This is a genomic window from Gordonia humi, assembly GCF_014197435.1.
Classification (GTDB): Bacteria; Actinomycetota; Actinomycetes; order Mycobacteriales; family Mycobacteriaceae; genus Gordonia; species Gordonia humi.
On record NZ_JACIFP010000001.1, the window covers coordinates 805,839 to 863,509 of the forward strand.

The window sequence follows — 57,671 nt, forward strand, 5'->3', positions numbered from 1 at the left end:
CGTACTACCGACAGCTCGGCGTCGTCCCGCCGAAGCGCCACACACAGCATCGAGGTCCCGAGGGGAACCTCTACTTCGAGGAGTTGATGGGCGAGGAGGGCTTCTCCTCCGACTCGTCGTTGCTCTACCACCGGAACATCCCGTCGGCGATCGTCGACGCCACGGTGTGGAAGTTGCGTGATCAGTCGACCACGCCGAATCATCCGCTCAAGCCGCGGCATCTGAAGCTGCACGACCTGTTCCCGGCGTCGTCGTGGACACAGACGGACGTCGTGACCGGCCGACGTCTGATCCTGGGCAATGCCGACGTGCGGATCTCGTATGTGGTCGCGGCGGCACCGTCGCCGCTGTATCGGAACTCGCTCGGCGACGAGATGGTGTACATCGAGTCCGGCGAGGCGATCGTGGAGACCGTCTTCGGCGCCTTGCGCGCACGGGAAGGCGACTACGTCCTGCTCCCCATGTCCACGACGCACCGTTGGATACCGCAGGGCGCGGATCCGTTGCGCGCGTACACGATCGAGGGCAACAGCCACATCGTGCCGCCCAAACGGTATCTGTCCCGCTTCGGTCAGCTGCTGGAGAACGCTCCGTTCTGCGAACGCGATCTGCATGGACCGACCGACCCGCTCCTGACCGAGGGCACCGATGTCGAGGTGCTGGTGAAGCACCGTGCGGGCGGGCGGATCGTCGGTACGCGGATGGTGTACCCGGATCACCCGTTCGACGTCGTCGGGTGGGACGGCTGTCTGTACCCGTACACGTTCAACATCGCCGACTACGAACCGATCACCGGACGTGTGCATCAGCCGCCGCCCGCGCATCAGGCGTTCGAGGGCCACAACTTCGTGATCTGCAACTTCGTGCCCCGTAAAGTCGACTATCACCCCCTGTCGATTCCGGTGCCGTACTACCACTCGAATGTCGACTCCGACGAGATCATGTTCTACTGCGGCGGCGACTACGAGGCGCGTAAGGGATCGGGGATCGGTCAGGGCTCGATCTCGATCCACCCGGGAGGGCATGCGCACGGTCCGCAGCCGGGGGCGTACGAGCGCAGCATCGGTGTCGAGTTCTTCGACGAACTCGCGGTCATGGTCGACACGTTCCGGCCCCTCGAACTCGGTGAAGGCGCGCTGGCCTGCGAGGACCCGGGATATGCGTGGACGTGGGCGGGACGGCGGCCGGCGTCGTGACCGAGCACGCCATCGCGATCCCCGATCTGTTTGCCGGGCTGTGCGACGACGCGGCCCTGTTCCCGCCGGGGAACGCATCGATCGCCGACGCGGTGCCGGCGCACCTGGCACATGAGCGCAGTGCACACGCTCGGCTGGTCGGGCCGTTCGTCTTCCCGGCGCCACGGCTCGCGGAGCTTCCCGGGATCCTCGCGCGGGTCGACGGCGTCCTCGATCTGAGCCTGACCGTCCCGGCCGGTGTCGCGGCGGCGCCCGACGCCGTCGCCGTCGTTCGCGGTGTGGCCGGGGTGCGGTTCGCGGCGCTGGAGATCGCGGTGCCGGCCGGGCAGACCACCGCCGCCCTGATCGCGGGACTCGATGCGATCGCCGCAAGCGTTCCCGGTGTCGAGGTCTACGTCGAAGTGCCGCGTGATCGGCGGCGCGCCGAGGTCATGGCCGCGCTGATCGGCACTCCGTACGCGGCTAAGTTCCGCACCGGCGGCATCGTCGCCGAGGCGTACCCGGACGAGGCCGAACTCGCCGCGGCCGTCGTGTCCGCCGTGGAGGCGGGCGTCCCCTTCAAAGCGACCGCGGGGCTGCACCACGCGGTCCGCAACACCGATCCCGACACCGGTTTCGAACAGCATGGATTCCTCAATCTCATGCTCGCCGCTCACCGGGCGGGACGCGGCGCCACGGTCGCCGAGATCGCCCGGACTCTCGCCGAACGCGACGGTGCGCGACTCGCGCGCGCGCTGACCGAGCTCGACGGCCACGCGGTCGGAGCGCTGCGTGCGACCTTCCGGTCGTTCGGAACGTGCAGCATCGCCGACCCGCTGACCGAGCTGACCGACCTCGGCCTCGTGTCCACCACCGACCAAGGAGTCCCCGCATGACCGTCATCCCGATTCCCGCCGACTCGCTGTTCGGCGTCGACAACCTCCCGTACGGCGTGTTCTCCACCGACGGGACGCCGGCGCGCGTCGGAGTCCGCGTCGGCGACCACGTCGTCGACCTGGCCGCGGCTCTCGACGACGCCGTGTTCGCCGAGCCCACGCTCAACGCCTTCATGGCGGAAGGACGCGCGCGCTGGGATGCCGTACGAGCCCGGATCGCCGACCTCGTCACCGGCGACGTCGCCGACGACGCGGTGCACGCGGTGACCGATGTGACGATGCATCTGCCCATCGCCGTCGCCGACTACGTCGACTTCTACGCCTCCGAGAACCACGCGTCGAACCTCGGTCGGCTGTTCCGCCCGGACGCCGAACCGCTGATGCCGAACTGGAAGCATCTGCCCGTCGGTTACCACGGCCGGTCGAGCACGGTGGTGGTCTCCGGAACCGACATCGTCCGCCCGTCCGGACAGCGCAAGGCGCCGACCGATGCCGAGCCGACGTTCGGACCGTCGCTGCGTCTGGACATCGAGGCCGAGATGGGCTTCATCGTCGGTGCGGGTTCGCCGATGGGCGGCTCGATCGCTCCGGACGAGTTCGCCGACCACTGCTTCGGCGCGGTGATCCTCAACGACTGGTCCGCCCGCGACATCCAGGCCTGGGAGTACGTGCCGCTCGGCCCGAACCTCGGCAAGAGCTTCGCCACCTCGATCTCGGCGTGGGTCGTGCCGCTGCAGGCACTGGAGGCCGCGCGCGTGCCGACGCCCGCCCAGGATCCGACGCCGCTGCCCTACCTGCGAGGCGATCAGGACTGGGGGCTGGACATCGATCTCGCCGTGGAATGGAACGGCGACACCGTCACCCGGCCGCCGTACGCGGGCATGTACTGGTCGCCGGCGCAGATGCTCGCGCACACCACCGTCAACGGCGCCGCCGCGAGCACCGGTGACCTGTTCGGCTCCGGGACGATCTCCGGGACCGAGAAGAACCAGCGCGGTGCGTTCATCGAGCTGACTTGGGGCGGCGCCGAACCCGTCGACGTCGCGGGCGAGCAGCGAACCTTCATCGTCGACGGCGACGAGATCGCGATCTCCGCGACCGCCCCGGGGGCGAACGGAGGACGCATCGGCTTCGGCGAGGTCCGGGCGCGCGTCCTTCCGGCGCACACCGACTGAGAGCGCTTCCGCGATCGGCTGTGCGCCCCGCCACCGTCGGCACCGCTCGGGAATGATCGGCGCGCGAGGGTCGTCGTAGTACGAGGGGCCGCACCCCGGCCGTACCGCCGATCCGTCGAAGGACTTGTCCGTTGTCTCACCTGCTGTTCGAACCGATCACCCTGCGCGGACTAACCGTCCGCAACCGCGTCTGGGTTCCGCCGATGTGCCAGTACTCGGCGAACACCGAGGACGGCGTGCCCGCGGCCTGGCACCTGGTCCATTACGGCGGGCTGGCGCGTGGCGGTGCGGGCGCGGTGATCGTCGAGGCCACGGGTGTGACACCCGAGGGCCGGATCTCCAACCGCGACCTCGGCCTGTGGAACGACGAGCAGCGCGACGCCTTCGCGCCGATCGTCGACTTCATGCACTCGCAGGGCGCCGCCGCGGGCATCCAACTCGCGCACGCCGGCCGCAAGGCGTCGACGTGGCCGGAGTGGGGCGCCGAGAAGTCGGGTGCGCGGTCCGTCGACGAGGGCGGATGGCAGACCGTCGCGCCGTCGCCGATCGCGTTCCCCGATCTCGCCGACCCGAAGGAGCTCACCGCGGCCGAGATCGTCGAGACGGTCGCCGCATTCGCCGCCTCGGCGCGACGCGCGGCCGATGCGGGCTTCGACCTGGTCGAGATCCATGCCGCGCACGGGTACCTCCTGCACGAGTTCCTCTCGCCGCTGAGCAATGTCCGCACCGACTCCTACGGCGGATCGCTGGAGAACCGCGCGCGCTTCCTGCTCGAGACGGTCGACGCGGTCCGCGCCGAGGTCGGAGACGACTTCCCCGTCCTCGTCCGACTCTCGGCCACCGACTGGACCGACGGCGGACTCACCGGCGACGACACCGTCGAGGTCTCCCGCCTGCTCAAGGCGCACGGCGTCGACCTGATCGACGTGTCGACCGGAGCCAACGTCCCCGCTCAGATCCCCGTCGGTCCCGGCTACCAGGTGCGCTTCGCCGAACAGATCCGCAGCGGGGCCGAGCTGCCGACCGCCGCGGTCGGACTCATCACCGATCCGTTCCAGGCCGAGCAGATCCTCGCCACCGGCCAAGCCGATGTGGTCCTGCTGGGTCGCGAGATGCTGCGCGACCCGCACTTCCCGGTCCGCGCCGAGAAGGAGTTGCGTCGCGAGTACGGCTACGTGCCCGCGGCGTACCACCGCGCGTTCGCCTGAGACTGTCGGAGGTCGGTGCCATGATCGACGCATGAGGATCGAACAGTTCGAACGGAGCGAGGCGTCGATCCTCCACGCCGATCTGGACTCCTTCTACGCCTCGGTCGAGCAGCGCGACCATCCGCGGCTGCGCGGCCGACCGGTCCTGGTCGGATCCGGCGTCGTGCTCGCGGCGAGCTATGAGGCCAAGGCGGCCGGTGTGCGCTCGCCGATGCCCGGACACGAGGCCCGAGCACTGTGTCCGACCGCGGTCACCATGCCGCCGCGGTTCGATGTGTACATGGCCGCCTCACGAGCGGTGTTCGACGTGTTTCATGACGTCACACCGCTCGTCGAGGGCATCTCCGTCGACGAGGCGTTCCTCGACGTCGGCGGACTCCGCAAGATCAGCGGCACGCCCGTCGAGATCGCGGCCCGTCTTCGCCGTCGCGTGCGCACCGACGTCGGACTGCCGATCACGGTCGGCGTGGCCCGCAGCAAATTCCTCGCCAAGGTCGTCAGCGCGGTCGGCAAACCCGACGGCCTCCTGGAAGTGCCCGCGGGCGGAGAGCTGGACTTCCTGCACCCGCTTCCGGTCCGACGCCTGTGGGGTGTCGGAGCCAAGACCGAGGCGCGCCTGCGGGACGCGGGCGTCTCCACCGTCGGACAGATCGCGCAGCTCGGCGAGAACCGCATGTGCGCACTGCTCGGTCGCGGCACCGGACGACACCTGTACGCCCTGTCGACGGCCCGCGATCCACGGCGCGTCGAGACCGGGAGGCGGCGCAGTTCCATCGGTTCGCAGCGGGCGCTCGGGCGTCGCATCAAATCCGAGGCCGACATCGAGGCGACGCTGCTCGCCATCGTCGACCGGCTCGGCGGCCGCCTGCGCGCGGCAGACCGACTGACCCGAACCATCGTGCTGCGCTTACGCTTCCACGACTTCGACGCCGTGACCAGATCGCGGTCGATGCACGATCCGACCGACTCGACCGAGGTGATCCTCGCCGTCGCGCGCGGGCTGCTCGACGAGGCCATGCCGATGATTCGCGAGCGGGGCTGCACGCTGATCGGACTCTCCCTCGGCAACCTCGAAGACCACGGCGCCGTGCAGTTGGCACTGTCGTTCGACCGGCCCGATCACACCGCAGACCTCGACGTCGCCGTCGACGCTCTCCGCGGGAGGTTCGGACGGAACGCGATCACTCGCGGCGCCCTGGTGCATCGAGACCACGGTGCCGACGCCCCGATGCTGCCGGATTAGACGGTCAGCACCACCTTCCCGCCCGCCCTGCCACTGGCCACCAGTTCGAGCGCTTCGACGGCGTCGACCAACGGGAACGTCCGCGCGATCGGCACCTCGAGTTCACCGGCGGCGACCAGATCGAGCAGTGGTCCGCGCATCGCATCGCGATAGGTCGCGCTCTCGGGATCCAGACCTGCCACGGCGACGAGCCCGTATCGGTCCGCCGCCGTCTTGTTCGCGGCGGTGATGATCCGCGACCGGTCGGCGACCAGCGTCAGAGACGCGTCGATGGCCTCGTCGGTGCCGGTGAGGTCCAGTGCCGCAATGGGATTCGACGCGGCCGCACGGAGTCTGTCGGTCAGCCCGTCACCGTAGACGACCGGGACCGCTCCGTATCGAGCCACCGCGTCGGTGCGCGCCGGTCCGCAGGTTCCGATCACGCGGACGCCGTCGCGCGCGGCGAGCTGCAGCAGCGTCGCGCCCACCGCGCCCGATGCGCCGTGCACGATGATCTCCTCGCCGGAGGCGAGCCGTGCGCGGTGCAGCATGTCGGCCGCCGTGGTGCCGGCCAACAGCAACCCGGCCGCTGCGACGTCGTCGACCGAGTCGGACAGGGCGAACGCCTTCTCGGCGGGAAACGTCAACGACGTCGCGTAGCCGCCGTGCACGCGGAACGCGGCCACCCGGTCGCCGATGCGAAGCGGTCCGGAACCGCCCACCGCGTCGGGACCCACGGCGTCCACCACACCGGTGATCTCGTAGCCGATCGGTAGCGGGAACGTCGTCGCCCGAGCCACATGTTTGAGATCGGCGGGATTGACCCCGGCCGCGGTGACGGACACTCGTACCCGGCCGGGCCCCGGTTCGGGAGCCTCGCCGTCGACGAACGCGAAGTCGCGCAGACCGTCGGACCCCGTCGCCTGCCACTGTCGGTTCATCATCGATCGAGCATAGGACTGGGGAGTCTCGTCCGTCGCGGCCCGACCATGACGGGGCCGCCGACGGCTATTACTGTGACCTGCATGACTAGCAACGTTGATGCGTCGAATCCCGATCTGGTGACGGTGGACGTTCCCACTCACTGGTACAACCTGGCGGCAGAGCTGGACGAACCGATCCCGCCGCACCTGCACCCCGGTACCAAGGAGCCGGTCGGGCCCGACGATCTCGCCGCACTGTTTCCCGCGGGTCTCATCGCTCAGGAGGTCTCGACGGAGCCGTACATCGAGATCCCCGAGCCGGTCCGCGAAATCTACAAGATGTGGCGTCCGTCGCCGCTGATCCGCGCCCGACGTTTCGAGGAGGCCCTCAACACCAGGGCGCGCATCTACGTCAAGTACGAGGGAGTGAGCCCGGTCGGCAGCCACAAGACGAATTCGGCTGTCGCACAGGCCTACTACAACAGCATCGACGGTGTGAAGAAGCTGACCACCGAGACCGGCGCCGGTCAGTGGGGAAGCGCCCTCGCCTTCGCCGGCGCGCAGTTCGGCATCGACGTCGAGGTGTGGCAGGTCCGCGCGTCGTACGATTCGAAGCCCTACCGCGGCTTCCTCATCCGGACCTACGGCGGCACGCTGCACCCGAGCCCGTCGGATCTCACCGAATCCGGTCGCGCGATGCTCGCCAAAGATCCGAACACCACCGGCAGCCTGGGGATGGCCGTGTCGGAGGCCGTGGAGGTCGCCGCGCAGAACGACGACACGCGGTACGCCCTCGGCAGCGTTCTCAACCACGTGGTGCTGCATCAGAGTGTCATCGGTCAGGAGGCCGTCGACCAGCTGTACGCCGTGGAGCCGGGCGGCGCCGACGTCGTGTTCGGCTGTGCCGGAGGCGGATCGAACCTCGCAGGTCTCTCGTTCCCGTTCATCCGGGAGAAGCTCGACGGCCGCAGCACGCCGCGGATCGTCGCCGCCGAGCCCGCCGCGTGCCCGTCGATCACCCAGGGCGAGTACCGCTACGACCACGGCGACGTCGCCGGACTGACCCCGCTGCTGAAGATGCACACGCTCGGTATGGACTTCGTGCCGGATCCGATCCATGCGGGCGGTCTGCGGTACCACGGCATGGCGCCCGCGCTGAGTCACACGGTGGAGCTCGGTCTGGTGGAGGGCACCGCGATCGCTCAGCACGACGCGTTCAGCGCCGGCGTCCAGTTCGCCCGCACCCAGGGCATCGTGCCCGCACCGGAATCGACGCATGCGATCGCCGCCTGCGCCGCGCACGTCGCGAACAGCGACAAGGAGGAAGTGGTGGTCATCGGCCTGTCCGGTCACGGTCAGCTGGACCTGCCGGCGTACGCCGATTTCCTCGACGGCGGGTTCTGACCCGACTGCGAGAGTTGTCGAATTCGGGCCGGTTGCTACGTGACCGGCCCGAATCCGCGTTAGGGTCAGTAATCCGTTCGACCTAATCCTTGGGGGGATCCATGCCGTATTTCGGTCTCATTGTGCTGGTGATCTGGGTGGCCGCGCTGGTCGACGTCGTCGTCGCCGACGACTGGCGCGTACGGCATCTTCCGAAGGTCGGCTGGCTGATCATCGTCGTCCTGATCCCGTTGGCGGGCTCGCTGGTGTGGTTCCTGGTGGGCCGTCCCGAGGGGGCTCGGGCCACGCCCGTACAGCGCACCACGGGGTTCCCGGAGTATGAGCGGCCGCGGCCGGCCCAGCCGAGCAACCCCGATGACGACGAGGAGTTCCTCCGCCGGATCCGCGAACGCGCAGAGGCACAGCGGCGCCAGGCACGCGAGATGGAAGCCGACAAGCGCGCCGACGAGTCGGACGAGTGACTGATCTCTAGCAGCATCGGGGCCGGTTCGGACATGCGTCGCGGGCCGCGATCCATTCGGCGTCGTCCACACGCGGGCCAGGACTCCGCCGTCACGGACGGCCATCGTCGAAGCGACCGCGCATCGTGGGATAACGCGGGTGATTCGTCGGTGGGTCGATCTACCATTTAAGCTGGACGTATGTCGAAAGTGCTGAGCTCTCTGCCCATTGGGGAGCGCGTTGGAATCGCGTTCTCGGGTGGCCTGGATACGTCCGTCGCCGTTGCCTGGATGCGTGAGAAGGGCGCGATTCCCTGCACGTACACCGCTGACCTCGGTCAGGCCGACGAGCCCGACATCGCGTCGGTCCCGGGCCGCGCCGGACAGTACGGCGCCGAGATCTCCCGCCTGGTCGACTGCCGCAGTGCACTCGTCGAGGAGGGGCTGGTGGCACTGCAGTGCGGCGCCTTCCACATCCGCAGCTCGGGCAAGACCTACTTCAACACCACGCCGCTCGGCCGCGTCGTCACCGGCATGCTGCTGGTCCGCGCCATGAAGGAGGACGGCGTCGACATCTGGGGCGACGGCTCCACCTACAAGGGCAACGACATCGAGCGGTTCTACCGCTACGGCCTGATGGCCAACCCGCAGCTGCGCATCTACAAGCCGTGGCTGGACACCCAGTTCGTCGAGGAGCTCGGCGGCCGCCACGAGATGAGCCAGTGGCTCGTCGAGCGCGACCTGCCCTACCGCGATTCGCAGGAGAAGGCCTACTCGACCGACGCCAACATCTGGGGCGCCACCCACGAGGCGAAGACCCTCGAGCACCTCGACCACGGCCTGGACGTCGTGGAGCCGATCATGGGTGTCGCCGCCTGGCGCGACGACGTCGAGGTCGCCACCGAAGACGTCAGCATCCGCTTCGAGCAGGGCCGCCCGGTCGCGATCAACGGGGAGGTCTTCGACGACGCCGTCGCCCTGGTTCTGAAGGCCAACGAGATCGGCGGCCGCCACGGACTCGGTGTCTCGGACCAGATCGAGAACCGGATCATCGAGGCCAAGTCGCGCGGCATCTACGAGGCGCCGGGCATGGCGCTGCTGCACATCGGCTACGAGCGCCTGGTGAACGCGATCCACAACGAGGACACCGTCGCCAACTACCACAACGAGGGCCGTCGCCTCGGTCGCCTCATGTACGAGGGCCGCTGGATGGACTCGCAGGCGCTCATGCTGCGCGAGTCGCTGGTCCGCTGGGTCGGCTCGGCCATCACCGGCGAGGTGACCGTTCGGCTCCGTCGCGGCGACGACTACCACTTCCTCAACACCGAGGGACCGGGTCTGTCGTACCACCCCGACAAGCTCTCGATGGAGCGCGTCGGCGACGCCGCATTCGGCCCGTCCGACCGTATCGGCCAGCTGACCATGCGCAACCTCGACATCGCCGACTCGCGTGCTCGCCTCGAGCAGTACGCGCAGCTCGGTGTGGTCGGCGGCGCCACCGCCGACCTCGTCGGCGAGCTGTCGGCCGGCGGCGCGCAGGCGATCGCGGGCGGCCAGCCCGAAGACGCCGCCTCCGAGTCGCTCGACCGCGCGGCGATCGATTCGGGCGTCGACTAGGGTCGCCCGCACCGTCCTGAACCCGCCAGGGCTGCCTGGCGGGTTCACTCGCGTGGAGGTGGAGGCGTGCTCCGGCCTGCGAGCCCCACGCACTCTCGTTGTACGACGACCCGTGTGGCAGCGCAGCGATCCCGCGCACGCGAATGGAATTGTCGGGGTCTGTTGTTAGTGTGTGGTCAAAGGTCGAAAACGGCTATGACCAGCACTTACAAGGGGATGAATCCGATGACCGAACCCACCCCCGACGGCCCGGCACTCCCGGACTCACCTGCCGAACTGATTGCTCTCGGTGAGGCTGTCGCAGCCAAGCTGAACGAGGTGTCGTTCGCCTCGCTCGCCGGCGATGACCTCCTCGCCGCGGCGGAGGCCGACGAACGCATTCGGTCACGCCGGGAAGCGGCCACCACCTCGCTGATGATCGAGATCAACGACCAATACGCCTTCCACACCCGCGGCTTCCAGAACATACAGAAGTACATGACCACCGGCCTCCGGTTGGGTGCCCCTGAGGCCAACACCCGCATGAAACTCATGTTCGCCACCGGCGAGTTCCTCGGGATCGGCGGCCAACGACTTCCCGCCCGTTTGGAGGCTACCGCCCACGCCCTGCGCGAGGACGGCATCAACCGGGCACACGTCCGCACTATCGCCGACGTGATCGACAAGATCCCGGCCGCAATCGACGCCGACACCGTCACCGCCGCCGAAGAACACCTCGCGGCGGCGGCGCGGGACCTCACCCCCGCCGGAGTCCGCTCGGTCGGCGAGCGGCTCCTGGGTCACCTCGACCCCGACGGGGAACTCACCGACGACCGCGACCGCAAGCGCACGCGCGGGTTCACCGTGGCCCCGCAAGATGCCCGGTTGATGTCCAAGCTCCGCGGATCACTCACCCCGGCGGTCCGGGCCAAACTCGACGTCGTCCTGACCGCGTGGGCCGCGCCCGGGATGAACAATCCCGACGATGAAACACCGGTGTTCGGGGCCGTCGACCGGGACGGTCTGGACCCGCAGGTTCTCGCCGCCGCCGTCGAGCGCGATACGCGCAGCACCGCGCAACGCAACCATGATGCGCTGGCTGCGATGCTCGACTTCGTGTTGGGACATGGTGGGCTCGGTCGGCCGGATCGGATACCGGCCGAGCTTGTTGTGACTGTCACCGATCAGGAGTTGGCGGCTGAGGCCGGTGTCGCGCATACGGCGACCGGGGCGCGGGTTCCGGTGAAGGATCTGGTCGAGGTCGCCGCCCACGCCACCCCGCATCTGGCCGTGTTCAAAGCGCACACCAGTGAAATCCTCTACCTCGGACGGGGTAAACGGTTGGCGTCGAAGGCGCAGCGGCTGGCGTTGTTCGCCCGCGATCGCGGGTGCAGCGGCCCCGAATGTGATGTTCCGTTCTCCCGGACCGAAGCCCACCACGTCACGAGGTGGGAAGACGGCGGGACGACCGACATCATCAATCTCGGTGCGGCGTGCGGCAAACACAATCGGGCCGAGGGCAAGGGACCCGGGAAATGGGAGACCCGGCTCCTGACCGACGGCCCGGATACCGGGCGCGTCGGATGGCGACCGTCCGGATCGACCCGCCCATGGCAGGTCAACCCGCTCCACCATGTGGGGCAGGAACCGGAATTCCTGCCCCATGGCCCGCCCCGCGGCCGAGGTTCGGCTGTCGAAGCGCTCCTGGCGACGCTTCTCGACGCCGCCTGACCCGGCCCTCGGATCCCGAGAGCCGGGCACACGTCGTCGCTGTCCGGCGCGGACGAGCGGACGGCGTCGCTCAGACGTGGACGCCGTAATCGCGGGCGATGCCCGCCAGTCCGGACGCGTAGCCCTGGCCGATGGCGCGGAACTTCCATTCCGCACCGCGCCGATACACCTCGCCGAAGAGCATCGCCGTCTCACCGGACGCGTCCTCGCTCAGGTCGTATCGAGCCACCTCGGCGCCGTCGGCCCGGTTGACGACGCGGATGAACGCATTGCTGACCTGACCGAACGACTGACCACGCGCGTCGGCCTCGTGGATCGACACCGGGAACACGATCGACTGCACGTTCGGGTCGAGCGCGGCGAGGTCGATGTTGATCGACTCGTCGTCGCCGTCTCCCTCACCGGTCAGGTTGTCGCCCGTGTGCTCGACGGACCCGTCGGGTGAGCGGAGGTTGTTGTAGAAGACGAAATGCTGATCCGAGAGGACCTTGCCGTTCGCTCCCAGCAGCAGTGCGCTGCCGTCCAGATCGAAGTCTGCGCCGGTGGTGGTCCGCTCGTCCCAGCCGAGGCCGATGGTGACGGAGGTCAGACCGGGGGCCTCCTTCGAGAGGGATACGTTTCCGCCTTTGGCCAGGCTGACGCTCATAATGGGTGCCTTTCTGTTCTGCGCGGTTGCGTCGGCCCGCCGAACATCGTCGACGGCCGACCTTCATTTCTACTCAATCACGACAGAACCGGACCGATACGCCGTACGGACGACGTCACTGCCGGGTCTGGTCGATGCTCTTGGGGGACGATACGGCTCGCCGCTTGGCGCGTCGACGGCCGAGGAGATAGAAGTCGACGGCGACGCCGAGCACGATGCCGATGATCACGCCGACGAGCGTGGCGCCGCGGAATCCGGGGCCGAACATGTCGAGTTGGAGTCGACCGGCGCGGGAGCCCTGCCCGGTTCCGACCACGATCGCCAGCGTCAACAGGTTCGGGATCAGCAGGAGAAGTCCGACGACGCCCATCACCCACGATGCGATGCGCTTGGGGCCCTTGTTGATCCAGAGGACGGCCAGCAGCCACAACAGCAGCGGTATCGCCGAGCCGATGATGCCGTAGAACAACCCCCACAGCGTGCCCGAGGTGAAACTGCGATCGATCCGGTTGCCCATCCGGGTTCCCCACCAGTCCGGCAGCAGCCGCTGGAGGATGAAGTAGCCGATGACGATGATCACCACGGTGCCGACGCCGAGGATCCACTTGGCCTTCGTCGAGAGGCCGGGCAGCGACCAGCGGGACTTTCCCTCCGGCTCGATGTCGGAGGGTTCCGGTGCGGCGTCGGGCAGTTCGCTGGTCATGAGTCAACTGTGGCACATGCGGGGCGGTTTCGGCAGAGATGCGAGGCGTGGCGAGCGCGGTCCCAGACGGCTCCACCCGAACGCACCGACCGTCGAACCTTGTGCGATGCCGCCCGGACCGGGCTCGTGGTGGAGACGAAGCACGCATGAGCGCGGAATCAGGTGATCTCCAAGACGTCGGCGTGACCGTTTCGGCGGCACCAGCTGTACAGATACCGGGCGTGGAGGCCGCACCAGCGGTACACCGATCCCTGAGTCAACGCCAGTGCCGGATCGTGTTCGCCTCGTGCGGTCATGATCGGCCCGAGATAGTGGCTGGTCACCTTGTTTCCGGTGCTCGGTGCGACTTGCGCGGCGGCGGCCAGACTCGCGTTGTCGCTGGCCCGGCCTGCGGCGATCGCTCCGGCCAGACGGCCGGCGGTGTTGCCGCGCCGCCCGGCGAAGAGAGTGAACAACGGATCGACGGCCGGGGAGTTGCTCATCTGCGGAAGTCGATTGCCGTGGGCCACCGATCGGATCGAATCCATGAACGGATGAAGACCCGACGACTTGGGGAACACTCCCCACACCTCGTCGCGCAGCATGGCCTCCTCGAGGTGGTCCTGTTCCATGCTGTGGCCCTGGGTCGCCAGGATGACCGGTGCCAGACGGTCCGCGTCGCGGAGCAGATCGATGGCATCCAGACCGTCGAAACTCCACTCTGTCTGCGGCTGATTCCAGATGAGATCGGCGGACACCACGTCGTACCGGACCTGTCCGGCCACGGCGCGGACGAACTCGGATCGAGTGGTGACGACGGTGACCGTCACATCGGGGAAACTCGCCTCCAGCGGGGTCGCGATGATGCGTCCGAGTGGAGACGCGATGAGAATGCGAAGACCGGTAGACACGAGTCAGATCTTACAAATCGTTCAGGAATCATGCGCGATCACACTCGATGTACGTCCTCGTCGCGGGGATCTGTGCTCGGTCTGCCGACCGAAAGGGGGATTGTCATCCTGTATCGCGTCTTTCCGGCAGACAGGATCTTCGTATGGGTTGCGGCATCCGTGCCGAATCGAGACGGCCGAATCGAGATGAGGGAAAGACAGATGACGGTCATCAATGACGATGCGCGAGTTGCAGGCGTACCCGCTCGCGGATGCCGGGGTCTGCCGACTGCTCCGGAATCAGTTCCGCGCGTTCGTGTCTGGAACAGACAGGCGCCCGCGATGACGGGGCGTCTCGACCATTCCGTCGGTGTGCTCTCGTCGAGTTCCTTCGAGGCCGACATGACGGTCGGATGGGTTCTATCGCTCGGCTACGTGGCTCGGCGGGTCACCGTGAACGACCTGCGATCGGGTGCGCCACGGCCGAAGATCCTCATCGTCGACGGTCCGTCGATATCGGCCGACCTGCCACCGACGGTGACGCACGGGGTGCGGGTGATCGTCGTCGGTGAATCGGGCACGGTGACCGTCGCGGGCGGGGCGACCGTGGTCCGCGACGATACGGACACGGCGGGCGTGGTGCAGCACTGGATCGCCAGGGTGCTCGGCGACGGCGGCGAACGGGTGCAGATGACCCGACGTGAACAGGAGGTCCTGGCGACCTATGTGCTCGGTGCGACCGTCAGGGAGACCGCCGATCTGCACTACATCGCCGAGTGCACCGTCCGTACCCACTACCGGCGCGTATCCCGACGCTACGAGGAGATCGGTCGGCCGATCGCGAACAAGGCACAACTGCTGCTGGCGATGGTCGCGGACGGATGGCTGCGGTTGGACGGATCCCTCGGGCCGTCGGCCCAGGTCTGAGGGCGGACTGGCGTCCTCACCCCAAGTACGGCGTCACGAACGGAATCGCCTTGTTCGCCGTCTTCCCGTTGAAGCCCTCGCCGATCGCCTTCATCTTCCAGTCGCCGGACTCCCGATGCACGACGGCCATCGTGACGCCCGTGAACGGCATGCCGCCCGCGAGCGTGTAGCGCGCGAGTTCGGCATTCGTCGTCTGATCGATCAGACGGCAGTACGCGTTCTGCACCTCGGCGAACGTCTGGCCGCGGTAAGAGGTGACGACGAAGACCAGGTTGTCCACATGCGGCGGGATCGCGGCGAGGTTCACCGAGATCACCTCGTCGTCGCCGTCGCCCTCACCGGTCAGGTTGTCGCCGGAGTGGATGATCGAGCGGTCCTTCGACTTCAGATGACCGAAGTACACGGTCTCGACGCACTTGCCCTGCGAGAACATCAGCACCGAGGCGTCCAGGTCGATGGAGCCACTACCCCCACCTCCGCCGAAGAAGCCGCGCTTGCCCTGTCGCTGCACCGGATCCCACCCCAGACCCATCCAGATCTGAGTGAGGGCGACGCCACCCTCCTTGCGGAGCGACACCTTCTGTCCCTTGACCAGGGAGACGGGTCGATCCTTGGACAGGCTGATCTCGGGTGCGGCGGGCGGTTGCTGCATCGGCTGCTGCGGTGCCTGACCGTACGCGGGTGACGGCTGACCGTAGCCCGGCTGTGACGGCGCATAGCCGGGCTGCGACGGCGGCGTGTACGCAGGTACGGGCGGCGCGTAGGTCGGCGCCGCCGGAGCCACGGGCGGTGCGGGCGGGGCCGGGGGCGTGGGAGAAGCGACCGGTGCCGGTGCGGCGGGCTCGTCGTCGACGACGACGCCGTGATCGCGCACCAGATCGGCGAAGCCGCCCGCGTATCCCTGACCGACGGCGCGGATCTTCCACTGGCCGTTGCGCTGGTAGACCTCGGCGGCGATCACGACGGACTCACTGCTCAGCCCGTCGACGACGTACTCGAACAGAGGGGTGCCCGCCGTGTCGCCGACGCGGGCGATCGGCGGGGCGGAGCGGCCGAAACTGCTCGACGCGTCGTCGAGAGTGATCACCGCGCGGATCGCGGTGATGTCGGCGGGGATCTGAGCCGTCGAGATGTGCAGACGGCCGTCCTGCAGCCGAACGCCCGGCCCGGTCGGTTGGTTGAAGAACACGAAATCGGCGTCGCTGCGGACCTTGCCCGCATCGGTCACCAGGAGCGCGGAGAGGTCTGCGGGCGCGGCGACCTCGACGGCGACCACCACATCGGAGACGGGCAGCGGGGCGTTCTGTCCTTTGGCCAGTGATGACATCGTTTCCTCTACTTCTCGGCGAGCGCCGGATCGGGGACGGGGGAGTGTTTCGAAGATCGGGTGTTGTCGGACAGGCGGCCGGCGAACCAGCCGAGGATCTCCTCGCCGGCCGCGATTCCGGCGTGTGCGGTGACGGCGAGACCCGGTGTGGTCCAACCGGCCTCGTCGAGTTCGCCGTGACACGGCCGGATCGCGTGGTCGGCGTAGACGAGCAGATCGGCGTCGAGACGACCGTCACCGGCGGCCAGGATCGGAGCGTCGGCGTCGAGGGCCCCGTCGTCGATCAGACGTCGTCGGACCTGAGCGATCGCCGCCGATTTGGTGACCCCGACCGGCATCGCATAGATCTTGCGACCCTGCTGCGAGACGCTCCACCCGCGCGGGGCGCACCACGCCTGCCAGTCGGTGACGAAATCGGCGGGCTGCCTGTCGCCGTCGACCACGAGATAAGCGAACAGGTCGTCGGCGATCCGCATCGAGGACACCCACGAATCGTCGATCCTGCCGAGGAGGTCGGCGTGCAACTGCTCCAGCGGCGCCGACTCGGCGGCCAGGCGTCGTTCGAGAGCACGGCGCCAGGCGACGTCGTCCTCGCCGTGATGCAGGATGCGGCCGCCGTTGCTGACCACCGCGTACTCGAACGGCGAACCGGGCAGATCGATCCGCTCGAACTGCTCCCGCGTGCGCGTGGTGACCGGGACGACCGGGGTGCGCGCGGCGAGCGCGGTGAGGGCGTCGACGGCGGCCGGGGTCATGAAACTCAGTGGGGCGTCGCGATAGATCTCGACGCAGACGGGTCGCGACCCGGGTTCTCCCGAGTGGAGGCCAAGGGCTCGACCGGCGGGGGAGGCAGCCGCAGACGAGTAGATCATCGTGCGGTCGAGATCGGTCGCGATCAGGGCTCTCACGCGGTCTCCTTGATCAGCCCGACACAGGAGTACGCGAGGTCGGGCACCACGTCCACCGGCACGCCGCGCTCGGCGGCCAACATGCGGATGTGCTGATGCTCGGGCAGGTCCGCCTCGCGCACCAGGATCCGCCACGGAACACGGCGAAGCAGGACGCGCGTGGTCTCGCCGATCCCGGGTTTGACGAAGTTGATCGAGGACAGGCCGTATCGCTCCTGCATGGCCTCGACCGACGCCCACCCGCTCCACTCCGGAGTACGGTCGGCTTCGCGCAGGCGGACCGCTTCGGCGACGGCGGCCTCGTGCACCGCGTCGAACTCGGCGGCCACCGCGTCGAGGAACCGGTTCGACACGTCGAACGGGGCGAGATCGGCGTAGAACTTGGCGCCGTGGAAGTCGCCGGGACCGATCAACTCGTCGTTCAGCACGGTTCGCGAGACCAACCCGGACACCGTCGAGTTCAGACACGCCGACGCGATCAGGAAGTCGTCGCGAGTCCCGTACAGGCGCGTGCACGAGCCCGGATCGGCCAGGACCGCGAGCTCGTCGTTCAGGCGCGCGCCGCCGGCGGCGGCGTACTCGTCGAGTGCGGCGGTCAGCTCGCGCGCGATGGCGCCCTTACCGGTCCACCCGTCCACGAACACCACCGAGTCCGGGTCGTGACGTGCGGTGATGTAGTCGAGGGCGACGGCGTCGATCCCGCGGCCGCGGACGATCGAGACGCTGTAGTGAGCGGGTGCCGAGCGTCGTGTGTGCCGGATCCACCGGCCGATCAACACCCCGATCGGGGTGCCTGCGCGCGCGAGCGAGACCAGTGTCGGTGCGACGGAGCGTTCGACGAGGATCAGTTCGGCCACGGTGCCGACCGCCAGCGCGAGGCGTCGTGCCGACTCCGCGAGCGAGTCGTCGAACAGCTCCAGGTACTCGGCGCCCGGCTGGAACTCGACCGGCAGGGACTCCGCGTAATGGGCCAGACCCGATTGGATACGCCGTTCCCGCTCGGCGACGTCGCCCTCGAGCGAATACCCGGACAGATCCTTGAGCACCCAGGCGACCTCGTCGGCGGCGTACGAGCCGAAGTCCGGTCCGCGTAGCGGGGCGCCCGTCGGCGCCACGCGGGTCGACGCGGTCGAGCGGGCCGCGGCGAGCCGTACCGGATCACTCGACGGGACGGTCAGCACCACCACGCGATGCCCGCCGTGGGCGAGGACGTCGAGCAGACCGCCGTCGGCGCGGAGCGCATCGGTGTCGGCGGGATCGTCGATCACCAGGAGGACCGTCGTCGCCAGATCGGATCCGGGTGGGGCGACGTTGTAGACGAAACGGCCCGCCGCGTCGACGCCCTCCGGTGCGGGAAAGGAGAAGCCGCGGCGCAGCGGGTAGCCGTCGGTGTCGCGAACGTACGCGGGCGACCGGGACGTGGTCTGGAAACGGGCGTCGACACCCTGGTCGGCGAGGCGCTCGGCGATGCACAGCGGCAGGTACATGAGTTCCTCGTGACCGACGACGGTCACCGCCTCTCCCTCCGTGAACGCACCACGCAGTCCCGCCGCGAGATCGTCGACGGCGCGGTGGAACGGCGCGGTGTCCGCGGCGAGGAAGCCGTGTCGGCCACCGTCGGGTACGGACGACGGCCACGCCGCCGTGCGGAACTCGACGTGGCCCCGGTGATCCGCCTTCGGGTTCAGATCGGGTGCGGCGAGGTCGCAGACCTGTTCGGTGAGACCGTCCGGCAGGTCGATCCGACCCTGAGCGAGGGCGACGAAGTCGATCGCGACGCCGATCCGCTGCGCGGCCGCCACGCATTCGGCGTGATGCTCGGGAGCTCGCATGTCGACGAGGGACGCGACCAGATAGTGCGCGTGCGGGTTCAGCGCGTGCAGCGCCTCGATCGCCTCGACGGCGGTGCGACCGGTGCTGATCTCGTCGTCGACGAGGACCACCGGAACCGCGGGGGCGGTGTCGAGGAAGCCGGCGTCGGTCGGCTGCAACAGGTGCGTCGTCGCATGCGAATGCCCCTCCTCGAACGAGCCGTGGACCGTGGCGGCGGGTACGGCGCGGCGCGTGGAGTGCAGGTAGCGGGCGGCGCCGATCCGTTCGGCCACGCAGTGTCCGAGACCGGTCGCGGTCTCGGCGAACCCCAGTACCGTCGCCGCGGCGGCGGTCTCGCCGAGCACCGCGACGACCGCGTCGCCGAGGGCGTCCGCCGCGCCGCGGACCTGCGACGGCGGGGTCGGCAGATGCTTGCCCAACACCGTCGACACCAGCAGGTGTGCACGCTTCGGGTTGCGGCGCAGACCGATGTGGACCAGGTCGTGCACGCCGTCGCCGGACACGTGCGCACCGAACTCGTCGGTCACCCACGAGGGGCGGGGGTCACTGGTCACGGGAGCTCCATTCGGTCAGGAGGTCGACGAAGTTCACATCGGGGCGCGTGACCCCGAAGACGTGCGCGCGGTCCATCACGTCGAGCGCCCAGGCGCGGTGCGGCTTCAGCTCGTTCATCTTGTTGCCGTACGACGACGCCTGCGCGCCCCCGCCGTCGCGGTCGAGGATGTCCAGGGCGTCGGAGTACTCCTCGTCGCTCACCGGCGACAGGGCGAGCACGGCGCCCACATGCGTCGGGTGGATGACGGTCTTGCCGGTGATGCCATTGGCGCGGTCGAGGGCGATCTCGCGGAGCAGACCGTCCAGGTCGCGGCTGACCAGCTGCCGCCGGAAGTAGACGGCGTCGTGCTCGCGGAACGGGGTGTGGCGGAGGGTGGGCGCGAACATCCGCTCGTGGCCCGCGAAGTACTCCCACACCGGACCGGTGATGGCGAATCCGGTGCCGTCGCGCCTGCCCAGCATGTTGACGATCGCGGCGATCATGTCGGCTGCCACCCGGACGTCGTAGATGGTGACGTCGCGGTCGCGCCGGATGCCGAACAGCCCGCACACATCGGTGGCGCCGATCCGCACCGCCAGAACACGGTCGCGATAGCGGTTCAGCACGTCCCGGACGGCGATCAACTCGGCGTCGCGGGTCTCGCGGTGCACGATCGCGGGCGTCTCCAGCACCGGCATCACATACAGCGGGCGGTCTCCTCGGGCGGCGACGGCGTCGACGGCCGCGAGTGCGGCGGCGCCCGTGGCGGCCTCGAACTTGGGGACGACGAAACCGGTGAGTCCGTGGTCGGCGGGCAGTGCGGCGGCGATCGTCTCGATGTGGGCGACGGTCCGCACCCGGACGAACAGGAGGACGCCTGCCCGGCCGTCGCCCGCGAACTCGGCGAGCGTGTCGACGGTCCGCGCCACAGCGAGCTCTTCGTCGTCGTCGGCGACGGCGTCCTCCAGATCGATGACCATCGACGTGACCCCCTCGGCGGCACGGCGACGGACGGCCGCTGCGAGATCGGGGCGGGTGGCGGGCACGTACAGGGTGGCGCCCAGGGCGACGGCCAGACGGCGGATCGGTCCGTCGAACCGCACCTGCCGCGGTCGGTGGAGGAAGAGACGGTCGAGCTGTGCTTCGGTCATCTGGCCGAACGCGGTGATGCCGTCGGTCGCGGCGATCGAATCGGTCACGGTCGGCTCCTCGGGTCTGGTCGTCATCGGGCGACCTGTTCACGCATCCGGCCGATGACCTCGGTGATCCGGGTGTCGACGGCGCGCAGTTGGGTGAGGTAGCTCCAGTAGTCGGGGTGGATCCGTTCCAGGGTGGTCGCGGCGCGGTCGATGCGCTGACCCTGCGCGTCGAGGACCGACCCCCATTCGCGCTCGAGGCCGTGCCCGAGCGCGAAGTTCTGGGCGTCTCGAACTCGGAAGCGGACCTTGGCGGCCGCCTCTCCGGGATCGCGACGCACCTCCCGCAGGTCGGTGAGTCTGTCGAAGACGCGGTCGAGTGCGGCATCGGCATGTGTCAGGCGGGTGCGCGCGATCTCCGCTGCGTCCAGGGCCTCGTCGGGCGCCGAGCCCGCGAGCGTCGTCGCCCGGTCGAGTCGCTCGCCCGCGGCGGACAGGTCGGCACGGACCTCCTCGGGTGTGGACACGAGGTCGGCGGAGCACTCACCGCTGAAGTCCCGCAGCAGCTGGGACATCACACCGGGCACCGCCTCGAGCCGCGTGGTGACGGCGTCGGCGCGAGTACGCAGCGAACGGATGGTGCGGTCGGCGACGGCGGCCAGTCCCGGAGCCTGCCCGAGGCGCTGCTCCAGGTCGTCGGCCGCGGCGATCAGCTCATCGCCGGTCTGCTGCTGTTCGACGATGCCCGACGCCGCCTCGAATGCCGCCGTCGCTCGCGTCAGACGGTCGGCGGCGGCGCGGACCGAGCCGAGTCGGATGTGCTCGGGTGCGGCCCGGTCGAATGCCGCGAGCGCGCGGGTGGCCGCCACCCGGCCGTCCCGTTGTGCACGGGTGGCCGCGGCCATCGCCTCATGCCCGTCGTAGAGGGCCTTCTGATGGGTGGAGGAGAACCGGTTCATCGCCGCCGCGACGTCGTTGAACGAGCGCACGCAGGCGTCGACGGCCTGCGGTGTGGCGGCCGGAGAGCCGTCCGCCGTCAGGGTCAAGTACGTGGAGATGACCCCGTCGTACTGATCGCGGAGCGCGTCGAAGTCCTGCTGCGGAATCCGACCGGGTGCGACGGCCCGCGACGCACGGACCGCGGGAGCGATCTCGCCCATCCGGGACTCGGTCGCGAAGAACGCGTCGGTCAGCGCGGCGAACTGCGCGGCGGTGGCGCGGATCGTCTGCTGCCGCCTGCCGAACAGGCCTCGACGCGAATTGCTGGACACGTATGAATGCTATCGATTCACGAGCGCGACGCCGGGTCGGTCGCCGGTCGATCGATCGACCCGACGCGGCGTCACTTGCGGCCGGCCGTCCACTTCATGCCGAAACCGTAGGCGGCGTCGACATCGCGCTGGGCGCCGTGGATGTAGCGGACTTCGCGGCCGACCTGCATCTCGCCGTTCACGTTGGTCAGCATCGCGATGGCGCACGAGACGGCGCCGTCGTCGGCCGAGTCCAGACGGACCTCCACCTGCGGACCGCTGGTCGGCATCAGCGTGACGACGCCGTTCGCCGTCGACCAGTTCGGTGCACCCTCGTAGATGTAGGCGAAGATCAGCACTCGCCGGAAGCGGTTCACATCGCCGAGATTGACGTACAGGTTCTCCCCGCCCTCGGAGTTCCCGCTGCGGTCGTCGCCGTCGAGGAAGATGAACGGCGGACCGTTCAGATCACCGAACGAGTTCCCCAGCGCCTGCACGACGCCCTTGGTGCCGTCGGCCAGCTCGTACATGGCGGCGAGGTCGAGGTCGATGCCCGCGCTGCGCTTGAAGAATCCGCGCGGCGCCGACTGCGTCCAGTTCAGGTTCACGCGCATGTTGCCCTGCGCCTGACCCTTCTTCGTCAGGGAGATCGACGGGGTGGCCTTGTCGAGGGTCACCTTGTTCATGTTCACGGCCATGGCGGCAGTCTCCTATTTCACTTCGACGGGCTCGGGTTCGGACGCCTCTTCGCGGCGCTTGCGCACGACGCTGCTGCCGAGGGCGGCGAGGATCAGGACCACCCCGATCAGGCCGGTCACGACCTCCGGGACCTCGGTGCCGATCGAGTACATGAGGATCAGGGCCAGCGCGCCGATCGCCCAGTGCGCGCCGTGCTCGAGGTAGACGTACTCCGACAGAGTGCCCTTGCGGACGAGGTACACGGTCAGCGAACGAACGAACATGGCGCCGATCAGGCCGAGGCCCAGGGCGATCAGGATCGGGTCGGCGGTGATCGCGAACGCGCCGATCACGCCGTCGAACGAGAAGGACGCGTCCAGGACCTCGAGGTACAGGAACAGGAAGAAGCCGGCCTTACCGGTCGCCTTCACCAGATCGGACGGGCCGCGAGACGACTCGGCCTCCTCCTCGAACTCCTCCGTGTGGAAGAGCGAGCCGAGGCCGTCGACGGCGATGTACGTGATCATGCCCAGTGCGCCGGCGATCATGACGGTGCTGGTCTTGCCGTCCGGGGCGATGTACTCGGCCGTGATGATCAGGATCGCGGTGGCGACGATGACGTTCAGCATCTCGAGCTTGCCGATGCGGATCAGCGGCTTCTCGATCCAGGAGAGCCAGGTGATCTCCTTGTCCTCGAAGATGAAGCCGAGGAACAGCATGAGCAGGAACATGCCGCCGAACGCCGCGATCTGCGGATGGGCGTCGGTGATGATGGTCTCGTAGCTCGGATCGCCGTTCGCGAAGTGCGAGGCGTCGTCGGCGGGCGGGTTGAGCGCCAGGTCGAGCGCCTTGATCGGGTTGAGACCGGACGACAACCAGACGACGGCGAGCGGGAACAGCACGCGCATGCCGAAGACGGCGATGACGATGCCGACGGTCAGGAAGATCTTCTGCCAGAAGTCGCTCATCCGGCGCAGGACGGTGGCGTTGATGACGGCGTTGTCGAAGGAGAGCGAGATCTCCAGGATGCCGAGGATCAGGGTCAGCAGGAGCGCTTCGGGCCCGCCGTAGACGAACGCCACGACGAGCGCGACGATCGTGACGACGAACGAGATGCCGAATGTTCGGAGGATCACGTGCGGTGACGGCCTTTCGGGTGGTCAGGCGATGCGACGGATCCGGAGCGGATGGCGGCGGTCGCCGGTGCCGATGCGAGGCCGTCGGCGGGCGGGCGGCTCACCGACGACCTCGCACAGACAGAGGGATCAGAGTGTGGGTGCGTTACTCAGACGTTGACGCCGAAGTCGCGTGCGATGCCGGCCAGACCGGAGGCGTAGCCCTGGCCGATGGCGCGGAACTTCCAGTCGGTGCCGTTGCGGTACAGCTCGCCGAAGACCATCGCGGTCTCGGTCGAGGCGTCCTCGGTGAGGTCGTAACGGGCGATCTCGGAGCCGTTCGCACGGTTCACGACGCGGATGAACGCGTTGCGGACCTGGCCGAACGACTGGCTGCGTGCGTCGGCGTCATAGATCGAGACGGGGAAGACGATGGCGTCGACCTCCGGCGGAACCGATGCGAGATCGACGTTGATCGACTCGTCGTCGCCGTCGCCCTCACCGGTGGTGTTGTCGCCGGTGTGCTCGATGGAGCCGTCCGGCGAACGCAGGTTGTTGAAGAAGACGAAGTGCTGATCGGAGACGGCCTTCTTATCGGCCTTGAGTGCGATCGCGCTGCCGTCCAGGTCGAAGTCGGTTCCGGTGGTGGTGCGCACGTCCCAGCCGAGGCCGATGGTGACCGCGGTCAGTCCCGGAGCCTCCTTGGTCAGCGAGACGTTGCCGCCCTTGGTCAAGCTCACACCCATGTGCATTCCCTTTCAATCGACGAGCATCGCTGCTCTGGTTCGACTCCTGCCCCGGATCCGGGGCTCAGCGTCACTGTATCCGCGTCTGTGGTCTTCGGTCGGGCGGACAAGTCGGTCACACGAATGAATCCACGGTGCCCCGTTTCCGGTGACGCGGCTCATCGACCAAGGTTAGCGTGAACTCACGACAGCGGCATGGGGGCGATCACCCATGTCTGCGTGTGGTGGCGATGCGTCGGCGACAGGGCGTCGCGGGCGATCCGACGAAGGCGATGGTGAATGGAACTCCTGGTCAAGGGCGCGAAGGCGCCGCTGGTGAGTACACGGGCGCGGGTGTCGGCGTCGGGCGGTGCGCAGGGCTCGCTCGACCTGATCGCGGTGCTGCTGACCGAGTCGGGCGTCGTGCGGTCCGATTCGGACATGGTCTTCTTCAACAATCCGGTCGCCGACGGGGTGCGGCTGGACCCCGACGGCGCATTCAGTGTCGACGTGGACGCCGTGCCGCCCGGGATCGATCGCATCGTCGTCGCGGCGAGCACCGAAGCGCAGGGGATCACGTTCGGCCAGGTGGGTGCGGTGGCCGTGACCATCCGGTCCGAGTCCGACGATCTCGAGTTCCGACCGCCGGATCTGTCGAGCGAGACCGTGTTGATCCTCGTCGAGTTCTATCGGCGGGCGGGCGCCTGGAAGATCGACGCCGTCGGGCAGGGGTACGCGGCCGGGTTGGCGGCGTTCGCGACCGAACGCGGAATCAGCGTCGACGACGACGCTCCGCAGCAGGCGGCGCCGACTCCTCCGGCACCGACTGCTCCCGCACCGACTCCTCCGGCCCCGACGGCCCCCGCGATCGACATGCGGAAGGTGACGGTCTCGATCACCAAGGACTCGCCGTCGAAGACGGCCAAGATCGATCTCCGCAAATCGCAGGGCGATCCGTCGTGGGTGCTCACGGTGGGTCTCGAATGGGACGGGCGCGGCGCGAAGTACGACCGGAACGGGCGGGTGAAGAAGTACGGCAAGGGCGACCTCGACGTCTACTTCTTCTGCCGGAACGAGGAGACGAACGAGTTCGTCGTGCTCTCCGGCGAACCCGGGCACACCGGTGACCTGGACCGGTGGCCGTACATCCGGCATCACGGCGACAGCCTCGGGCCCGGGCGGGGGAACCGCCCGGCCGTCGAACAGGTGACGGTGCGCCCGCAGGAGAACGGCGACCTGCTGGTGAACGTGTACCAGTCGGTGGACAACGGGGCCGGCGCCATCGACGAGTTCGGGAATCCGCGCGTCGCGGTCCGATACGGTCGAGCGGGTGCGGACGGCCTGCCGGGGCCGGACGCCGACGAGATCGTCGTGCACATCGGGAACAAGAAGAACTCGTACTGGGCGACGATCGCGCACATCGACGTGCAGGACGGGGTTCTGCTCGTCGACGGCGAGACCAGGTACAGCAAGCCTTCGAGCGAGGTCATGCCGACGCTCGACCGGCACGGGAAATGGATCCGGCAGTCGCAGCGGGCCCCGATCGGTCAGAGCAAGTCGAGTGCGGGGCAGGGGCTCACCTTCTACACCGGAGCACTGTGAACCCGAGCGATTCCCGGTGAAGACGACGATGTCGACGACAGGACTCGTTTCCGAATCGTGTCGTCGACATCGTGGAGGTCCCGACTCCGGTACCGCCGAGCGGAGCCGCTCTTACTCGGCGCCGATGATGAAGGCTTCGAGCTGCTGGCGAGCGACGTCGTCGGCGATCTGCTCCGGCGGGCTCTTCATGAGGTAGGCCGAGGCGGGCAGGATCGGGCCGCCGAGGCCGCGGTCCTTGGCGATCTTCGCCGCGCGGACGGCGTCGATGATGATGCCCGCCGAGTTGGGCGAGTCCCAGACCTCGAGCTTGTACTCGAGGTTCAGCGGAGCGTCGCCGAAGGCACGGCCTTCGAGGCGGACGTACGCCCACTTGCGGTCGTCGAGCCAGGCGACGTAGTCCGACGGACCGATGTGCACGTTCTTGTCGTACACCTTGCCCGCGAGCGAACCGCTCAGGTTGCTGGTGACGGCCTGGGTCTTGGAGACCTTCTTCGACTCCAGACGCTCGCGTTCGAGCATGTTCTTGAAGTCCATGTTGCCGCCGACATTCAGCTGGTAGGTGCGGTCGAGGGCCACGCCGCGGTCCTCGAACAGCTTCGCCATCACGCGGTGGGTGATGGTGGCGCCGACCTGGCTCTTGATGTCGTCGCCGACGATCGGGACGCCGGCGTCGGCGAACTTCTTCGCCCACTCGGGGTCGGAGGCGATGAAGACGGGGAGGGCGTTGACGAACGCGACGTTCGCGTCGATGGCGCACTGCGCGTAGAACTTGTCGGCCTGCTCCGAGCCGACCGGCAGGTAGCTGACCAGGACGTCGACCTTCGCGTCCTTCAGCGCCTGCACGACGTCGACGCCGTCGCCGTCGGCCTCGGTGATGGTCTCCTTGTAGTACTTGCCGAGACCGTCGAGGGTGTGACCGCGCTGGACCGGGACGTTCAGCGGGGGAACGTCGGCGATCTTGATGGTGTTGTTCTCGCTGTTGCCGATGGCCTCGGCGAGGTCGAAGCCGACCTTCTTGGCGTCGACGTCGAACGCGGCGACGAACTCGACGTCGCGGACGTGGTAGCCGCCGAACTTGACGTGCATGAGGCCGGGAACGGTCGAGTTCTCGTCGGCGTCCTTGTAGTAGTGCACGCCCTGGACCAAGGATGAGGCGCAGTTACCCACGCCAACGATGGCCACGCGCACGCTGTTGGTTTCACCCATGGTCGGGCTCTCCTTCATTCTGTGGCGATACGGCGGATTGCTGTACCGCCGATTTCTTTCCTTCTTCGATGCCGTCGCCGGTCGTCGGCGCATCGACATGCAAATCCTGTGAGTTCGCCGACGCCTCGTCGGCGATCAGCTTGTTGAGCCACTGCACCTCGCGCTCGGAGGTCTCCAGGCTGAGCTCGTGCATCTGGCGGGTGTAGTGGTCGTTGCCGCGCGAGGATCGACCGAGCATGTCGCGCAGACCCTCGCGGCGCTCCTCCACCTGGCGGCGACGCCCTTCCAGAATCCGCATCCGGGCGACGGCCGGCGTCCTCGAGAAGAACGCGAGATGCACGCCGAAACCGTCGTCGGTGTAGTTCTGCGGACCGGTGTCGGCGACCAGTTCGGCGAAGCGGGCCTCACCCTGCGGGGTCAGCCGGTAGACGCGCCGTCCGCGACGGACCTTCGAGCCGGTCGCCGTCTCGGCCTCGTCCTCGGTGATGAGTCCGTCCGCGCGCATCCGGCGCAGCGTTGGATAGAGCGAGCCGTAACTGAACGCACGGAAGGCGCCGAGGAGGCCGGTCAGACGCTTACGCAACTCGTACCCGTGCATCGGCGCCTCGAGCAGCAGTCCCAGGACAGCCAATTCGAGCATGTCGGGAACTCCTCTCGATGCGTTGTGACGGCTGGATGCAGCACCCAATGTATCGCATCGATATAACCGCGACCGAACCAATCAGTAGCTTCTCGTCTTTGATCTCCATCACAGGTCGACGTCACAGCACGCGCGTCTACGCTGGAGGCCGTGCAGCGTCAACTCGTCGACTACGCCCTCGCGCGGCGGAGCACCCTGGCTCGCCTCCGTGCGGGCTCCACGGCGCTCGAGGGCGTGTGCGACGCCGACACCTATCTCCTGCGGGCCGCGAAGTTCCACGGCACGGGCACGGATCGTCCGTGCCCGGTCTGCCGGAAGGAGCAGGTCACCCTGGTGTCCTGGGTGTTCGGCGGAGTGGGTGGAACCCCGTCGGGAACGGCGCGCACCGAGAACGAGATCGTGGCGCTGGCGACCTCGTCGCCGGAGTTCACCGTGCACGTCGTCGAGGTGTGTCGGACGTGCCGTTGGAACTATCTCGTGCAGTCGTACGTTGCAGGTGTGCCCCGGGGTGCAACGAAGCGTCGACGGGTTGCGAAATAGTCGATGAGGTCGCGTCGATGTGACTCGGTCGGCGAGTGAGCGGAGTTGGCAGCAGGGCTGCCGTACGTCAAAGTTGTTCTATACGGCCCGGCAGGGCCGGTGAGCGCAGAGAAGTGGGTGAGCGATGGCCAGCGACGCTGGTGACAAGTCAGACGGGCGACGGACCGCTGCGAAAGCGGCGGCGTGGATCGTGGGCCTGGTGGCGGGCGCGGTGCCCGTCGTCGCGATCATCGGTGTGATCGCATTCGTCTTCACCTACGTGACGGTCGACGTGCCCGCACCCGGCGACATCAAGCAGTCGCAGGTCGCGACCATCGTCAACGCCAACGGCGGAGTGATCTCGAAGATCGTTCCCGACGAGGGCAACCGGATCGACGTCAAGTACGACCAGATCCCCGCCTCGATGGTGGCCGCGGTCAAGGCGGCCGAGGACCGCGACTTCGACTCCAACGCGGGATTCTCGCTCAGCGGCTTCAGCCGGGCCGCGCTGGGCAAGCTCAAGGGCAGTGACGCCGGTGGCGGTTCGACGATCACCCAGCAGTACGTGAAGAACGCGATCGTCGGCGACGAGGTGACGTACAAGCGCAAGTTCAAAGAGCTCGCCATCGCCACCAAGATGAGCAAGAAGTGGGCCAAAGAGGACATCATGGCCGCTTACCTCAACACGATCTACTTCGGTCGCGGCGCCTACGGTGTGGCCGCGGCGGCCAAGGCCTACTTCAACCGCGACATCACGAAGGTGACGCCGGCCGAGTGCGCCGACCCCAAGTTGCCCAGGGGCAAGCGCGCAAACTGCATGACCGACTCCGAGTCGGCATTGCTCGCAGGCATCATCCGCGGACCGTCGATCTACGATCCGGCCGTCGACCCGGAGTTGGCCACCAATCGGTGGAACTACGTCCTCGACGGCATGGTCTCGATCGGGTTCCTCACGAAGGCCAAGCGCGAGACCGAGAAGTTCCCGCGCGTCATCGATCCGACACAGGACGACTCGGCCGCCAAGGAGGGCCCCAACGGGCACATCAAGCAGAAGGTGATGGCCGAACTGGAGAAGATCGGCATCAGCGAGCAGGAGGTCCGGACCGGCGGTCTGAAGATCACCACGTCGATCCGCCCCAAGGTGCAGAACGCGCTCATCGAGCAGGCGCGCGCCAAGATGTCCGGTGAGCCCAAGGACCTGCGCACCGCGTCGGTCTCGATCGACCCGGCCACCGGCGGTGTCGTCGGCTACTTCGGCGGCACCGACGGAAACGGTTGGGACTACGCCTCAGCCGGTCTGCAGACCGGCTCGGTGTTCAAGGTGTTCGCGCTCGTCGCGGGACTGGAGCAGGACATCCCGTTGTCGCAGCAGTACTCGTCGGACCCGTACCAGGGTCCGGGCGGCCTCACCATCAACAACTCCGACGGGGAGAGCTGCGGCACCTGCAATCTGGCGACCGCACTCAAGATGTCGCTCAACACCGTCTACTACCGCCTCATGATGGATCTGAACGGCGGAGCCCAAGACGTGGCCGACACCGCGCACAAGCTCGGCATCGCCGAGAGCTTCGGCACTATCCAGCACACGCTCGCCGAGAAGAACGGCAAGCCCGAGGGCGGCGTCGTGCTCGGTCAGTACCCGAGCCGCGTCCTCGACATGGCGTCGGCGTACGCCACGCTCGCCGCGTCGGGCATCTACCGCGAGCCGTACTTCGTGCAGAAGGTCGAGACGTCCACCGGCGACGTCCTGTTCGACCGGGAGAAGAACAAGGGTGAGCGCGTGGTCTCGGCCGCCGTCGCGGACAACGTGACCGCGGCGATGGAGCCGATCGCCGCCTACTCGAACGGCAACTCGCTGTACGACTCGAGCCTGGGAGCGCGACCGTCCGCGTCGAAGACCGGTACCGCTCAGCTCGGCGACACCGGGGAGAACAAGGACGCGTGGATGGTCGGCTACACGCCGCAGCTGTCCACCGCGGTCTGGGTCGGCACCAACGACGGCACCGCGCTGCGCAACTACTCCGGTGGCACGATCTACGGCAGCGGTCTGCCCGCGCAGATCTGGAAGGCGCAGATGGACGCGGCGTTGGCCGGCGACCCCATCGAGCAGTTCCCCGATCCGGAGTCCGTCGGCGGTCAGGCGGGTGTGCCGTACGAGCCGCCGCCCACGAGCTACACCGAGACGTACACCCAGGATCGGGAGACGACGCGTCGTCGGAACACGCCGCGACTCCCCGGCCAGGGCGAGGACGGTGACATCACCATCGCCCCCGGTGTGACGATCCCTTTCGGCAACGGTGGTGACTCCGGGAACGGCGGTGACTCCGGTAACGGCGGGAACTCCGGAAACGGAGGCGACTCGGGCGGCGGAGACACGAACAGTCCGGGCGGCGGCACCGGACAGGGCGGAAACGACACCGGGCCGGGCGCGGCGGACACCGAGCCGTAGAGATGGAGTCGACTCCGTCGTCGCCGAGTGAAGTCGACTCGCCCGCTCCGCTCGACGACGACCCACGGCTGGCGACCGACCGCGTGCTCCCCTCGTGGAACGAGCCGCTCGTCGCACAGCTGAGCACGTCGATCGGAGGCCCGGTCGGGGTGCACGCGGCCGTCGGTCGCAGTCGCAACTGGACCCCGCTGCGGGTGCTGCTGCTGATCGCGCTCGCGGTGATGGCACTTGGCTGGTTCGGCAAGGCGGGCTGCATTCAGCAGACCGACGTGGCCGGGCAGCCCGGACAGAGCCGCCTCGACTGGGACGACCAGCGCCAGTTCGTCGGGCTCTGTTACTCCAACATCGTCGCGGGGTATTCGCAGAATCATCTGACTCCCACCGACCTCGCCGACGGAGCGGCGCCGTACCGGACCTACTGGGACGTCGACGGCGAACGCCAGTACCTGCGGGCTCCGGTCGTGACCGGCGCGTTCATGTACGTGACCGCGCAGGCGTCCCGGGGGCTCGGCGCCCTCGTCGAGGCGACCGGACTGCCTCGATCCCTCGACGTCGTCTACTACTTCGTCGTCGCCTCGATACTCCTGGCGTTCGGCTGGCTGATCGCGATCTGGGCGACGATGCGAACGCGCCGTCGAGACCCGTGGATCGTCGCACTCATCGCGATCTCCCCGCTCGCGCTGGTCCACATCTTCACCGCGTACGAGGTGCTGCCGGTGATGTTCACCGCGCTCGCCATGTACGCGTGGTCGAAGGACCGACGCACGGCGGCCGGGGTGCTCATCGGGCTCGGTGCGGGTACCGCCTTCTATCCGCTGCTGCTCCTCGTGGCGATCGGGCTGGTGTGCGTCCGGGAGCGGAGAGTGCGGGACTCGCTGGTCGTCGACGGCGCGGCCGTCGCGACCTGGGCGGTGATCAACGTGCCGCTCGCCGTGCTCTACCCGTCCGGCTGGAGTGCGGTGTTCACCGCGTGGCGCGACAGCGCACCGGGTGCGGACACCGTCTACCGGCTGATCTCGCAGATGTTCGGGTGGGAGCCGCCCGTCGTGCTGGTGACCGCCCTGGTGTTCGTGCTGATGATCGCGGTCGTCGCGGGCGTCACCTACGCGGCGATGCGCGCGCCGCGTGAACCGCGCGTGGTCGTGCTGATGTTCTTGCTCGTCGCCGGATATCTGCTGATCGGCAAGGACTGGCGGCCCGAGACCTCCCTGTGGCTGGTGCCGCTCGCCGTCCTGGCCATCGGGCACTCGCGGATCCTGTTGACCTGGATGACCTTCGACGCGTTGCTGTGGGTGCCGCGAATGGCTCTGTTCCTCGACGCGGATCGCAAATGGCTGCCCGCCGAGTTCTTCTACATCTGTTCGGCCGTGCGCTGGCTGATGGTGGCCGGACTGTGCGCCTACGTCGTCTGGGAACTGCTGCAACCGGTCTCGGCGGCGGCCGGGCTGCGGGCGGCGTCGGCGAGGGCGAGTCGTGTCAACGGGCCCGACGGCGCCCCGGTGGACGCCAGATAGGACGCGAGCGGCTCGCGGATCCGGGCCCGTGCGAACATCACGACGAACACCGCGAGGCAGACGACGTGGATCCAACTGGTCGCACCGACGACCCAGATGGACCACGCGGCGTCGCGGTCCGCCGAATGCGCCATGCCGAGGAATCGGAACACCGACAGGTCCATCGCGACGTCGGCGATCAGATAGACGGCGATGAGCTGCCACCGCACCGTCAGCATGACGAAGAACGGCAGGATCCACAGCGTGTACTGCGGTGAGTGGACCTTGTGGAAGAGCATGAACACGGCCAGCATCGCCGCCGCCACCTGCAGCCACGGGTACGTCCCGTCGCGTCGCAGCCGCCGCACACCGATCCACAGGGCGAGGCTGATGCCCGCGACGATCAGCAGCGGCGACCCGATGTCGACGGCCGACCGATAGGCCGGGGTGTCGCCGTCGAGCAGATACCGCAGTCCCCAGTACCAGATGCCGTTCGTGGTGGCGTCCGCCTGGCGGCGGCCCTGGAAGTCGAGTGCGGCCTTCCAACCGTCATAGCCCGCGACCATGAACGGGAGCTGCGTCGCGGCGACGGTCACGATCGCGGCTCCGGCCACCCACGCGGCCCCCGCCCAGTCGAGGGCGCGTCGGCCCCGGCCGTTCGCGGTGAGCACGTAGACGGCGAGCGGGAGGACGAAGAGGCCCGGATAGATCTTCAGTGAGAAGCCGATGCCGAGCAGCACCGCCGCGCAGACCGCGCTGGTCCGCAGTCGCAGACGAGGGCGACCGGTCTCCGGGTGCAGGCTCCGCCCGTACGTCACGACGGCGACCGCGGCGACGGAGGTGAACACCACCGGCAGCTCCCAGTTGTGGAACGAATAAAGCACCAGCGGCGGCGCAGCCGCCCAGAGCATCGCCCACCACCGCGTCATACAGGCCAACAGCGCCGTCGTGGCGAAGGCGAACGGCGCCAGGATCGCCGCGCTGTGCAGCAGGAAACTGAGATCGGAGTGGGCGCCGAGACTGCCGAGCCAGATCAGCATTCCGGACAGGACCGGGTACTCGACGACGCCCCCGAACAGGTGGCCGTGCGCATCGATCCCGCCGTGGACGTACGGCAGCAGATGCTGGTCGAGTCCGCGAGTCGTCCACAACTGCATCAGATCCGAGTAGCAGGGGATGATCGTCCCGCGCGGCCCCTGCGGGAACCCGGAGCTGCGGCCCGCGGCGTCGAACGTCGGTCCGCCGCAGATGAATTTGGCGTGCAGCCCCCAGGACACTGTGACCGCCGTCGCGAGCAGCGAGATCGTCAGAACCAGAACGCGTTCACCGAACTTGAGACATCCGGGCCCGGGGACGGCTCTCTGCGACGGCATGACCGTCAGAGTAATCCCCGCCGACGATTTCGCTGGTCATCCCCTGCTCGTGTAGCCTGAACGGGTTGCCGACGCAGGCGACCCTCCTGCCGCGGACAGTCCGCGGCCGACCTAGCCCATGGGAGGTGATGTGGTTTCATGCGTCACTACGAACTGATGGTCATCCTCGATCCGAGTCTGGACGAGCGCACCGTCGCCCCTTCACTGGATACTTTCCTCAATGTCGTCCGTAAGGACGGCGGCAGCGTGGATAACGTCGACATCTGGGGCAAGCGCCGTCTTGCCTACGAGATCGCCAAGAACACCGAAGGCATCTACGCCGTCATCGATCTGAACGCGACCCCGGACACGGTCAGCGAACTCGATCGTCAGCTGAAGCTGAACGAGTCGGTTCTGCGTACCAAGGTCCTGCGCAAGTAAGCGCCGGGCGCGTCCACTACGAGCACGAGCCTGTGGAGTTCGCCGCTGACAATGTCGGCAGTCGCCTTTAGGGTGGTGCATAACCATCCAGGGCACGCCGCAGGGCGTTCCACATCGACTTAGGGGAGTCCTCATGACTGACACGGTCATCACGGTCGTCGGAAACCTGACCGCCGACCCGGAACTGCGTTTCACGCCGTCCGGGGCGCCGGTCGCCAACTTCACCGTGGCATCCACTCCGCGTACGTTCGATCGCCAGACGAACGAGTGGAAGGACGGCGAAGCGCTGTTCCTCCGCTGCAGCATCTGGCGTGACGCGGCAGAGAATGTGACCGAGTCCCTCAAGAAGGGCACGCGAGTCATCGTGCAGGGCAAGCTCAAGCAGCGGTCGTACGAAACCCGTGAAGGGGAGCGTCGCACCGTCGTCGAGCTCGAAGTGGACGAGATCGGTCCCTCGGTCCGCTACGCCACCGCGCAGGTCACCAAGACCCAGCGCAACGGCGGCGGATTCAGCGGCGGAGGGAACTCGGGCGGAGGCTACGGAGGCAACTCCGGTGGCGGCTACAACAACGCCGGCGGCGGCTACGGAGGCAACTCCGGCGGCGGCCGTCCCCCCGCCTCGAACCAACCGGCCGACGACCCGTGGGGCAGCGCACCTGCTGCCGGCGGCGGCTTCGCCGGTGGGGACGACGAACCACCTTTCTGATCCCGGACCCGTCGGTCCGGAGGCACTCGACTGGAGTATCACGACATGGCAAAAGCCAAAGGGGGCCGCAAGCCCCGCGTAGAGAAGGTCACCAAGGCCAAGGCCTGCACCTTCTGCAAAGACAAGAAGACCGACATCGACTACAAGGACACGGCGCTCCTGCGTCGCTTCCTGTCGGACCGCGGCAAGATCCGTTCGCGCCGCGTCACCGGCAACTGCGTTCAGCACCAGCGTGACATCGCAGTGGCCGTCAAGAACTCGCGTGAGGTGGCGCTCCTGCCCTTCACCTCGACCGGACGCTGATCGGGAAGGATTACTGATATGAAGCTGATCCTGACTGCCGCAGTCGAGAACCTCGGCGAGGCCGGGGACATCGTCGAGGTCCGTGACGGTTACGGCCGCAACTACCTGCTGCCGCGCAACCTCGCCATCGTCGCCACCCGTGGCGCCGAGAAGCAGGTCGAGGGCATCCGCCGCGCCCAGGAAGCGCGCTCCGTGCGCGACCTGGACCACGCCAACGAGCTCAAGCAGGCCATCGAGGGTCTCGAAGCGGTCTCGCTGACCGTGAAGACCCACGACTCGGGCAAGCTGTTCGGTTCGGTCTCGGCCGGCGACATCGCCGCCGCGATCCGTACCGCGGGCGGCCCCGCCGTCGACAAGCGTTCCGTGTCGCTGCCGAAGGGCCACATCAAGGCTCTCGGCTCGTACCCGGCGGTCGTCAAGCTGCACCCGAAGGTTGAAGCCAAGTTCAACGTGACGGTCGTCGCCTGACGTACCCGCGAGACTCGCAGAAGGCCGGTTCCCGAAAGGGGACCGGCCTTCTGCCGTCGGTGGCGGTCACTGAGGCCATCACTGTATAGAGTGAGATGATCACTCTATACAGTGAGGCCATCACTGTATAGAGTGAAGGTGTCAGTGACGCTTACTGAGGCAGCGGGCTGGAGGGTGTCTGTGGAGCCAGAAGAGTTGGCACGTGTCGTGGATCGTGTCCGTCGTGCCGGTACCGATCTCACTCGAGTCGAAGTGAAAGCGGGCGGTGGAGGCGTGGGGAAGGCGCTCTGGCCGACTCTGAGTGCGTTCAGCAATACCGCTAGGGGCGGAGTGGTGATCATCGGGCTCGACGAGAAGGAAGGCTTCGTGCCTGCCCGGAACTTCGATGCACAAGCATGCGTCGATCAGCTCGTCGAAATGGCGAGACCGCGGCACCCTGACGAGAAGCCGGGCCCACTGACGCCGCGGCCGACGATGCTCATCGAACAGATGGAGGTGGACGGGGCGCCGGTCGTCGTCGCCGAAGTGATCGAACTCCCTGCCGCAGAGAAGCCGTGTTTCGTCACCTCCCAGGGCAAGGAGCGAGGTACGTACGTTCGGATAGGAGAGGGCGATCATCGGCTGGACACCTATGCGGTCTTCCAGCTCTCGACTCTCACCACCCCGAGTACGGCTGACCGCGAGCCCGTAACGGGCAGCACTCCGCACGATTTGGATCCGGCACTCATCGAGCGCACGATCGTCCGGCTTCGTCGGAGCAGGCCGCGGGCACTGGCCGGGACGACATCCGATCTCGAGGTCTTGGCGAGGATCGGTGTCGTCGATCGGGATTCGGGTCTACCGACACTTGGCGGTCTGCTTGCGCTCGGGCGATATCCGCAGCAGTTCTTTCCCCAATTAATGATCAGTTTCGCGGTGTACCCCGGCGAGGACAAGTCTGCCGTCGTCGGAGACGAACGGATGGCGGATAGGGCTGTTCTAGACGGCGCGATCCCAGACATGATCGACGACGCCGTTGCAGCAGTGCTCCGCAATCTGCGGGTTCGCAGGGTGGTCGTCGGCACCGGAGCGCGAGACATCCCGGAAATACCCGTCGGAGCGATCCGCGAAGCGATGACCAATGCTGTGACGCATCGCGACTACAGTGCCCTCGCACGAGGCGAACAAGTCCGTGTGGAGTTGTTTCCGGACCGACTCGAAGTGCACAGCCCCGGTGTGCTGTGGGGTGGTCGGGGCATCGACCAGATCTTCGACGGCGGATCACGCTCGAGGAACGAGTCATTGGCGCGGCTGCTGACCGAGGTGCCGTTCGCCGATCGCGACGAGACGGTCGGCGAGAACGCCGGTTCGGGAATCCCGAGGATGCTCGGAGAGATGACCGGAAACGGATTGCCTGCGCCGAGGTTCGCGAGTCGACCGTCGTCGTTCGTCACAGTGTTGGATCGCTTCGGGTTGATGAACCCGGAGACTCGTGACTGGCTCGAAGGCCTAGGGGGATCGCCGCGGTCGGACACGGAGGACATGGCTCTCGCCCTTCTCCATCATCTGGATTCCCTGACCGTCGACGAACTTCGTCGTCATCTGGCAGTCGACACGACGATTGCACAGCGGGCACTCGACAATCTCGTCGCCAGTGGCTTCATCGAGAGCGTCGGCGGGGTGTACCGATTGGCCGACATCGAATCGACTCCGGCCCTCTCGCCTGCACAGGCGAGCATCGTCGAAGCCCTCGACAGCGGTGACGTACTGACCGTCCGCGAGCTGTCCGAGCGACTCGGTGCGACGGTCAATGCACTGCGGCCGCTTCTTCGCGCGCTTGTGGCGTCCGGAACGATTCAAGCGACGGCGCCGCCTTCGAGTCGAAATCGCGCATACCGGATACCGCGGACTTGACGCTTCTGACGGGGGGCACGCGCACGAGATGGCCTGTGGTCACTACTCGTACACATTCTTTGCGCACGAGGGGTGCCTTCACAGCAGCGCGGTGATCACGGACGTCAGTTCCTCCGGATTCGGCGTCGGCAGCCCGTCGTGACCGTGTATGTAACCGATGCCCGCGTAGACCAGCAGGCCGGCGATCAACCGTGCGCGTTCGTCGTCGACGTCGAGTTCGAGTAGCGCGGCGTAGACGGCCTTGAACACCTCGCTGTCGATCTGCCGGACCGATTCGGCCATCCGCGGGTTGGTGCGAGCCCAGTCGCGGATCGCGCGCTCGACGGCCAGGTTGCGCGCGGTCATGAGCATCGCGGCGAGACTCACCACCCGCTCCCGCGGCGGGAGAGCCGCGATCTCGTCGAGCTCGGTGAACTTCGCGTCGTGAGTCTGGCGCCAGCGGTCCGCCATCGACTCCCAGAGCGTCTCCAGATCATCGAAGTGCCAGTAGAAGCTGCCCTTGGTGACTCCCAGCCGTTCGCACAGACGGGAGATCTTGACCGCGCCGACGCCGTCCGCGGTCAACAGATCGAGCGCGGCGTCGACCCAGTCGGTCGAGGACAGGCGGGCGCCGCGCGTCGAGGTCATGAAGACAACGTACCGCATCCATACCGTACCGTATGGTATTGTCGCCGACGTGACGACCGAACCAGGTTCTGCGACTCGCCCGACGCCGACGGCCTTCCCGTACCGAGAGACGATGCGCCGCCCGTCCGTACGTCGCGCGCGACGCGTGGTCAAGCGCCTGACCGGCACGGACCTGTTCCCGACCGACGAACAGATCGAGGCCTTCTGCGGGGACATGTACGCCTCCGATCCGGTCGCCGAACGGTTCGTCGACGAGGTGTTCCACGGCGCCGTCGGGCCGGAGGCGGGTCGCGCCATGCTGAAGCAGGCGCTCGACCACGGCCTGGCGAGTGTCGACGAACCGCCGGAGGCGATGGCCGCGCTGTTCCGCGAGTTCGAGGACGTGCCCGACTGGGTCGACCCCGTGCTCGTCGAGGCGGGTGCGCAGGTGTGGCGGCGGTGGGGGACGTTCCTGTTCAGCGTCGCGGGCGGTGAGACGCTGGAGATGTACACCGAGGCCGCGGTCGCGACACCCCTGTCACTGGCAGGCGGTTACGCGGGAGACAACGCGCTGCGGCGCTTCCTGGAGACCGCGAAGTTCTGGATCGACGTCTCGCAGCCGGGCGCACTGCTGACCCCGGGCAGTCAGGGGCGCACCACGGCGATGATGGTCCGCGTGATGCACGTGTCGGTGCGGCGGGGCGTCGCCCGGCACCCCGAATGGGACGAGAGTCGGTGGGGCCATCCGATCAGCCAGGCCTACCAACTGTTGACGCTGGCCGGCGGCAGCGTGGTGCCGGCGTTGGCGCTGTGGGGTGTGGGGGTGCAGACCACTCGCCGAGAGATCAACGCGCTCATCCACTTTCAACGCTATATGGGCTATCTCCTCGGTATCCGGAACACGTGGTACCCGGAGACGATCGCCGACACGCTGCGACTGCTCGCGTTGGTCACGTTCTCGCGCAGCCACGATGCCGGGAGGCACGGCGCCGAACTCATCGAGTCGTTTCCGCGCGCGTTCGTGTCGCGTGAGGGTCATACCGGACCACAACGGGTGCGCGAACACTACAACGGGACAATCTACGCCGCGTACTCACGGATGTTCATGATCCCCACGACGTACGCGCGGTACGACATGCCGACCGCGTGGCCCGGGTTGGCCTGGATCCTGCTGCGGTACCCCGTCGTCTTCGCGATCGAGAGCCTTCGGCGCATCCCCGCCGTCGGTCGCGTCCACGAGCGGTGGATGACGGCGCATCGGGAGAACTGGTACTGGGCGCAGATGGCCGGGCGCGAGGCGGAGTTCGACGCATCGGGTGCGCTGCGTCGCTGACGTGTGTCCGATGCGCTGAGAGTGACTCATGCGACATGTCGGATGTTCGGATGAGTCGTCGCCGGGGACGATGCGGTCGCGGCAGGGTCTCAACCTGCTGTGGAGTGATTCCTCGGCGTGACGCAACGCAACACGCCGAGGAAGGCGAAAGTGGCGTCTGGGGAATTGTGAAATAACCCTTCACCTGCGAAGACGGGAGTCCTTCTCGGAGAATTCCCCAGAGTCTCCACAGGGGAGTGCACATGCGCTCCAGAGATTTCTGTCGTTGTCCACAGCTCATCAACAGTGTTATCCACAGCGCGCATTTGGCTGTTCGGACGCATGGCCCTAACCTCTGGGAAGGTTTCAGTTCGCTCGCGCGTAGCTGAATACGATGTGGACAGCGGTCTGACGGCCGGCGGCAATGAGCGCACGGGGGAGATGCGGGTGACGGCACCGGAGGATCAGGGTTCCGAGCCGGAAGAGCGGACTGCTCCACCGCGAGAGGACTACGGTCGTCAGCCCCCGCAGGACCTGCAAGCCGAACAGTCCGTGCTGGGCGGCATGCTGCTGTCGAAGGACGCCGTCGCCGACGTCCTCGAACGCATTCGCCCCGGCGACTTCTACAAGCCCGCGCACCAGGCCGTCTACGACGCGATCCTGGAGCTCTACGGACGTGGTGAGCCCGCCGACGCCGTCACCGTCGCCGCCGAACTCGAACGTCGCGGTGACCTCCGCAAGGTCGGTGGCGCGCCGTACATCCACACGCTGATCTCGACGGTGCCGACAGCGGCCAACGCCGGATACTACGCGGAGATCGTCGGTGAGAAGGCGATCCTGCGTCGTCTTGTGGAGGCGGGCACCCGCATAGTCCAGTACGGCTACGCGGGCGACGGCGGTCAAGACGTCGCCGAGGTGGTCGACCGCGCGCAGGCCGAGGTGTACGAGGTCACCGAGCGGCGGACGGCCGAAGACTATGTGGTCCTGGAAGAACTGCTGCAGCCCACACTCGACGAGCTCGACTCGATCGCCTCGCGCGGCGGCCTGTCGCTCGGCGTGCCGACGGGATTCGCCGACTTCGACAAGCTGACGAACGGCCTGCATCCGGGGCAGATGATCATCGTCGCCGCGCGTCCCGGTATGGGTAAGGCGCTCGCGCTCGACACGCCGCTGCCGACACCCGACGGCTGGACCACGATGGGCAAGGTCGCCGTGGGCGATCGCCTGTTCGGCCCGGACGGTCGTCCGACGAAGGTCGTCGCCGCGACCGAGGTGATGACTCAGCGTCCGTGCTTCGAGATCGAGTTCGACGACGGAAGCGCGCTCGTCGCCGATCAACGACACCAGTGGGTGGCCGAGATCGATGGTCGCCGGACGGTCGTGACCACCGACGAACTGCAGCTCTACGCCGGACGCGCGACAGTCGAGAACGCCGAGCCGCTGCGGTTGGCGCACCGTCCGTTCGCGTACGGCCCGTACACGGTGGGCGCCCTCGCCGGGATGGCGTACGACGATCCGGAGATCGCGCTGCGGATCGAGGCCGAGGGGCCCGTCGATGTGATGACGTTGATGGCCGACCTCGGCGGTCGGATCCCGCGCGAGTACCTACGCGGATCGATCGGTCAGCGTCGTGCGTTACTGGCGGGGATCCTCGACTCGCGTGCGCGGGTCGACGACGACGGCTGGATCACCGTGCCCGCCGCGACGAACCACATGTCGGGGATCGTCGGCGATCTCGCCGCGGGTCTCGGCTACACCTTCCGTCGCGCCAGCAGCGGCTGGATCCGCCTCGCGGCGTCCGATGACGTGTTCACCGTCCACGACAAGATGCAGCGGCACAAGGAGTTGCGGACGCAGGTGCGGTCGCGGCTGGTGGTGTCGGTGCGATCGGTGGCGAGCGTGCCGGTGCGCTGCGTCCAGGTCGACGGTCCCGATCACCTGTACCTGGCGGGCGAGGCGATGGTGCCGACCCACAATTCGACACTGGCGATGGACTGGCTGCGGTCGGCATCGATCCACAACGGCCTGACCTCGGTCATGTTCTCGCTGGAGATGAGCAAGACCGAGATCGTCATGCGGCTGCTCTCGGCGGAGGCGCGTGTGAAGCTCGGCGACATGCGGTCGGGCAACATGTCCGACGACGACTGGAGCCGCCTGGCTCGTCGCATGGGCGAGATCACCGAGGCGCCGCTGTTCATCGACGACTCGCCGAACCTGACGATGATGGAGATCCGCGCCAAGGCGCGGCGCCTGAAGCAGCGTCACGACCTGCGCCTGGTGGTCATCGACTACATGCAGCTGATGACCTCGGGTAAGAAGGTCGAATCGCGTCAGCAGGAGGTCTCGGAGTTCTCCCGATCGATCAAGCTGCTGGCCAAGGAACTCGAGGTCCCCGTCGTCGCGATCAGTCAGCTGAACCGTGGTCCCGAGCAGCGAACGGACAAGCGTCCACAGGTGTCTGACCTGCGTGAATCGGGGTCTTTGGAGCAGGATGCGGATATGGTCATCCTGCTGCACCGTCCCGACGCGGTGGAGCGCGACGACCCGCGCGCAGGTGAGGCCGACATCATCGTCGGCAAGCACCGTAACGGTCCGACGGCGACGATCACCGTCGCGCACCAGTTGCATCTCTCGAAGTTCGTGGACATGGCGCGGGGCTGAGGGAGCGGAGCCGTTGTAGGTTCCGCTGAGGTTTGTCAGTTTCCGGGTTGGCTGTCAGTGGATTTGGCAGTAAACGGGGTGTTTCGGGGCCAGTTCTTTGAAGCGGTGTCCCTTGAGGTGGGCGCCGACGTCGTCGACCGTGTGGATTGCGAGGGCGCGGCAAATCTCGACATCGTCGTGCATTTGGCGAATGGTCGCACCATCGGCATTGAAGCCAAGGTGAATCACCAGCTCGCTGAGGAGCAGTTTGAGAAGGAACTGGAAGCGGTGGACGAGCTCGTCTTGCTTGTTCTCCACGAGAGCGTTGCGGAGCGTTTTGCGAGCAGAGTGTGTGTGGTGACCTGGGAATGGTTGCTGTACTGCTTCACGCGATTCGCGTCTGCGTTTGGAGGACGTTCTGGCCCTGCCGGCGCAGAAGGTGGCTGTCGAGCGTGCGTTACGGCCGATCAAGAACTCGCTCGCCGAGCGTTTCGGTGCCGGTTGGACCTGCGAGGTCAATCGCGACCGCTACCGGTTGCGTGCCGGTCGTACACGGAATGGTCTCAGCGGTGTCGGAAAGAACAAGTCGGGGCTGGTGAAGAAGTTCCTGCCCGGTGACGAATGGTTGGCGCAGGGCTACTACGACTGGGCTCTCGGCCCGAAGTCGAAGCGGGTGAGCTGGAAGCGCTCGCGGACGCGGCACAGGCGTTGTTCACGGCGTGGTACGACGCCGGCTCGGTCGGGTGACTGGCCGAGCCGGCGCGTCGGGCTACAGACTGTCCACGATTTTGACCGTTTCGACGGCGACGGTGGCATGACACCCCACCTGTCACCTATCCGGGCTCTTCGCAGTTAACCGGGCAGTTCCTTTAGCAGTGGAACTGGATGCGCGCCCGCCGTTGTTTGCGGGTGCAGTGGAATCGTATCCTGCGGCGTGAGTTCTCGATGTTGCGGAATCCGCAGGCCGATCGTTTCACCTGCTTGACCAGCCGGTTGGTGCCTTCGGTGGCGGCGTTGGTGACCTGGGTGCGGATGAACGCGCAGATCCCGGGCCACCATGTTTCGATGGTACGGGCCAGTGTGTTGGCTTCGGGAACGTTGACCTGCGCACACAGGTCCAGGAACCGGTAGAGGCGTTCGCGGATCTGGCTATCGTCGACGCGCGGCCGACTCCGCGCCATCGCCAACAAGGCCCGGAGTTCCTCTTTGACGATGTACGCGGCGAAGATCTCGTTGCCCGGATCGTGCGCTCGCAGATCGGCGATCATCTTCTGATACTTGTTGTCCGACAACCGTTCTCGACCCATCAACAGTCTGCGGCGGTTGGCCCATTCCGGGTCCGTCGACCGGCCACGACGACCACGTCGGTCCCACGTGACCCGCCGACGGACCTTCGTGACCATCGCGTTGGCCAACTGCACGAGGTGGAAGTGATCGACGACCAGTTGCGCGTTCGGTAACGCGACCGCGACGGCCGCGGCATACGACGCGGCCGGATCGATCGCCACGTACTCGATCGCATCCCGAAACGGGGCCGGCTGCGCGGCCAGCCAGTCGATCACCACCGCACTGGTACGGCCGGTGACCTGCCCCAACAGTCCCTGATCGCCCGCCAGATCGACGAACCCGGTATCCCACGGATCGATCCGCACCCACCGACCATCACCGCCGCGGACCCACCTCGGTTTCCCACGGCGAGTCTCGTCGATCCCCAGCACCGACGTCGGGGCCGGATCGGTCAACGCCGTGGCGGCGATGTCGACGAACGCGCCGTGCGCGGTATGCCACGACACGCCGTGCCCGGCAGCGACCTCGGCGACCGACCGAGCGGCATCGCCGATCGCCCGCCCGATCGTCTCCCGCAACCGGGTCGTGGTCCGCCGACGACGCGGGACCTGCCCGATCGCTTCGGTGAACGACCCACGCGCGCACTCTGAGTTCACGCACCGCCACCGAATCTTGTTCCACCGCACCATGATCGGAGCATCCCCGTAGCCGATGTCGCGGGGCGTGCAGACGACCCGCTCCTTCACCGACGTCGACCGGACACCGCACCCCGGGCAGCACGAGGCCGCCGGATCACTGGTACCGACATCGACGATCCGCGTTCGCCCGTCCGGCCCGCCGACACTGACCCCGACGACCTCGACGCCTTCCAACCCCAACAACAACGACATACCATGATCCACGGCCCCTGTTCCTCCGGTGCTCTGACTGTCTTGACAACATCCAGAATCACCGAGGCCAGGGGCCGCTCACGTCAACGACACGCCAAGCGCCTGACCAGGCATTGCCCGGTTAACTGCGAAGAGCCCCTATCCGTGTAGCAGACCCCATCGTTCCCGGAGGTCTTCGCTCACCTCAGCCGTTCACAACGTGTCGGGGAAGAACATCTAGCGCTTGTCATTCCGCCTCTTGCCTTGTCGCCTCACAACGCTTAATCTTAACTCCATTCACTAATTGATGAGGCATACCTAACTAACTGAGTGGAGGCGGCTGTGACCGAAGCATCGTCTGAGGTGGACGATCACAAACGGCAACAGAAGGCCGGGGCTCGCGCGTTGTCGCGTCTGCTCGAGCCGGTGTCGACGGCGTTGGCCGTCGGCCGGGTGCTGTCCGCGGTATCCGCGGTCCTCGCCGTCGTCCCCTACATCGCACTCGTGCACATCGGCGACGCATTGATCACCGGCGGCGGAATCGACGACGACGCGGTCGGGCGCTGGCTCGCGATCCTGCTCGCGACGTTCGGGGCCCGCCTGTTCATCTACTTCATCGCGCTGTTCGTGACGCACTTGGCTGACATCAAAGTCGGTCACCTCATCCGCGAGCAGATCGTCGACCGATTGGCGCGGGTCCCGCTCACCTGGTTCACGTCGACCAACTCCGGGCGCGTTCGCAAGGCGCTGCAGGACGACATCGGAACCGTTCACCAGCTGATTGCGCATCAGCCCGTCGAGGGCACCTCCGCGATCGTCATGCCCCTCGCACTGATGGTGTACGCATTCGTCGTCGACTGGCGTCTCGGGCTCCTGTCGATCGCGACGATTCCCCTGTACATCGCCGCGATGGCGGCCACGATGCGCGGAATGGGTGAGATGACGGTGAAGATGGACCACCGGCTCTCCGCGGTCTCGGCCCGCATGGTCGAGTTCGTGACCGGCATCGCGGTCGTCAAAGCGTTCGGTCGGGTGGGCCGCGCGCATCACAACTATCAGCACGCCGCCGACGACTTCTACGAGTTCTACGCCGACTGGGTGAAGCCGCTGGTCAAAGTCTCCGCGCTCGGGATGTCGATCCTGGCGATCCCGCTGCTGCTGCTCATCAACATCGGAGGCGGCGCCGCGCTGGTGCACGCCGGCGTCGTGTCCCCGGCCGACGTCCTCGCGACGGCGCTGATCGCGCTGCTGATCCCGTACTCGCTGGAGACCGTCATGAGTTCGACGTGGTCGCGCCAGATCGCCGGTGCCTCCGCGCTCCGACTGCAGGACCTCATCGAGACACCGGCGCTGCCCGACGACGCCGCGAACCCGACCGGGCCGGAGTCGTTCGACGTGGAGTTCGACCATGTCAGTTACACGTACCCGGGTGCCGACGTCCGCGCCGTCGACGACGTCAGTCTCACGCTGCGCCAAGGCACGGTCACCGCGCTCATCGGTGCGTCCGGCTCGGGCAAGTCGACGATCGCGACACTCCTCGCCAGGTTCGACGACCCGTCGTCCGGCGCCATACGGATCGGCGGAGTCCCGGTGACCGAGATCGACGATCTGTACGACAAGGTGGGGTTCGTCCTGCAGGATCCACAACTGCTGTCGATCAGCATCCGCGACAACATCGCCCTCGGCAGACCGGATGCGACGCGGGAGCAGATCCGCCACGCCGCGCGGTCGGCGCAGATTCTCGACGAGATCGATGCTCTCCCGGACGGGTTCGACACCGTCTACGGCGCGGGCACCGGGCTGTCCGGAGGTCAGGCGCAGCGGGTGGCCATCGCGCGCGCACTGCTCGTCGACGCACCGGTCCTGATCCTCGACGAGGCGACGGCCCTCGCCGACCCGGAAGCCCAGCATGAGATCCAGCAGGCGTTGTCTGCATTGGCGGTCGGTCGTACCGTCCTGGTGATCGCGCATCGGCCGGAGGCGATCATGGGCGTCGACCAGATCGTCATCCTCGACGCCGGACGGGTCGACGCCGTCGGCACCCATGACGAACTGTCGACCCACCCCGCGTACGCCCGACTGTGGAGCGACTCGCTGACCACTGGAAGTGGAGGACACCGATGAGCACGCTTCCGTTGGCGGACATCGTTCCGCGTTCGAAGAAGATGCTGTCCCGGCCGGCCGAACTGGACACCGTGATCGGAGTGTCCGCCCTCGCCGGCCTCGTCGAAGGACTCGCTCTCGCCGCGTTGCTCCCCACGATCACCGCGCTGGCCGAGTCCGACGCGGTGTGGGGTCTGCGGCTCTCCGGCTGGCTGTGGGTCCTCGGGGGACTGTCCGTGGTGAGTTTCGTCATCAACTACGTGTCGGCGCGCCGCTCGTACGATGTGGCGCTCGACTTTCTGCGGAGCATCCACCGCATCTTCGGCGATCAGGTGGCGAAGCAGCCGCTGGGTTGGTTCGCGCGGCCGGTGGCGGGCGCGCTTTCCCGTCTGGTCTCGACGGAGTTGATGATGGCGGGCGAGATCCTCGCCCACATGATCAGTCCCCTCGTCTCGAGGGCCACCGCCGCGCTCGTGATCATCGTCGCGGCATGGGTGTGGTCGCCACTCCTCGGTCTGGTGCTGACCTGCGCGATCCCGGTGTTCGTCCTGATCACTCTGGTGTCGGCGGCATTTGTTCGCCGGGGCCGGACGATCCACGAGCCGGCCGAGGTCGACCTCGCGAACCGGATCGTCGAGTACGCCCAGTCCCAGGGCGCACTGCGTTCGTGCGGTCGCAGCGGCGACTTCGAACCGCTGACCGACGCCATGGCGCGAGCCCGGGCGAAGAAGAAGAGCGCGCTCCTGATCGAGACGCTCGGCCTGCTGCTGTCCGGAATGGTCACACAGGGTGTGATCGTGGTGCTGATCAGCGTCGCCGGATCGCTCGCCGTCGCGGGCACCCTGGAGCCGATTCCGGCTCTGGCGTTCATCGGTCTCGCGCTCCGATTCACCTCGACGTTGTCGGCCATCACCGACGCCGCGATGTCGCTGGAGTCCCGCCGCCCGCTGCTGGACCAGCTCGACGAGGTCCTCGATGCGACGCCGCTGCCTGCCCCGGACTCGCCCGCCGACCTGAGTGCGCCGGGTGCCGTGGCACTGACGAATGTGACGTTCGGATACGGAACCGGCGAGCCGGTGCTCCGCGACGTCTCGATCGACGTCCCCGCGGGATCGATGGTCGCGCTCGTCGGACCGTCCGGCAGCGGTAAGACGACGGTCGCGAAGCTCGTGAGCCGCTTCTACGACGTCGACGCGGGCCGAGTCCTCGTCGGCGGCGTCCCGGTCACCGAGCAGACCACCGAGCAGCTGATGGCCCAGTTGTCGATCGTGTTCCAAGACGTCTACCTGTTCGACGACACGCTGCTGGCCAACATCGCCGTCGGACGCGAGGGGGCTTCCGAGGACGAGGTCCTCAACGCGGCACGGACCGCCGGTGTCGCCGAGATCGCCCACCGCTTGCCCGGCGGATGGGACTCGAACGTCGGCGAGGGCGGACGTGCGTTGTCCGGAGGCGAACGACAGCGGGTCGCGATCGCCCGAGCTCTGCTGAAGAAGGCGCCGATCGTTCTGCTCGACGAGGCCACGTCGGCGCTCGACGTCGAGAACGAGGCGAACATCGTCGCCGCCATCGACGAGTTGCGAACTCAGGCGACGGTGTTGGTCATCGCGCATCGTCTCGACACGATCGCCAGAGCCGACTCCATCGTCGCCCTGACCGATGCCGGCGAGGTCGAGGCGATCGGTACGCACGACGAACTGGTCGCGGCCGGCGGAACGTACGCGTCGTACTGGACCCGCCTGAGTCGGGCGCAGGGGTGGCAGTTGACGAACCGGCCGACGGGCTAGCGTTGACACTGTGGAGGAGAGTCGACGACAGGACCGGACGGGTCGCCGGGCCGGCCGCAAACCGGTGTTCACCGCGTCCGATGTCGTGAACGCCGCGATCGCCGAGGGGGTGGACACCTTCACGCTCTCGGCGGTGGCCGAGCGGCTCGGCGTCGCCACCCCCGCCGTCTACCGGCTGTACCGGTCGCGCGACGACATCGTCGTCGCCGCCCTCGACCTGATCGCGTCGTCGTTCCGCCTTCCCGACGAGGGCGCCTCGTGGCGCGAGGTCCTGCGCCTGTGGGCGGACGAGACCTGGCGGATCTGCGAGACGTACAAGGGCATCAACCGCGTCGTCTACTCGAATCCGACGGCGTTCACGCACATCGAGGACGTGATCGGCGCCTACGCCGACGCGCTCGGCACCAGCGGCAAGACGCCGGGCCAGGCGCTCTTCGCCCTCGACTTCATCGGCGATACAGTGATGGCGTCCCACCTGGGAGTCGAAACGATGCGAGCGGTCGACGCCACCAACACGACCGGCCTCGAGCGGGCCCGCGCCGGGACATCCGACGACGCGGTGATGAAACCCGACGAGGAGTGGACAGACGGAGCGTTCATGAACGCCAAAGTCGAGTTTCTCATCGCCGCGCTGGGCCACGACTGGCCGGAGGCGCCGACGGCGGGATGAGCGCTCGGGCGGCGGTGAACGTGGGCCTGCTCGCCCACGCTCGCGGTCGCCCGGTGTACGTCGTCGGTCGGTTCTGACGCGCTGGGCAGCAGCGGCGGCCCCGCACCCGATGCGCCGGACGGTGGCACACTCGATGATGTCGATGTCCGTTCGCGTGAGAGGTGCCCGTCCAGTGATCGCAACCATCAACCCCGCCACCGGCGAGACGGTCCAGACCTTCGACCCGGCGACCGCCGAGGAGATCGAGAGCGCGATCGCCCTCGCGGCGGCGAGAGCGAAGACCTACCGCACGACGACGTTCGCGCAGCGCGCCGAGTGGATGCGTGCCGTTGCCGACTTGTTGGAGGCCGAGGCCGACGACGTCGCGGCGATGATGACCCTTGAGATGGGGAAGACCCTGTCGGCCGCGAAAGGCGAAGCACTCAAGTGCGCCAAGGGATTCCGCTTCTACGCCGAGCACGCCGAGGCGATGCTGGCCGACGAGGCGACCGACCCGGCGGCGGTCGACGCGAGCGCGGCGTACGCGCGTTATCAGCCGCTCGGCGTCGTACTGGCCGTGATGCCGTGGAACTTCCCGCTCTGGCAGGCCGTGCGCTTCGCCGCCCCGGCGCTCATGGCGGGCAACGTTGGACTGCTCAAGCACGCGTCGAACGTACCGCAGTCGGCGCTGTATCTCGCCGACCTCATCCGCCGCGGCGGCTTCCCCGACGGTTGTTTCCAGACACTTCTGATCCCTTCGGGTGCGGTGGAGTCCGTGCTGCGTGATCCACGCGTGGCAGCGGCGACGCTCACCGGCAGCGAACCTGCGGGACGGTCGGTCGCCGCGATCGCCGGCGACGAGGTGAAGCACACCGTGCTCGAACTCGGCGGCAGCGATCCGTTCGTGGTCATGCCGTCCGCCGACATCGATGCCGCCGTGAAGACCGCGGTGACCGCCCGTGTGCAGAACAACGGGCAGTCGTGCATCGCGGCCAAGCGGTTCATCGTCCACACCGACGTGTACGACGAGTTCGCGACGAAGTTCGTCGACGCGATGGCCGCACTGACCGTCGGCAACCCGACCGATCCGTCGACCGATATCGGTCCGCTCGCCACCGAACAGGGCCGGGTTGACGTCGAGGAGCTCGTCGCCGACGCCACCGCGAACGGTGCGCAGATCCTGTGCGGCGGAACGCGACTGGACGGTCCGGGCTGGTACTACCCGGCGACCGTCGTCTCCGAGATCACCCCGTCGGCCAAGATGTACACCGAGGAGGTGTTCGGGCCGGTCGCCGGCCTGTACCGCGCCGCGGACATCGATGAGGCGATCGAGATCGCCAACGCCACCAGCTTCGGCCTCGGATCCAACGCATGGACGACCGACGACGCCGAGATCGATCGCTTCATCGCAGACCTGGAGGCGGGTGGCGTGTTTGTCAACGGTATGACCGTGTCCTATCCCGAGCTGCCGTTCGGAGGCGTCAGACGGTCCGGGACCGGGCGCGAGCTGTCCGCACACGGCATCCGCGAGTTCTGCAACATCAAGACGGTGTGGATCGGGTAGACGTCGGGTCTGTCGCTGCGGCGTAACACCTGGTACTAAGGGTTACATGAGCAGTGACGCGATGGCCTGGACCTCGAGCGATCTTCCCTCCTTCAGCGGTCGAACGGTGGTGGTGACGGGGTCCAACAGTGGTCTCGGCCTCGTCGCGGCCACCCATTTCGCGCGGGTCGGAGCGAAAGTGGTTCTCGCCGTGCGCAATACCGCGAAAGGCGAACGCGCGGCGACATCGATCGCCGGGGACACCGAAGTGCGGCGGCTCGACCTCGCCGACCTCGATTCGGTACGGACGTTCGCCGACGGCTGGTCGGGCGACATCGACGTCCTCGTGAACAACGCCGGTCTGATGCATGTGCCGGAGGGACGGACGGCCGACGGCTTCGAGACCCAGATCGGGACGAACCATCTGGGACACTTCGCCCTGACCAATCTGCTGCTGCCGCACGTCACCGACCGCATCGTCACGATGTCGTCGATGATGCACCGCGCCGGACGCATCTCGTTGGACGATCTGAACTGGGAGCGTCGCACCTACAACCGCGTCGCCGCGTACGGGCAGTCGAAGCTCGCCAACCTCATGTTCTCGTTGGAACTGCAGCGTCGGCTCACCGCCTCGGGGTCGACGGTCCGTTCGCTGGCCGCTCACCCGGGCTATGCGTCGACCAACCTGCAGACCCGCACGAACAACGCGGTCCTCGACTGGGGCGGGCGCATCGGCAACAAGGTGATCGCGCAGTCGGCCGAGGCGGGCACCTGGCCGATGCTCTTCGCCGCGAGCCAGGATCTGCCGGGTGGATCCTATGTCGGTCCGGACGCGTTCAACGAGGTCCGCGGACATCCGGCGCTCGCCGGTCGTACGGCTCGGGCCAGTGACCTGGGCATGTGTGAGAAGTTGTGGGATCTGTCGGCGGAGTTGACCGCGGTCGGGTTCGGGGGTTAGGGGACTCCCGTATCGCGCCCGGGTGTGCTGATCAGGAGGGCGGGAACTGCGGTCTTTCAGTGACCGTGTAGAGAGGCGACGCCGGATCGTTGTGCTGCGGGGTCTGTGAGGGCCGGGTCGTCGTGCGGACGACGGTGCCCGGGGTGGATTCGAAGTCGATTCGGCGATTCCGCCTACGTCGATTTTAGTATGATAAATACTGAACGTGTGGTCGATTTCGCCGTGAACGGATTCAGTGGAACGAAGTTGACCGGCGCGCGATTGCGGATCGCGGTGGCCGTCGTGTGTGCGACGGGCATGATCGTCGCGGTGATGCAGACCGTCATCGTTCCGTTGATCTCGGATCTGCCGGCGATGCTGCACACGTCGGGAACGGGCGCCTCTTGGGCGCTGACGATCACTCTCCTCGTCGCCGCGCTTACAACGCCCATTGCGGGGCGGCTCGGCGACATGTACGGAAAGCGTCGGGTGATGGTTCTGGAGATGGCGTGCGTGGCGGTCGGCTCCGCGATCTGCGCTGTGGTGTCGACGATCGTCCCGTTCGTAGTCGGTCGCGGGCTGCAGGGGGCCGGGATCGGCGTCATCGCCGTCGGCATCAGTATTCTGCGCGACATCGCGCCGGCCACCAGGCTGGGCGCCTCGGTGGGGGTGTTGAACGCGTCGATCGGCGTCGGCGGCGCGCTGGGGCTTCCGGTCGCGGCGGTGATCGCAGAACACCTGAGCTGGCGGGCTTTGTTCTGGACGTGCGGAGTCGTCGCAGCGTCGGCGTTCGCCGCCCTGCTGCTCCTCGTGCCCGAGAGCAGTGTACGGACCGGTGGGAAGTTCGACATAGTGGGCGCGATCGGTTTCGGCGCCGCCTTCACCTGTCTGCTCGTGCCGCTCGCGCAAGGAGCCCAGTGGGCGTGGACCTCGCCGGTCACCGTTGGATTCCTCGCCGCGTTCGTCGTCATCGGAGGTGCGTGGTGGCAGTGGGAGAAGCGGGCGAGCAGTCCACTCATCGACCTGTCGATCGTCGTGCAGAAGCCCATCATGCTGACAAATCTGGTGTCCGCTGCCACGGGTTTCGCGTTCTATGCGTTTCAGATCGCGCCGATCCAGCTGCTCATGGCGCCGCCCGAGGCGCCAGGCGGCGTCGGCCTAAGCATGGTGCTCGCCAGCCTGGTGATGACACCTGTCGGAGTCGTCATGTTCGTTTCGTCGTCGACGAACGGCCGGGTCCTGGCCCGCTTCGGGCCGCGTCGACCGATATTCGTCGGCATGGCGGTGGTCTCCGCCGGTTATCTGGTGTTCCTTGCTGCGCTCGTCGGGAAGTGGCATGTCGGCGCGGTGTCGGTCATGGTCGCCGGGGCGCTGATCGGTGCGGGGCTCGGAACGGTGTTCTCGTCGATGCCCGCACTGATCATGCAGTTGGTGCCGCAGACGCAGACCGGCGAGGCCAACGGGGTCAACGCCCTCCTGCGGAACATCGGCACGTCGTCGTCCACGGCCGTGGTCGGTATGGTGCTCACCGCTTCCACGGTCACCGTCCGTTGGTCCGGCGGCGAGGTCGAGCATCCGACAACGGGTGCGTTCACCGCGGCCGCGATCATCGTGCTCGCTGTTTGTGCGGCGGCCTTCGCCTGTGCGGTCGCGATCCCGAGGTCGCGCGTCTTCTAGCCGAAGTCGGGGATGTCCGCGACCGTCTGCGTGAAGACCGGGTCGCGCTTGTCCAGGAATGCGGCGACGCCCTCTTTCCCGTCGCCGACCGACGCGTGCCACATGGCGAGGCTGTCGCGACGGTGCGCGTCGATCGGATGAGACGAGCCGACGCCCGCATAGAGCAGGCGACGCGCCATAGCCAACGCGGCGGACGACCTGTTCACGATGAACGAGCGCGCCATCGCGTGGGCCGCGGGCAGCAGATCGTCCGGGGAGTGCACCGACAGCACGAGACCAGCGTCGAGCGAGGTCTGTGCGTCGATGATGTCGGCCGAGTACACCAGCTGGAACGCCTTCTGCAGACCGACTAGACGAGGGAGGAAGAACGAGGAGGCCGCCTCGGGGACGATGCCGAGCCGCTCGAACACGAAGCCGATGCGCGCCGCCTCCGACGCCAGTCGTATATCCATCGCCAGGGTCATCGTGGCGCCGATACCGACCGCTGCGCCGTTGATCGCGGCGATCACCGGTTTGTCGCACTCGTGGATCGCGAGGGTCACCTTGCCCCCGGTGTCCCGAACGCCGTCCTGGAACGGCTGCTCGAGGAGCCGCTCGCGTATGTCCTCGGCGGTCGGTGCGGCGGTCTCGTCGAGTCCGAACACGTTGCCGTCGGCAGACAAGTCCATTCCAGCGCAGAATGCGCGGCCCTCGCCGGTCACCACGACGGCGCGAACGGCGTCGTCGGTGCGGACGCGGCGGAAGGCGCCCTCCAGTTCGCGTGCCATCGTCACCGAGAATGCGTTGAGGTGATCCGGGCGCGACAGGGTGAGGATCAGGACGCCGACCTCATCGACGTCCCACCGTAAAGTCTCGTATTGAGGCATGAGGGGTCCTTGACTCGTGATCTTCAATCAGACGATCGTCGCCGCGAGCCGCGAGGCAATGAGATCCTCGGCTTCCTCGACAATCGAGGCGACGATCTCCCGGCAGGTGGTCACCTCGCCGATCAGACCCTGTGGCTGGCCGACCCACCACATGCCGCCGTCCATGTCCCCGTCGGCGAGAACCACCTGTCGACCGCGTTCACCCGATGCGAGGTGCGCGATGTCGTCGAACGTCGAGTCCGGACGGCTCTCGATCTCGCGGATCTCGTCGGTCACTGCGTTCTTCGCCACGCGGGCGGTGTTGCGGAACTGGCGGAAGACGAGCGTGGTGTCGCGCTCAGTGTTCGCGACGATCTGGTCCTTCACGTTCTGGTGAACCTGCGCTTCGGCGCTCGCGACGAAGCGGGTGCCCATGTTGATCGCACTCGCACCGAGGGCCAACGCGGCGACCAGGTCCGCGCCGGTGGCGAATCCGCCCGAGGCTATCGTCACCACACCGACCCTGGCTGCGACGGCCGGAATCAGCACCAACCCGGGGATGTCGTCTTCTCCGGGGTGTCCGGCGCATTCGAATCCGTCGACAGAGACGGCGTCGACACCCATCCGCTCAGCCGACAGCGAGTGTCGGACGGCGACGGCCTTGTGGACTACCTTGATGCCTGCGGTTTTGAATGCGGCCACATGCTCGGCGGGATTCGCGCCGGCGGTCTCTACGATCGGCACGTCGTTGTCGATGATCACCTGGCGGTACTCGTCATCCGGGACCGGTTTCACAGTGGGCAGGATCGTGAGGTTGACGCCGAACGGGCGGGACGTGAGCTCGCGCGTCCGCCGGATCTCGTCATCGAGCGCCTGTGGTGTCGGCTGGGTCAGCGCGGTCAGGAACCCGAGGGCTCCGGCGTTCGCGACGGCCGAGATCAATGGGGCCGTTCCAACCCCCGTCATCCCGCCGCAGACGATCGGGTGCTCGATGCCGAACTCCTCGGTGAATCGGGTGCGCAACATACGGGTGGAGTCTCCTCTCGTCGGGGATTGGAACAGCTGTCGTCGAGCCCCAAGCTATGCCTTCGGCAGACGCGGGGTGCGGCGACGCTCCAGGCGGGCGAGCGTGCGGCGGTGAACAGCGTCGGGACCGTCGACGATGCGGAGTGCACGTGCCCAGGCGTAGAAGTACGCGAGGGGCGTGTCGTCGCTGATGCCTGCCGCGCCGAACACCTCGATGGCACGTTCGATTACCGCGCATGCCATCGCGGGTGCCGCAACCTTGATCTCGGCGACTTCGGCACGAGCCTTCGAGGCTCCACCTGCGTCGATCAGCGATGCGCAGCGGTAGACGAGCATGCGCGCCTGGTCGATCTCGATGCGAGACTGGGCGATCGCATCCTGCACGTTGGCGTGCTCGAACAGCGGCTTGCCGAATGCGACGCGGTGCTGTGCGCGGTCTACGAGCAGTTCGAGAGCACGTTCGGCCATGCCGATGGCACGCATCGCGTGGTGTACACGGCCGGGTCCGAGGCGAGCTTGTGAGATCAGGAAGCCGTCACCCTCGTTCGCCAGCAGGTTGGTGGCCGGAACACGGACGTCGGTGAACGAGATCTCCGAGTGGCCATGCTGATCCTGGTAGCCGAACAGTGGAAGGTGTCGCTCGATGACCATGCCCGGGGTGTCGCGTTCGACGAGCACCATCGACTGTTGGCGGTGCGGGTCGGCGTCGGCGTCGGTCTTGCCCATCACGATGAAGATCTCGCAGCGGCTGTCGGCAGCGCCGGTGATGAACCACTTGCGGCCGTTGATCACGTACTCGTCGCCGTCGCGGACGATACTCGTTTCGACATTGGTGGCATCCGAGGATGCGACGTCCGGCTCGGTCATCGCGAACGCCGAACGGATCCGGCCGTCCAAGAGCGGCGCCAGCCAACGCTCCCGCTGCTCGGGAGTCGCGAACAATTCGAGCGTCTCCATGTTTCCGGTGTCGGGCGCCTGACAGTTGATGGCCTCCGGGGCGATGACCGGGGACCAGCCGCTTATCTCGGCGATCGCCGCGTACTCGACGTTGGTCATGCCACCGTACTTGTGGTGGAAGAGATTCCACAGGCCGCGCTTGCGTGCCTCGGCCTTGAGCTCCTCCATCACCGGCGGATGCTCGTGTGGTCCGTGCTCGGCGAGATAGTCCGACCAGGTCTTCTCCGCGGGGAAGACATGCTCGGCCATGAAGTCCCACATTTTCTCCGACATCTCGGCGGCATGCGAGGACAACTCGAAATCCATGGTTCTCCTGTTTCTGTTTCGGGGCCTAGTAGACGTCCTGGCTGTAGCGTCGCTGACGCTTCAAGTCGGCCAAGTAGTCCCAGGCGGCGTACTCGGCGAGCCCGCCGTGCTTCACGATCACCTCGATGAGTGCAGCCTCGACGGCGTGTGACATGCTGACGCCGTCTCCGCAGATGTAGAAGTGCGCGCCGTCCTGGAGCCAGGTGAAGACCTCGGCGCCCTGCTCGCGCAGGCGGTCCTGTACGTAGATCTTGTGCTCCTGGTCGCGGGAGAAGGCGGTCGACAGATTCGCCAGGAGCCCCTGCTCCTGCCATTCGGTGAGTTCGTCGCGGTAGAGGAAGTCGCACGACTCACGCTGGTCGCCGAAGAACAGCCAGTTCTTTCCCTTCGCCCCGCGAGCGCGGCGTTCGAGGAGGAACGAGCGGAAGGGAGCGACACCGACACCCGGCCCGACCATGATCGCCGGGGCGTCGTCGGCGGGCAGGCGGAAGCTCGGGTTCGGGGCGAGGAACACTGACACCTGCTGTGCACCGTCGACGCCGATCGTCGACGAGCCTGCGCCGACGCGGTCGCGGCCGTCGCGGTGGTATGCCACGTTCGAGACGAGCAGGTCGGCCTTCTTCGGGGACTCCGTCGGACCCGAGCTGATCGAGTACGAACGGTGCTGCAGCGAGCCGAGCAGGCCCGCGACGTCGGCGGAGGAACGCTTGTCGGCCGGGACCATGGTGATCAGGTCGAGGACGTCCCGACCCCACAGCCAGGATTCCAGTGCTTCGCGGTCGCCGTTGTCGCGCAGGTGGACGAGCTCGACGTCGCCGGACTCGGCGGCCGCCCACTCGATGAGGTCGTTGCCGGGCAGACGCAACTCGCGGCGGTGGGTGAGTTCCTCCCGCCAGGTCTCCTCGCCGCCGGGGAAGGTCGTGTCCGGATCGACGGCGAGCGCTTCCAGGACGCCGTCGACCAGCGGGGTCGGGTTGGCCGGGATCAGACCGAGGGAGTCGCCGGGCAGATACTCGATACCGCTGTCGCCGAGGTCGACCTCGAGGTGCAGCACAGACTTTAGCGAGCCGTCGCCGGACAGGACGGTGCGGTTCTCAACGGTGGCGAGGTAAGGGTCCTGACGTGTCCAACGCGCCGGCACCGTCGACGAGGGGGAGATCTCGACGGCGACGGTCTCCACCGGCGCGTCGGCGTCGCCGAGCGAGGCGAAGGTCGTCTTGACGACCTCGACCCACTGCTTCGAGGGCGACTCGTAGTCGAGATCGCAGTCGACGCGGTCGAGTAGGCGCTGCGCGCCGAGTTCGCCGAACTTCACGTCGAACAGGCGGCCCGCCTCGCAGAAGTGATCATACGATGAGTCGCCGAGGGCGAGCACCGCGAAGCGCATGGACGTCAGATCCGGCGCATCGGCTTCGAGTCCGTCCCACAGATCCTGAGCGTTGTCGGGCATGTTGCCGTCGTCGTACGTCGATGAGACGACCACGACGTGGTGCATCTCCTCGAGGTCGGATGCGTCGAACTCGTCCATCGACATCAGCTTGGTCTCGAAGCCGTCAGCTGCCAACGCATCGGCGGCATCCATGGCGATGACCTCGGCATTTCCAGTCTGGGTGCCGAAGAGCACGTGGATGAA

Annotated in this window: 50 protein-coding genes (2 of these 50 cut by a window edge); 28 read left to right on the forward strand and 22 right to left on the reverse strand. The window is 67.4% G+C overall.

Annotated elements, in window-relative coordinates; translation table 11 throughout:
- From BKA16_RS03630 to dinB, 5 genes are all read left to right on the forward strand, one after another.
- Window positions 1-1,196: the 3' portion of a homogentisate 1,2-dioxygenase gene (locus BKA16_RS03630; protein WP_183369393.1), read on the forward strand. 4 nt of this gene lie to the left of the window's left edge; 1,196 of the gene's 1,200 nt are visible here — the last part of the coding sequence; the start codon falls outside the window, past its left edge; the stop codon is at window positions 1,194-1,196.
- Window positions 1,163-2,071 (forward strand): hypothetical protein, encoded by a 909-nt coding sequence (locus tag BKA16_RS03635; protein ID WP_387996278.1) that lies wholly within the window; start codon window positions 1,163-1,165, stop codon window positions 2,069-2,071. The genes BKA16_RS03630 and BKA16_RS03635 overlap by 34 nt, the downstream gene beginning before the upstream one ends.
- Window positions 2,068-3,246: a fumarylacetoacetase gene (gene fahA, locus BKA16_RS03640; RefSeq protein ID WP_183369394.1), complete on the forward strand. Its 1,179-nt coding sequence runs from the start codon at window positions 2,068-2,070 to the stop codon at window positions 3,244-3,246. Before BKA16_RS03635 ends, fahA begins: the two co-directional genes overlap by 4 nt.
- A gap of 131 nt (window positions 3,247-3,377) precedes the next feature.
- The gene (locus BKA16_RS03645) at window positions 3,378-4,454 is read left to right on the forward strand and encodes an NADH:flavin oxidoreductase/NADH oxidase (protein WP_183369395.1); all 1,077 of its coding nucleotides are present in this window, start codon (window positions 3,378-3,380) and stop codon (window positions 4,452-4,454) included.
- Between the two features lie 31 nt (window positions 4,455-4,485).
- Window positions 4,486-5,697 (forward strand): DNA polymerase IV, encoded by a 1,212-nt coding sequence (dinB, locus tag BKA16_RS03650; protein ID WP_183369396.1) that lies wholly within the window; start codon window positions 4,486-4,488, stop codon window positions 5,695-5,697.
- Here the strand turns inward: dinB and BKA16_RS03655 are convergent.
- Entirely contained in the window at window positions 5,694-6,620 is a 927-nt protein-coding gene (locus BKA16_RS03655) for a quinone oxidoreductase family protein (RefSeq protein WP_183369397.1), read from the reverse strand. The genes dinB and BKA16_RS03655 overlap by 4 nt on opposite strands.
- Window positions 6,621-6,701: 81 nt before the next feature.
- Between BKA16_RS03655 and BKA16_RS03660 the strand changes: the two genes are divergently transcribed.
- The 4 genes from BKA16_RS03660 to BKA16_RS03675 all read left to right on the forward strand — a co-directional run bounded on the left by BKA16_RS03660 (window position 6,702) and on the right by BKA16_RS03675 (window position 11,770).
- The gene (locus BKA16_RS03660) at window positions 6,702-8,003 is read left to right on the forward strand and encodes a TrpB-like pyridoxal phosphate-dependent enzyme (RefSeq protein WP_183369398.1); all 1,302 of its coding nucleotides are present in this window, start codon (window positions 6,702-6,704) and stop codon (window positions 8,001-8,003) included.
- Window positions 8,004-8,104: 101 nt separating this feature from the next.
- Window positions 8,105-8,464 (forward strand): PLD nuclease N-terminal domain-containing protein, encoded by a 360-nt coding sequence (locus BKA16_RS03665; protein WP_183369399.1) that lies wholly within the window; start codon window positions 8,105-8,107, stop codon window positions 8,462-8,464.
- A 180-nt stretch (window positions 8,465-8,644) separates the two neighbouring features.
- Window positions 8,645-10,060 carry an argininosuccinate synthase gene (argG, locus tag BKA16_RS03670; protein WP_183369400.1) on the forward strand — a complete coding sequence of 472 codons (1,416 nt, stop codon included), beginning with the start codon at window positions 8,645-8,647 and terminating at the stop codon, window positions 10,058-10,060.
- Window positions 10,061-10,255: 195 nt separating this feature from the next.
- Entirely contained in the window at window positions 10,256-11,770 is a 1,515-nt protein-coding gene (locus BKA16_RS03675) for an HNH endonuclease signature motif containing protein (RefSeq protein ID WP_246371636.1), read from the forward strand.
- 70 nt (window positions 11,771-11,840) lie between these two features.
- Here the strand turns inward: BKA16_RS03675 and BKA16_RS03680 are convergent, their stop codons facing one another.
- The 3 genes from BKA16_RS03680 to BKA16_RS03690 form a co-directional block, all read right to left on the reverse strand.
- Window positions 11,841-12,416, reverse strand: a complete 576-nt coding sequence (locus BKA16_RS03680; protein ID WP_183369401.1) for a TerD family protein — start codon at window positions 12,414-12,416, stop codon at window positions 11,841-11,843.
- Window positions 12,417-12,531: 115 nt separating this feature from the next.
- Window positions 12,532-13,119 (reverse strand): permease, encoded by a 588-nt coding sequence (locus tag BKA16_RS03685; protein WP_183369402.1) that lies wholly within the window; start codon window positions 13,117-13,119, stop codon window positions 12,532-12,534.
- A gap of 158 nt (window positions 13,120-13,277) precedes the next feature.
- Entirely contained in the window at window positions 13,278-14,009 is a 732-nt protein-coding gene (locus tag BKA16_RS03690) for an MSMEG_1198 family transcriptional regulator (protein ID WP_183369403.1), read from the reverse strand.
- A gap of 321 nt (window positions 14,010-14,330) precedes the next feature.
- Between BKA16_RS03690 and BKA16_RS03695 the strand changes: the two genes are divergently transcribed.
- A complete protein-coding gene (locus BKA16_RS03695) occupies window positions 14,331-14,915 on the forward strand; it encodes a LuxR C-terminal-related transcriptional regulator (protein ID WP_183369404.1) in 585 nt (194 codons plus the stop codon).
- Between the two features lie 16 nt (window positions 14,916-14,931).
- Here the strand turns inward: BKA16_RS03695 and BKA16_RS03700 are convergent, their stop codons facing one another.
- From BKA16_RS03700 to BKA16_RS03735, 8 genes are all read right to left on the reverse strand, one after another.
- Window positions 14,932-16,242 carry a TerD family protein gene (locus BKA16_RS03700; RefSeq protein ID WP_183369405.1) on the reverse strand — a complete coding sequence of 437 codons (1,311 nt, stop codon included), beginning with the start codon at window positions 16,240-16,242 and terminating at the stop codon, window positions 14,932-14,934.
- An 8-nt stretch (window positions 16,243-16,250) separates the two neighbouring features.
- Entirely contained in the window at window positions 16,251-17,150 is a 900-nt protein-coding gene (locus BKA16_RS03705) for an HAD family hydrolase (RefSeq protein ID WP_183369406.1), read from the reverse strand.
- Window positions 17,147-19,537: a phosphoribosyltransferase gene (locus BKA16_RS03710; protein ID WP_183369407.1), complete on the reverse strand. Its 2,391-nt coding sequence runs from the start codon at window positions 19,535-19,537 to the stop codon at window positions 17,147-17,149. Before BKA16_RS03710 ends, BKA16_RS03705 begins: the two co-directional genes overlap by 4 nt.
- Window positions 19,527-20,744 (reverse strand): HpcH/HpaI aldolase/citrate lyase family protein, encoded by a 1,218-nt coding sequence (locus BKA16_RS03715; protein ID WP_382426320.1) that lies wholly within the window; start codon window positions 20,742-20,744, stop codon window positions 19,527-19,529. The genes BKA16_RS03710 and BKA16_RS03715 overlap by 11 nt, the downstream gene beginning before the upstream one ends.
- The gene (locus BKA16_RS03720) at window positions 20,741-21,925 is read right to left on the reverse strand and encodes a hypothetical protein (protein WP_183369408.1); all 1,185 of its coding nucleotides are present in this window, start codon (window positions 21,923-21,925) and stop codon (window positions 20,741-20,743) included. The genes BKA16_RS03715 and BKA16_RS03720 overlap by 4 nt, the downstream gene beginning before the upstream one ends.
- A 71-nt stretch (window positions 21,926-21,996) precedes the next feature.
- Entirely contained in the window at window positions 21,997-22,602 is a 606-nt protein-coding gene (locus tag BKA16_RS03725) for a TerD family protein (protein WP_183369409.1), read from the reverse strand.
- Window positions 22,603-22,614: 12 nt separating this feature from the next.
- Window positions 22,615-23,718 carry a DUF475 domain-containing protein gene (locus tag BKA16_RS03730; protein WP_183369410.1) on the reverse strand — a complete coding sequence of 368 codons (1,104 nt, stop codon included), beginning with the start codon at window positions 23,716-23,718 and terminating at the stop codon, window positions 22,615-22,617.
- Window positions 23,719-23,867: 149 nt separating this feature from the next.
- On the reverse strand, window positions 23,868-24,443 hold the full coding sequence (locus tag BKA16_RS03735; RefSeq protein WP_183369411.1) for a TerD family protein: 576 nt from the start codon (window positions 24,441-24,443) through the stop codon (window positions 23,868-23,870).
- A gap of 279 nt (window positions 24,444-24,722) precedes the next feature.
- Here BKA16_RS03735 and BKA16_RS03740 point away from each other — a divergent pair, with 279 nt between their 5' ends.
- Complete coding sequence (locus tag BKA16_RS03740) at window positions 24,723-26,024, forward strand: TerD family protein (protein ID WP_183369412.1); 1,302 nt, start codon at window positions 24,723-24,725, stop codon at window positions 26,022-26,024.
- A 111-nt stretch (window positions 26,025-26,135) separates the two neighbouring features.
- On the opposite strand, the gene BKA16_RS03745 is transcribed toward BKA16_RS03740, so the two are convergent.
- Both BKA16_RS03745 and BKA16_RS03750 read right to left on the reverse strand, forming a co-directional pair.
- Window positions 26,136-27,230 (reverse strand): inositol-3-phosphate synthase, encoded by a 1,095-nt coding sequence (locus BKA16_RS03745; protein WP_183369413.1) that lies wholly within the window; start codon window positions 27,228-27,230, stop codon window positions 26,136-26,138.
- Window positions 27,223-27,870 carry a PadR family transcriptional regulator gene (locus BKA16_RS03750; RefSeq protein WP_183369414.1) on the reverse strand — a complete coding sequence of 216 codons (648 nt, stop codon included), beginning with the start codon at window positions 27,868-27,870 and terminating at the stop codon, window positions 27,223-27,225. The genes BKA16_RS03745 and BKA16_RS03750 overlap by 8 nt, the downstream gene beginning before the upstream one ends.
- Window positions 27,871-28,020: 150 nt before the next feature.
- Here BKA16_RS03750 and BKA16_RS03755 point away from each other — a divergent pair, with 150 nt between their 5' ends.
- The 3 genes from BKA16_RS03755 to BKA16_RS03765 all read left to right on the forward strand — a co-directional run bounded on the left by BKA16_RS03755 (window position 28,021) and on the right by BKA16_RS03765 (window position 32,352).
- A complete protein-coding gene (locus BKA16_RS03755) occupies window positions 28,021-28,410 on the forward strand; it encodes a DUF5318 family protein (RefSeq protein ID WP_183369415.1) in 390 nt (129 codons plus the stop codon).
- Between the two features lie 124 nt (window positions 28,411-28,534).
- Entirely contained in the window at window positions 28,535-30,838 is a 2,304-nt protein-coding gene (locus BKA16_RS03760; RefSeq protein ID WP_183369416.1) for a transglycosylase domain-containing protein, read from the forward strand.
- Window positions 30,839-30,840: 2 nt separating this feature from the next.
- The gene (locus BKA16_RS03765; RefSeq protein WP_183369417.1) at window positions 30,841-32,352 is read left to right on the forward strand and encodes a glycosyltransferase family 87 protein; all 1,512 of its coding nucleotides are present in this window, start codon (window positions 30,841-30,843) and stop codon (window positions 32,350-32,352) included.
- Here the strand turns inward: BKA16_RS03765 and BKA16_RS03770 are convergent.
- A complete protein-coding gene (locus BKA16_RS03770; protein WP_183369418.1) occupies window positions 32,238-33,704 on the reverse strand; it encodes a glycosyltransferase 87 family protein in 1,467 nt (488 codons plus the stop codon). The genes BKA16_RS03765 and BKA16_RS03770 overlap by 115 nt on opposite strands.
- Window positions 33,705-33,842: 138 nt before the next feature.
- Here BKA16_RS03770 and rpsF point away from each other — a divergent pair, with 138 nt between their 5' ends.
- From rpsF to BKA16_RS03795, 5 genes are all read left to right on the forward strand, one after another.
- Window positions 33,843-34,124 (forward strand): 30S ribosomal protein S6, encoded by a 282-nt coding sequence (rpsF, locus tag BKA16_RS03775; RefSeq protein WP_183369419.1) that lies wholly within the window; start codon window positions 33,843-33,845, stop codon window positions 34,122-34,124.
- Between the two features lie 133 nt (window positions 34,125-34,257).
- Complete coding sequence (locus BKA16_RS03780) at window positions 34,258-34,830, forward strand: single-stranded DNA-binding protein (protein WP_183369420.1); 573 nt, start codon at window positions 34,258-34,260, stop codon at window positions 34,828-34,830.
- A 45-nt stretch (window positions 34,831-34,875) separates the two neighbouring features.
- Window positions 34,876-35,133, forward strand: coding sequence for a 30S ribosomal protein S18 (gene rpsR / locus BKA16_RS03785; protein WP_183369421.1), 258 nt, complete (start codon window positions 34,876-34,878; stop codon window positions 35,131-35,133).
- Window positions 35,134-35,151: 18 nt separating this feature from the next.
- Window positions 35,152-35,601 carry a 50S ribosomal protein L9 gene (gene rplI, locus BKA16_RS03790; RefSeq protein WP_183369422.1) on the forward strand — a complete coding sequence of 150 codons (450 nt, stop codon included), beginning with the start codon at window positions 35,152-35,154 and terminating at the stop codon, window positions 35,599-35,601.
- Window positions 35,602-35,874: 273 nt separating this feature from the next.
- Window positions 35,875-37,494: an ATP-binding protein gene (locus tag BKA16_RS03795; RefSeq protein WP_465253917.1), complete on the forward strand. Its 1,620-nt coding sequence runs from the start codon at window positions 35,875-35,877 to the stop codon at window positions 37,492-37,494.
- A gap of 78 nt (window positions 37,495-37,572) precedes the next feature.
- Here BKA16_RS03795 and BKA16_RS03800 read toward each other — a convergent pair whose 3' ends face one another.
- Window positions 37,573-38,121 carry a TetR/AcrR family transcriptional regulator gene (locus BKA16_RS03800; RefSeq protein ID WP_183369423.1) on the reverse strand — a complete coding sequence of 183 codons (549 nt, stop codon included), beginning with the start codon at window positions 38,119-38,121 and terminating at the stop codon, window positions 37,573-37,575.
- A gap of 49 nt (window positions 38,122-38,170) precedes the next feature.
- Between BKA16_RS03800 and BKA16_RS03805 the strand changes: the two genes are divergently transcribed.
- Entirely contained in the window at window positions 38,171-39,433 is a 1,263-nt protein-coding gene (locus BKA16_RS03805; protein WP_387996267.1) for an oxygenase MpaB family protein, read from the forward strand.
- Between the two features lie 420 nt (window positions 39,434-39,853).
- Window positions 39,854-42,073, forward strand: a complete 2,220-nt coding sequence (gene dnaB / locus BKA16_RS03810) for a replicative DNA helicase (protein ID WP_183372878.1) — start codon at window positions 39,854-39,856, stop codon at window positions 42,071-42,073.
- A 54-nt stretch (window positions 42,074-42,127) separates the two neighbouring features.
- On the opposite strand, the gene BKA16_RS03815 is transcribed toward dnaB, so the two are convergent.
- Window positions 42,128-42,370, reverse strand: coding sequence for a hypothetical protein (locus BKA16_RS03815; RefSeq protein ID WP_183369424.1), 243 nt, complete (start codon window positions 42,368-42,370; stop codon window positions 42,128-42,130).
- 88 nt (window positions 42,371-42,458) lie between these two features.
- Here BKA16_RS03815 and BKA16_RS03820 point away from each other — a divergent pair, with 88 nt between their 5' ends.
- On the forward strand, window positions 42,459-42,908 hold the full coding sequence (locus BKA16_RS03820; protein WP_183369425.1) for a hypothetical protein: 450 nt from the start codon (window positions 42,459-42,461) through the stop codon (window positions 42,906-42,908).
- Between the two features lie 13 nt (window positions 42,909-42,921).
- Here BKA16_RS03820 and BKA16_RS03825 read toward each other — a convergent pair whose 3' ends face one another.
- Window positions 42,922-44,229: an ISL3 family transposase gene (locus BKA16_RS03825; protein ID WP_183372879.1), complete on the reverse strand. Its 1,308-nt coding sequence runs from the start codon at window positions 44,227-44,229 to the stop codon at window positions 42,922-42,924.
- Between the two features lie 321 nt (window positions 44,230-44,550).
- On the opposite strand from BKA16_RS03825, the gene BKA16_RS03830 reads away from it, so the two are divergent.
- The 6 genes from BKA16_RS03830 to BKA16_RS03855 all read left to right on the forward strand — a co-directional run bounded on the left by BKA16_RS03830 (window position 44,551) and on the right by BKA16_RS03855 (window position 52,904).
- A complete protein-coding gene (locus tag BKA16_RS03830) occupies window positions 44,551-46,332 on the forward strand; it encodes an ABC transporter ATP-binding protein (RefSeq protein ID WP_343067269.1) in 1,782 nt (593 codons plus the stop codon).
- Window positions 46,329-48,098, forward strand: a complete 1,770-nt coding sequence (locus BKA16_RS03835; RefSeq protein ID WP_183369427.1) for an ABC transporter ATP-binding protein — start codon at window positions 46,329-46,331, stop codon at window positions 48,096-48,098. The genes BKA16_RS03830 and BKA16_RS03835 overlap by 4 nt, the downstream gene beginning before the upstream one ends.
- A gap of 10 nt (window positions 48,099-48,108) precedes the next feature.
- Window positions 48,109-48,768 carry a TetR family transcriptional regulator gene (locus tag BKA16_RS03840; RefSeq protein WP_183369428.1) on the forward strand — a complete coding sequence of 220 codons (660 nt, stop codon included), beginning with the start codon at window positions 48,109-48,111 and terminating at the stop codon, window positions 48,766-48,768.
- Between the two features lie 142 nt (window positions 48,769-48,910).
- Window positions 48,911-50,311, forward strand: coding sequence for an NADP-dependent succinic semialdehyde dehydrogenase (locus tag BKA16_RS03845; protein ID WP_183369429.1), 1,401 nt, complete (start codon window positions 48,911-48,913; stop codon window positions 50,309-50,311).
- A 46-nt stretch (window positions 50,312-50,357) separates the two neighbouring features.
- Window positions 50,358-51,248 carry an oxidoreductase gene (locus BKA16_RS03850; RefSeq protein ID WP_183369430.1) on the forward strand — a complete coding sequence of 297 codons (891 nt, stop codon included), beginning with the start codon at window positions 50,358-50,360 and terminating at the stop codon, window positions 51,246-51,248.
- A 207-nt stretch (window positions 51,249-51,455) separates the two neighbouring features.
- On the forward strand, window positions 51,456-52,904 hold the full coding sequence (locus BKA16_RS03855; RefSeq protein WP_343067270.1) for an MFS transporter: 1,449 nt from the start codon (window positions 51,456-51,458) through the stop codon (window positions 52,902-52,904).
- Here the strand turns inward: BKA16_RS03855 and BKA16_RS03860 are convergent.
- The 4 genes in view from BKA16_RS03860 to BKA16_RS03875 are tightly spaced (at most 54 nt apart) and all read right to left on the reverse strand, a layout consistent with a single transcriptional unit that may run on beyond the window.
- Complete coding sequence (locus BKA16_RS03860; protein WP_183369432.1) at window positions 52,901-53,770, reverse strand: crotonase/enoyl-CoA hydratase family protein; 870 nt, start codon at window positions 53,768-53,770, stop codon at window positions 52,901-52,903. The two genes, BKA16_RS03855 and BKA16_RS03860, sit on opposite strands and share 4 nt — an antisense overlap.
- A gap of 27 nt (window positions 53,771-53,797) precedes the next feature.
- On the reverse strand, window positions 53,798-54,775 hold the full coding sequence (locus tag BKA16_RS03865) for an NAD(P)H-dependent flavin oxidoreductase (RefSeq protein ID WP_183369433.1): 978 nt from the start codon (window positions 54,773-54,775) through the stop codon (window positions 53,798-53,800).
- 54 nt (window positions 54,776-54,829) lie between these two features.
- A complete protein-coding gene (locus BKA16_RS03870) occupies window positions 54,830-56,038 on the reverse strand; it encodes an acyl-CoA dehydrogenase family protein (RefSeq protein WP_183369434.1) in 1,209 nt (402 codons plus the stop codon).
- 25 nt (window positions 56,039-56,063) lie between these two features.
- On the reverse strand, window positions 56,064-57,671 hold the 3' portion of the coding sequence (locus BKA16_RS03875; RefSeq protein ID WP_183369435.1) for a diflavin oxidoreductase. The gene runs 21 nt beyond the window's last position; the window shows 1,608 of its 1,629 coding nt (coding positions 22-1,629); its start codon lies off the right edge, out of view; it ends in the stop codon at window positions 56,064-56,066.

Bases quoted from the DNA above. Each gene is read 5' to 3' on its own strand.
- fahA (WP_183369394.1), top strand. From the start codon at position 2,068: ATGACCGTCATCCCGATTCCCGCCGACTCGCTGTTCGGCGTCGACAAC.
- dinB (WP_183369396.1), top strand. From the start codon at position 4,486: ATGAGGATCGAACAGTTCGAACGGAGCGAGGCGTCGATCCTCCACGCC.
- BKA16_RS03655 (WP_183369397.1), bottom strand. From the start codon at position 6,620: ATGATGAACCGACAGTGGCAGGCGACGGGGTCCGACGGTCTGCGCGAC.
- BKA16_RS03660 (WP_183369398.1), top strand. From the start codon at position 6,702: ATGACTAGCAACGTTGATGCGTCGAATCCCGATCTGGTGACGGTGGAC.
- BKA16_RS03665 (WP_183369399.1), top strand. From the start codon at position 8,105: ATGCCGTATTTCGGTCTCATTGTGCTGGTGATCTGGGTGGCCGCGCTG.
- argG (WP_183369400.1), top strand. From the start codon at position 8,645: ATGTCGAAAGTGCTGAGCTCTCTGCCCATTGGGGAGCGCGTTGGAATC.
- BKA16_RS03675 (WP_246371636.1), top strand. From the start codon at position 10,256: ATGACCAGCACTTACAAGGGGATGAATCCGATGACCGAACCCACCCCC.
- BKA16_RS03680 (WP_183369401.1), bottom strand. From the start codon at position 12,416: ATGAGCGTCAGCCTGGCCAAAGGCGGAAACGTATCCCTCTCGAAGGAG.
- BKA16_RS03685 (WP_183369402.1), bottom strand. From the start codon at position 13,119: ATGACCAGCGAACTGCCCGACGCCGCACCGGAACCCTCCGACATCGAG.
- BKA16_RS03695 (WP_183369404.1), top strand. From the start codon at position 14,331: ATGACGGGGCGTCTCGACCATTCCGTCGGTGTGCTCTCGTCGAGTTCC.
- BKA16_RS03700 (WP_183369405.1), bottom strand. From the start codon at position 16,242: ATGTCATCACTGGCCAAAGGACAGAACGCCCCGCTGCCCGTCTCCGAT.
- BKA16_RS03715 (WP_382426320.1), bottom strand. From the start codon at position 20,744: ATGACGACCAGACCCGAGGAGCCGACCGTGACCGATTCGATCGCCGCG.
- BKA16_RS03725 (WP_183369409.1), bottom strand. From the start codon at position 22,602: ATGGCCGTGAACATGAACAAGGTGACCCTCGACAAGGCCACCCCGTCG.
- BKA16_RS03735 (WP_183369411.1), bottom strand. From the start codon at position 24,443: ATGGGTGTGAGCTTGACCAAGGGCGGCAACGTCTCGCTGACCAAGGAG.
- BKA16_RS03740 (WP_183369412.1), top strand. From the start codon at position 24,723: ATGGAACTCCTGGTCAAGGGCGCGAAGGCGCCGCTGGTGAGTACACGG.
- BKA16_RS03745 (WP_183369413.1), bottom strand. From the start codon at position 27,230: ATGGGTGAAACCAACAGCGTGCGCGTGGCCATCGTTGGCGTGGGTAAC.
- BKA16_RS03750 (WP_183369414.1), bottom strand. From the start codon at position 27,870: ATGCTCGAATTGGCTGTCCTGGGACTGCTGCTCGAGGCGCCGATGCAC.
- BKA16_RS03760 (WP_183369416.1), top strand. From the start codon at position 28,535: ATGGCCAGCGACGCTGGTGACAAGTCAGACGGGCGACGGACCGCTGCG.
- BKA16_RS03765 (WP_183369417.1), top strand. From the start codon at position 30,841: ATGGAGTCGACTCCGTCGTCGCCGAGTGAAGTCGACTCGCCCGCTCCG.
- BKA16_RS03770 (WP_183369418.1), bottom strand. From the start codon at position 33,704: ATGCCGTCGCAGAGAGCCGTCCCCGGGCCCGGATGTCTCAAGTTCGGT.
- rpsF (WP_183369419.1), top strand. From the start codon at position 33,843: ATGCGTCACTACGAACTGATGGTCATCCTCGATCCGAGTCTGGACGAG.
- BKA16_RS03780 (WP_183369420.1), top strand. From the start codon at position 34,258: ATGACTGACACGGTCATCACGGTCGTCGGAAACCTGACCGCCGACCCG.
- rpsR (WP_183369421.1), top strand. From the start codon at position 34,876: ATGGCAAAAGCCAAAGGGGGCCGCAAGCCCCGCGTAGAGAAGGTCACC.
- rplI (WP_183369422.1), top strand. From the start codon at position 35,152: ATGAAGCTGATCCTGACTGCCGCAGTCGAGAACCTCGGCGAGGCCGGG.
- BKA16_RS03800 (WP_183369423.1), bottom strand. From the start codon at position 38,121: ATGACCTCGACGCGCGGCGCCCGCCTGTCCTCGACCGACTGGGTCGAC.
- dnaB (WP_183372878.1), top strand. From the start codon at position 39,854: ATGCGGGTGACGGCACCGGAGGATCAGGGTTCCGAGCCGGAAGAGCGG.
- BKA16_RS03825 (WP_183372879.1), bottom strand. From the start codon at position 44,229: ATGTCGTTGTTGTTGGGGTTGGAAGGCGTCGAGGTCGTCGGGGTCAGT.
- BKA16_RS03835 (WP_183369427.1), top strand. From the start codon at position 46,329: ATGAGCACGCTTCCGTTGGCGGACATCGTTCCGCGTTCGAAGAAGATG.
- BKA16_RS03845 (WP_183369429.1), top strand. From the start codon at position 48,911: ATGTCCGTTCGCGTGAGAGGTGCCCGTCCAGTGATCGCAACCATCAAC.
- BKA16_RS03850 (WP_183369430.1), top strand. From the start codon at position 50,358: ATGAGCAGTGACGCGATGGCCTGGACCTCGAGCGATCTTCCCTCCTTC.
- BKA16_RS03860 (WP_183369432.1), bottom strand. From the start codon at position 53,770: ATGCCTCAATACGAGACTTTACGGTGGGACGTCGATGAGGTCGGCGTC.
- BKA16_RS03865 (WP_183369433.1), bottom strand. From the start codon at position 54,775: ATGTTGCGCACCCGATTCACCGAGGAGTTCGGCATCGAGCACCCGATC.
- BKA16_RS03870 (WP_183369434.1), bottom strand. From the start codon at position 56,038: ATGGATTTCGAGTTGTCCTCGCATGCCGCCGAGATGTCGGAGAAAATG.